Raw genomic sequence first — 57671 nt, forward strand, 5'->3', positions numbered from 1 at the left:
TCTAACGGGCAGCAAGGATAACTTAACAGGGATGCGATATGATTCGTGAAATGACCAAGTCTGATTTTAAGCACTTTTGGCCAACCTTTTCTCAAATTCTGACTTCTCAAGAAACGTATGCCTTTGACCCTAACATGACGCTTGAGCAATCTTTTGCATTGTGGTGCTCCATACCAACGCAAGCGTTTGTTTATGAAGATGATGGTGAGATATTAGGCTCATACTACATTAAACCCAATGGTGTTGGACCAAGTAGCCATATCTGTAATTGCGGTTATATGGTGTCGGAAGCGGCGAGAGGAAAAGGAATCGCGCGCAAATTGTGTGAGCATTCACAAGCGACAGCGTTGGATCTTGGTTTCAAAGCGATGCAGTTTAATAGTGTGGTTTCAACCAACACAGTCGCAGTAAAACTTTGGCAAAAACTTGGATACCAAATTATTGGTACAATTCCCAGTGCATACAAGCACAGAATTTCCGGATATGTTGATTGTTATGTCATGTTTAAATGGTTATCCAATGAACTGGACGGCAATGAACTCACTCAAGGAACTCAATTTGACATAGTGCAGGGTTGGTCTTCAAAACACACACAAGTTATGGCAGTGATCTATGAGGAAGCGTTTGGTCCAAAGTTTCAGGGAGCGATTTCTAGTAAGAATCAGCGTATTTCCGTCTTGGGGAAATGTTTCGTGCCAGAATATTCCTTCGTTGCGTTTGATGGTGACAAACCTGTTGGTATCGCCGGGTTTAGTGATGGAAGTGGTTCATTAACCGGTGGTATTGGCGCCAAAGGTTTGATTAAGGAACTGGGGCTGTCGAGAGGTTTATGGGCTTGTTTGGTGTTTAGTTTGTTTGAGCGCAAACCGGAGAGTGGTGAGTTGGTCATGGATGGGATTGTCGTAGACAGCAGTGCACGTGGTCTGGGGGTTGGCTCACGCCTTTTAGACAAGATAATTAATTACGCTCAAGACAAAGGTTTCAAATCAGTTCGGTTAGATGTGATTGATAGCAACCCAAGAGCGAGAAAACTGTATGAATCGAAAGGGTTCGTCGCAACAAAAACGGACTCATTTGAGTACCTGAAATGGCTAGTTGGATTTTCAAGCGCGACGACTATGCATTTTATCATTAAAGACGACTGAGCCTTGGCAGAAACACCAAGGCTCTCATTGTTTATAAGCTACTTAAGAGATAGCAAAGATGACTACAGAGTAACCATGAAAGACTGGTTCAGTGGAATTCGGAATTCTTTGCCCATCATGTCATACACATTGAATTGAACGGTATTCCAGTTATCTTCAAAGTTGTATTCAAAGACACTCTCACCTGTTTCTAGGCTTTGAGTCAGTGTCCATTCTGTCGCGTAGCTTGATACGCCTTGGCCGTTACCGAAATCTTTGTATGGAGCGTCGGCTGGGACTCTAAATGGAACCGTAGAAAGTTTCATCATCGCGCCTCGGTCAGAAGTTGGCTCGTGTAATTTGCTCACAAAGTAGCTTGCGTGAACAAAGCGGCTTGGAGAGTTACCGTTACCAATAGAACCGTAATCAGTATCTCGAGTCGCGTCGTCCCATGTATGTTTAACCGCGTTACGTGTTTCAATTTGGTACTTCATCGACGGATCATTGGTCATCACCATCGCTTCTTCGCCGCGGTATGTGTTTAAACCGTCTTCATCAACTTCGATCACTAAGCGGTCGCCACTTTTGTCGGTGACAGACCAATGCAGCTTCATTTCCACTGGCATTCCATCCATCATCAGTGTCCCGTATTTTAAGGTAGGAAGAGCATCGACGACTTCTTCAACTGATGCATAGTTTGCCAATAGGTACTCGCCAAGCGTGAATTGAGACAGTTCAGCGTCGCTAACAATGCTGCTCATTGTCATGTCTGGATAGAAAAGGGTATCGACTTTCATACCCTCACTATTCACGCCATCAGCAACCAATTCGCCGTAAGCCAAAACAGCCACAATGTCGTACTTCACGGTATAGTCACCGCCATGGCCATTACCTTGGAGTGAGCGAACGTCGCCTTTGTTAATGTTGCCAAGAATAGGGTTCGTCGATTCCATCCAGTCCATCGTACGAGAAGTGTAAGTACCAAGATCTGTATTCCATGCAACAGAAGTACACGCTTGAGCTATGCCAGAAGAAAGAGTGCCTGCAAGTAATGCGATAGTTAGTGCTTTAAGTTTCATGTTTGTATCTCCGAATCATTAAGGAACGATTTGAAGTTTACGTGTGTTTTATACTTCTAATAACTCTCATATGACGGATGAAACTCGTCATATGTTTTCTTAGACTACGTAAAGTAGGACGATAAGGACAAACATAGTTTTCACGTTTAGACTTGAGTGTTTATGTTAGACTGCCACCGCTAATTGATGGAGGCAATCAATGCTACTTAATCCACGACTCAAACAACCACGCATCCATTGACGATTTTTGCCATTCTTATTTCATTAGATTTGCAATTAATCGGAGTGTGTTATGCAAGAAAAACATTGGTCGGAGTATCAGCTTCTCCATGAAGTTGTGACCAACCCAAATATTACCGTTAAAGGTCAACACAGCTACTACAGCGATTGTTGGGACAATGGATTTGAAGAGTCGGTGGTTCGGTATTTACATGGTGACAAGATCAGCCGTAATTGGGAGCCTCGCTGGGAGGTCGACAAGCTTTTTATCGGCGATTATGTCTGCATTGGCGCAGAAGCGGTGATCATGATGGGAGGAAACCATACCCACAGAATGGATTGGTTCTGTTTATATACATTTATGGATTTCATCGAAGAGGCCTATGAAGGTAGAGGTGAGACTGTGATTGGTGATGGCGCATGGATTGGCATGAGAGCGATGATCATGCCCGGAGTAAAGATCGGAGAGGGCGCGGTCATTGCCGCCAATAGTGTGGTGACGAAAGATGTTGAACCCTATAGCGTAGTTGGCGGCTCACCTGCAAAAGCAATAAAGCTTCGCTTTGAACCTGAGATTATTCAGGCTTACTGGCCATGACGATTTATGACTGGCCGAAAGAGAAGTTCGACACAATGAAACGTTATCTGTGCGCTTCTGATATTCACAAGCTCAAGCAAGCCTCGTCTGAGTACGATTCGCAACATTCCTAAAGCACTAACAACGAACCCAATGACTCATCATTGGGTTCGTTGCTTATTAACTTTATAGGCGTGTTGGTGCATATTCGCTTTAGTATTAGAACTTGTCTAATATTTCGTCATAGCGACTTCTGCCTGACAGATTTTGTTGTTTCAGTTGATTCAAACCATTTTGCAACTTATTGACGACTGAATCGTCGGTGTCCTTATTAACTGCGTAATAAATGCTGCCTTGATCAAGAACGTAAATGGTTTCGAATAAATTGGGGTCGATACCCACCTGTTTAGACCACCAGCTCGCCCCGCGCTCGCCATACACTAGTAGATCAATTCGATTCTTCATTAATTTCTCTAATAGTGCCGTTGCGTGCGTGCCTTCTTGCATTGACTGTCTTGGGATACCCAAATTAAGTAGCATTTGCTCGCCAATTCCATCTTTGACGACACCCACTTTGTATTTAGCCATATCAAGAGGAGTAGCCACAGTTATGTTTGCGTCTTTTCTGGCCAGTACAACCAATTTTACATCGACAATTGGACCTACCCACTTAAACAGGTTTTCCCTGTGCTCTGAGCGATTGGTAGAAAACAAAATCGTATTCTTTTGAGTCAAAACGGTGCTGTACGATGCAGGCCAAGCCTGAAGAGTGACTTGATCTCGGTTTACTGGCTCACCGATTAATGCACTGGCTTCCAAGAGTATCTCTACAGAGTGGCCAGTTATGACACCATCCTCCAGATAATTACTGGGCGGGTACTCTTCGGTGTAAAAAGAAATCTCTCTTAAATCAGTTTGGCCACCGTAAGAGCCCCAACTCACTATACAGAGTAGAGTCGCTACCCACAGTTGGTGGTTCAAAATGCTTGATTTCATGAGGCGCTCCGGAAACACACATAACATTAAATTTAGTCTAACTTGAACAATCTCAAAAGGCCATGAAGGGATATTATTATCAATAAGACTACTCTACTTTTCGCCAATCTTTAGGAGGTGTGAGCCCCCAGCGAGCCATCTCCGTCGCGTGATAGATGGCTTGACCATTTCTACCGACCATAATTGGAATGTCATTGGCAGATTTGCCACCTAAGATAGCCATAACGCTTTCACCCGCAGCCTCGCCTTGGCTCTGTCCAAATAGCACCACACCGCCTGCAGCCTTTCCTTCACCGACAGAGAAATCCCAAAAGCCAAAAAGTGGAACGGGGGATTGCTCATTAGTCCACGCTAGAATTTGTTCGGCAGGCACATTAGTACCGCTGTCATCCACAATGGTGTGATAGAGCCCGACGATGATAGCGCCAACGCCATCTTTATAAGCGGATTGAACTTGTGTGCGCCATTCGGAAAGGGTTGAAATAGTGAATATTTCAGCCTCCAAAGAGAGCGAGTCGCTAATGGCTCTGTATTGCCGGCCTAAATATTCCTGAGCAACCTTCGACGTCACACCAGAATCGAACAACACTCTGATCTTTTTGCGGTTGTGAGGCAACATCAAATCAATTTCACTCATGGTCTTAACGAATAGAGGTTGTTCTAATACGCCAGTGATTTTGGCGCGTCCTTTATACTGCGACAGAAGCTTTCTAGGATTGGAATTGATGCCAAGAAAAACGATAGATATCGGTTCATCAAATAGCTTAGGTAGCATATAGGTGAGGGCATTATCGTCGCCAAGAATGACAATTGATGGGCTCACCCTTAAGTATTCCTGATAGGCGCGTTTGGCAGAATTTTCATATTCCGATTTGGGTAAGCGTTTGGTATCCATTTGGAACTTATAGAATTGAATGTCTTCTGATAACTTCTTTTCTATACCCCGGATATAGCTTTTATCCCACGCATATTCGCTGTGATAGCTTTCAATCAGCAAGACGGTGGAAGCCGCGGAATAACCGCTCCACAAACACAGAAAAAGTAGTATTTTCATAAGCCGATCCCCTTCGATGAAGTATAGCTTAAACGACTGCACTCATTAGGAAACTTTGCGCCTATACTAAATTTACAAGGTGTTGAAATGGGTGCGAGATGGGAAAAGTTCGCAAGTTTGAAGAAGGCGCAGATCATCCATTGTATAGCCGCATAGGGCGTAGGATCATCTTGATTATGATTTTGCTCAGCGGCGCGATGACCTTAGCGACGACTTTGATGCAACTTTATTGGGATTACAATAAAGAGTTCAGTGATGTAGACCAAAGGCACGCGGAAATCCGAAACGTGCACGCAGACTTGCTTGCTGCCTCTTTATGGAATTTTGATTTAGTCCTGTTGCAGCAGAGATTGGATGGCTTGGTTAACTTACCCAAAATTGACTATCTAGAAGTTAGATCAGATCGCTATACCTTCAGTGCGGGAGTGAAAGTCAAAGAAAACGCACTGTCGCATAAATACCCCCTCGCTTACAAAGACAATATTTCGGATCGGTCAGAAGTGATTGGTGAGATTTACGTCGAATCCAATACTCAAGCTATATATGCGTATTTGTTGCAGCAGTTTTTCGTCACTTTAATGCTCAATGCGCTAAAAACTATGTTTGTCTGTTATCTCATTCTAATGGTATTCCATAAGAGCGTTAACCGCAGGGTTTTTGATGTAGCGAGATATTTACGTGCGTTCGATCCTACCTATCCAGTGCCGCCTTTGAAGCTTCCATATGACAAATGGATCATGGAAAAAGACGATGAGCTCACTTGGCTTGCAGAAGAAACCAACAAGATTACCGACGATGTCACTACCCTCTATCGAAACATTAAATTGGAACAAGAACGTTTTGCAGACTTTGCACATACAGCCTCTGATTGGTTGTGGGAAACTGATGAAAATGGCCGAATCATCTATTGCTCACAGGTGATGGAACGTGCATGGAACATTAACGCACAAGCCAAACCATGCATCAAAGAAGTGCCACAATTTGAACTACTCAATAACTTGAGAGTCCAGCTTGCACTTGAGCAAGACTTTTCCTTGTGCGAGGAAGGTTTTGAGATTGACGCACAACACTATCACGTGATGTTTCAAGCTAAAGCTAAATTTGATGATGGGGTATTCAAAGGCTTTCGTGGCAGCGTCATAGACATTACGGAACTTAAAAGTGCGCAGCATGAACTTCAAAAGCTAAATCGAAATCTGGAAAAAACCGTGGCAAAACGAACTCATGATTTAGAAAAAAGTCTAGAGCAACTCCAAGAGGCGCAAGAGCAGCTAGTACAATCTGAAAAACTGGCCGCACTAGGTGGCCTAGTGGCCGGTGTTGCCCATGAAGTAAACACTCCACTTGGCGTTTCGGTGACCGCGGCGTCCGTGATTAAGGAAACAGCCTTACAACTTAATGAGATGTTCGAAAACCAAACATTAACTCGCCGCGAATTTACGGAGTTGATGGATCAGATTCAGGAAGGCACCAGTATGTTAGAGAGCAACTTGGGCCGTGCAGCGCAACTGATTCAAGACTTCAAACAAACGGCTGTTGACCAAGTGTCAGAAACTCGCAGTGATTTTAATGTAAAACACGTTCTTGAAGCGCTGGTTACTTCTTTACATCCAGAAACCAGTAAAGTACCAGTAGCCCCCAACTTAAGGGGAGTGATGAAACACATATGAACAGTTTGCCTGGCGTGTTGACGCAAATCATCTCAAACCTAATTATGAATAGCATTCGTCACGCTTTTAGTGATCAAGATACCCCGGAGATCGTGATTTCCTTTGAAGATGAAGGAGAGCACATTATCTTTGAGTATCGAGATAACGGCTGCGGCGTTGACCAGTCGTTACACCAAAAAATATTCGAGCCTTTCTTTACCAGCAAGCGCGGGCAGGGCGGCTCTGGTTTGGGTTTAAACTTGGTGTTTAACCTAACCAACCAAAAGCTTAAAGGTGCGTTAGAATTTGAGTCAAAGCCTAATGAAGGCGTCCATTTTATCTTACGAATTCCGAAAGTAACTCCGATTCCAGAAGGTTCCATGCAAGGGCATGATTTTCAGATTTAGAAGCGTCTTTTAGACTACGAATGCACCACATACAGGTCCTTTTGTAAGGGGAACCCGTTTCGGTCAGATTTCACGTCTGGCTGCTTTCAATAATCACTACTCATTGTAAGTTTTCAATTCTTGATATTTTACGCTGGAAAAAAGTTTTTTGAGTATCACACAGTAACGCAATCTAACTTACTCATACCTAGATGCTTGAATTCGTTTGGTGGGTTTGGTCCTTCATATGAGATTAACGCGTTAATCAGTCACTTCATAAAATACACCCATCAAAAATATGGGGTGAACAAGGGGTGTTTGCTCTACGAAGAGAAACCTGAAATCTCATAGGGTTGAGATGTCAGTAATAAGAATGGCACCAACATGAACAAGTTATTCCAGCGTAGTAAAGTCGCAGCCTCACTGATCCCCTTATCATTACTCCTAACCTTTTCTGGCGGTGTAGTTGCAGAATCGAAATTAGAACTAGAACTGTCTGCCGACTTAAAAGGTAAACAAGTTTTTGAACACTATGGTTTGGATGAGAATATTCCAAAACTTGCGATGAGTTCCCTGATCCAAGGTGAACACTTGGTGGAACACGCAACTCGTAAAGTCATCATCGGTGATGAAGTCCGAGAGTCTTCGGTTTTCTTGGTCAAAAATACCGATACGAAAGGGAATATTGATTTAAGAATCAAATACAATCCTGAAAAACTCGATGGTCACGAGAATGTTATTGATGAAATCGAAAGCTACACTCGCACTGAGTATCGTCTTCGGAACTATGCACAAAGCTATGATGGTTCGTCAGTGGTGGCGACTGATCATGGTGATGGCAAGGTATCGATTGAATTTAACTATTCAAAATATGGCCTGCCTCAAGACATTGCCTATTTTCGTCACTTAAGCGTTGAAGTTAAGTTAGTCGATGGTGAGCCGATCACTATGGTTATCACTAACAATAACCCGTTTAATTACGACAAATATCGTGTCGATACTTACCATCAGATCATTGGTTTTAGACGTCTCGATAGTGGCAAACTGGTGATTGCGAAAAAGCATGTCGAAATCCACGGCAAAGCAAAAAAGAAACCTGTATCCCTTATTACGACCATAGAGCCTGTGGCCATCTACGATGAAGATTTAGGTGTGAACGTCTTGGCTCACCAAAGACTAGAAACCGTTTCTGATCCGAGAATGCATGAAGAGAGCGTCAAATTAGACCGAGTATTCCCTCTAATGGGCGATATGGTTCGAAGACAAGGTATCGATCTACCATTACCTTTTGGCATTTCAGCGGCGTACCGCAATCAGAATATGAACATTCCTTTCACGGATTTCGTGATTGAAGGGGTGGGGCTAAACGACTTGTTTGATCCACTGGGCAGTATCGGTGTGGTCAACGCGGAGAGCTTTACGCTGCGTGGAGACGTTAACATTCTACCGTTTTGGAATGTGTATGGTTTGGTCGGAAAGATTAATGTTGATGCCGATGTGGATGCGGAGTACACCGGCGAAGCGGGCCAATACATCCGCGATAAACTGAACAACAAACTCCCACATCTAGGTGATGCATTCTGTAACAAGCTTTATGCACTGTGTAATCAAGGTCGTTTAGATGTACCACTCCACTTGGAATATGACCTGATGGGTGTGGGTACCACACTGTCTCTTGGTTACCGCGAGTTCTTTGCATCAGTTAACGGAAGCTACACGACAACACGTCTTAAAGGTACTGATAACTGGGGTGATGGCATTATTACTGTACAGCCGATGTTAGGTTATCAGCTGGTGGACTACCGTGCGCAGCTGTTTGTTGGTGCTGAATATCAAGGTTTGGATGCACGCATGGACGGGCATGTGGTCGCGGGTGACATTGAATTTGATTACGACATTGGCGTGAAGCTAAATAACTGGGCTTACCTAGTTGGTTTCAACAAGCAGATTGGTAAGAACTACAACATCACCGCCCTGTACAACAAAGGTGAAACGCGTGATGCCATCACCGTGAACTTTGGCTACCGATTCTAGTAGTGAATCAATCATCAGCCACCAAACGTAAATACATAGGGCTTAGCCTGGCGTTAAGTTGGGCTGGTCTTAGGCAATATTATCGAACGGATTGAACCCATTAGGATGAGATTGAAGTGAGATAGGAGTGAACCATGACAACCAGTCAATTTATTATTGAAGCCATTACTGTACTCGGTACTGCGGCGTTCGCATTAGCGGCAGTGCTGGCCGCATTAGACAAAAAAGTCGACATTTTTTCAGTGACCGTACTTGGCGTAATTACTGCAGTTGGCGGCGGTACTATCCGAGATTGTATCTTAGATGTGACTGTGTTTTGGTCACAAGATCTTTCGTACATTGTGATTGCAATTAGCGCGAGTTTGTTTGGTTTTTTCTTTTTCCCACTGATTCAAAAAAAGAAAATCAACACGCTTTACTTGTACATCGACACGTTTGCCATTGCCATGTTTGCGATTCAAGGCACTGATAAGGCGTGGGAAATGGGATTTGGTGTACCTATCGCCCCTATTATTCTAGGCACCATTACTGCAGTAGGTGGTGGTGTTGTGCGCGACACATTGTTGCAGCGCCCAAGTTTACTGCTAACGAAAGAGCTATACGCTATTCCCGTTGCACTGGGCTGCTCGATATACAGCGGATTCCTTTTGTACGCGCCGGAGCTATCACAATTTGGTGCCATTTTATCCGCTGGCTTAATCGTGTACTTACGCCATATATCGATTCAAAAGCATGTGAATGTTCCCGATTGGGCGATTCTCCAACGGAAAAAATAATTGTCACAGTATCAAAGGCTGTTTGCTTGATACACCAGTTCTTCTCTTGCCACAGAAGTGGCAGGTTTGTCCATGCATGGAAGCTTGTTTGCCGGACATTCGTCCGGCTTTTTTTAAGGCAACACTATGCAATATTCAAAATTAATTAACGCATTGGCCGTAGGCAGTATTGCCTTGTCTGGTGCATCGTATGGGTCATTTTTCGATGAAGTTGACGGCCAGTTCGATATGGGCCATCACATCGCTGAGAATGCAGTCGGTTTTCTTCCTGTTCCAATCATTATTACCGAACCGGCAGTCGGTTATGGCGGCGGCTTGGTGGGCATATTCATGCATGAGACAGATGAGCAAAAAGAGGAGCGAAAACAAGCGGCAATGACGTCTTTAGATGGTGGAGCTCAACTGATGCCCGCATCAATAACAGCAGTCGGTGCAGCAGGTACACAAAATGGGTCTTGGTTTGCGTTTGCGGGCCACAGACATACTTGGCTAGACGACAAAATCCGTTACATGGGCGGCATGGGTTTAGGCCAAGCCAACCTGGATATTTATAAAGACATTAACTTTGAGGGTGTGGGTAACTTACTACCGCCAGTGAATACGACGTTCGGCTTTGATACTCAAACGACTGGGGTTGCGATGCTACAAAGTCTTAGATTTCGCGTCGCCGATACTCCCTTGATGTTGGGTATGAAGCAGTTGGCCTCTTATACTTCGGTAGAATCGAGCAATAGCGTAATCAACAAGTTTCTTGAATGGACGTTAGGGCAGGAGAGTATTACTTCCGGCCTAGGCGTATTGGCCGAGTATGACACCCGAAACAATCTATTTTACCCATCTTCTGGGTTTAAAGTCGCGGCTGATTACATGATTTATGATGAGAAGCTAGGCAGTGATTCTAACTATCAAAAGTCAAGCATTGAAGGTGAGGGCTACATCCCCATCACAGAGAAATGGACTATTGCATTTGCGGGAGATTACGAACGCTTTTCCACCGATGATCTTTTCATCTCTCCGACAACTCAGCCGTACATCAAACTTCGCGGCGTTGAGTCCTATCGCTATCAGGGGGATGAGATTGCGACGTTACAGGGCCAAGTCACCTACGACATTGACCATCGTTGGAAAGTGTCTGCATTTTATGGGGCAGGCCAAGCCAAAGAAGAGAGCCAGTTAAGCGAAACACAAGTAGTTGATGCTTATGGTGCAGGTTTTCGATATCAACTAGCGCGCCGCTATGGGCTGTTCATGGGTGTGGACGTAGCACGAAGTGAAGGTGATTACGCATTCTATATCTCTCTTGGTAGTGGATTCTAACCACTGGGCACAGTTGAGCTTGATTGGCATGGAGGGTTGTATCCTACATATGCGATTAACTTGATCAATCATGCCTACTTATAATCATTCGCAAGTCAGCACAAACGATTCAAAAGGAATGTGTATAGCGCATGGACACGCTTGTTTGAGCATAACATTCAAATTCAAACAAAGTGGATTATAAAATGAAAACGCAAAATACACTTATTACTCTTGGTATTTCGGCAATGCTAACTGCCTGTGGTGGTGGCAGTGCAGATAGCCAACCGGCTCCTACCAAACCAGAGCCACTAAAACCAGAGCCTTCTCAGATGATCAATATCGATCTTGGTTATGCCAACATAGAAGCTCAACGTGAGTCTGTTGTTGTCGACCGCCAAAATGGTGAGCAAGTCCGTGTTAACGTACAAGCGCTTAAAGGTATAGATTACGCAACCGCTGAACGCTTCTCACCAAGTCAGGTGATCGATTTGAGTGGCAAAGTCGATGCAACTCAATTTGGGTTTGCTTGCCCACAATTGAAACAGACAAGCGAAAACCAAGATGAAGATTGCTTGAACTTAAACATTTGGCGTCCAGATACGGTACAAGCCGGTGATGATCTTCCGGTTTATGTCTTTATACATGGTGGTGACTTTGAATATGGTGCCAGCTCTGAGCCTTTAGTTCACGGTGATACAGTAGTAGCCCAAGGCGTTGATGACAATAGTCCTTTTATCATGATCAGTTTTAATTATCGTCTTGGTGTATTGGGCAGTCACTGGGTTAAAGGTGAAAATGAAGATGGTAACTACGGGTTAGGGGATCAAGTTCGTGCGCTTGAATGGGTGCAGAACAATGTAGGCGACCTAGGTGGCGATAGCCGCAACGTTACGGTGATTGGCCAAGGTTCAGGTGCCATGTCGATCGGTTTGTTGCAGCAAAAGATGCAAGAAGGCACCTTGCCTTCGCACTATTTCCAACGTGCGATCATGCAAAGTAACCCTTATGGTTTTGAGTATCGCAATTACAAAAGTGCAAAGAGTCAGGATGACAAACTCGATCTTCAGCATGCTTCGGTAGAAGAAATTTTGGCGGAACAAGCAAGCATTTTGAGCTTACCAAACCAGATAGTGAGTTGGGCACTTAAAGGTGTTGGTTTATCAACGGCCTCTGAACGAACGCCAATGGGTACGCTTATGCCATTTTCGCCATACATGCTTTGTCATAAAACAAGCGCGATTACGACGTGTTCTGACTACCAAAAACAGCCATTCGACTATGACTTTTCGGTGCCAACCGTGATTGGCTCTAACGCCGATGATGCCAGTACGATGAGCATGTTGCCACGGTTGACCTTCTTAATTCCAAAGATAGTTGAGTTATTAGCAGATTCTCCAGAAGGTGATGTAGAGAGTGTATCTGTTTCGGAATTAGAAACCGCAGTATCTACTTGGTTAAGCGATGATGAAAACGTCGAGAAAGCAATAGCTGCTCTTAAAGGTGACGATGTAACGGTTGATTTGGACTTGCCAACCCTACCAGACACAGCTTATGAAGCGGTAAGCAAGCTGTTCTTTGGTAAAGACAGTACCGATAAAACATCAGAACTTTTAGCTTTGAATGACTTTGCGCCACACAACGAATCTGATCTCGGTTTAGCACTGGGTAACATGAGCCAGTTTAAAATGATGATGAACGACATGATTTTTGCAGGCCCAAGTCGTCAGAAGGCGTTGGAGTCTGAACAAAACGTGACGCTCTATCACTTTGCCTACAAGCCAAGTTTTAATGTTTGGACATATAACACCAAAGGTGAACAAGGCGATGTGGATGAGATTGACCTGCTCAAGAGCATCAGTTGTATCAGCGGTGCATGTAACGCTTCGGAATTACCATTTGTGTTTAACAAGGCGTTAAAACTTGATGGTAGCGCGGTATCACCGTCGAAAAAAGATAAAGCACTGATGGCGCAGATGTCCCGTCTATGGTTTAGCGACGAGTTGTTTGACAACTATCGCTATGACGCATCAAGCGATAGTGTACTGGAGTTTGACCAAGAGGGTGGTTACGGACTTGCGCTTGATTGGGACCGCTATGGTAATGCAGGTGATGATCCAGCGCTAAGTAACGGTCGTCTACTTGGTCTGCAGGAACTCGGAATTCTTGCCAACTATTTCTAACGAACCCCTAATCCTAACTAAGTACGCTATCCGTCTGCCAAACAGGTCTAAAGAAGCAGGCATGTAAAGAGGTAAGGAAACCTCACTGTTAGTCACGCTTGTTATCCAATTTTAATATTTTGATGAATCCAGAGGTGGGATATGCCACATGAATTTACTTTGGGGGAAGTTTACCTTCCACCATTCTTAGTGGTCGCTTTCATTGCTTATATGGCGACTAATTTAATATCCGCTGTCGCAGCTAAAACGGGCACTTATCGCTTTATCGCTGCGCCAGCTATCTTCGAGTTAAGTGTTTTTGTACTCCTTTGTTGTGCACTTAGCCTATTGCTACCAATTGTATAAACGGTGAACTCCAATGAAACGTTATTTAGTCACTCTCGTACTCGCGATCGCAGCAATTGGCTCTGCGGCAACTTACTACTTTCATTATGTACAAAATCCATGGACCCGTGATGGTCAGGTACGTGCCCATGTTGTACAGGTAACCCCTCGTGTTACTGGCGCAATCACGCAACTCAACATTCAAGACAATGCTCAGGTGAACAAAGGCGATGTTCTCTTTGTCGTCGACCAAAGGCCCTATAAAGTCGCATTACTCAAGGCAAAAGCAGCCAAAGAGCAAGCAGATGCTTTGTTAGCTAAAGCGCAGAACGAGCTTCTTCGTGCTGTGGCGCTTGAACAGCGCTCACCAGGCGCGGTTCCAACATTAACACTTAACAACTATGAGACCGCGGTTGATACGGCTAAAGCGAACTTGTCTGTGGCCGAAGCATCAGTAGAGGATGCACTGTTGAACCTAAGCTATACCGAGGTCAAAGCACCAGCGAACGGATACGTGACAAACCTGCGTCACCATGTCGGTGCACAGGTGGTTGCCAATAACCCGGTTGTTGCTCTAATTGACTCCGATAGTTTTTGGATTGAAGGTTTTTTCAAAGAGACGGATTTATCTGATGTCGATGTGAATAAAACAGCAAACGTGACGCTATTGTCTGACCAAAACCGTGTGCTTGAAGGCCATGTAGAAAGCGTGGGATACGGTATCTCAAAAGTTGATGGCAGTACGGGGTATTCATTACTTCCAACCGTTAACCCTAACTTCCAGTGGATCCGACTTGCGCAACGCATCCCGGTAAAAGTGAAACTGACAGTCGTACCGAACGATGTTCAACTTCGTGTGGGTATGACCGCGTCAGTACAAATCAATAAGTAATTGATGCCTATTGAGTCATAAAGTGAGGTGACGGTATGTTTTCACAAAGTACAAAAGAGGCGATCAAAACAGGTTTAGCCTTATCACTGACCATGATGGTAGTGCATTGGTTAGGCTGGCAAAAAACCTCTTGGGCGATGTTGACTGTGTTCGTATTATCGCTCACTAATGTTTATGGTTTTTCCGCATTAAAGTCTCAAAATAGGGCTGTAGGAACCTTGCTCGGCGCTGTTGTGGCGTTTGTCATATTGAGTTTATTCTCGCAGTCACCACTCGGTTTCTTTGTGGCGATATTGAGCTTTCTTAGTTTTTGCGTTTACATGGGGTTTGACACCAAGCGTGGCTATCTATTCAATATTGCGATCACCGTTTGCTTAGTGATCACCAGTGCTGGTATCGATAGCGGAGCCGCAGGCTTATCAACAGCGATTTTGCGTCTACAAGAAACACTTTTAGGTGTTGTGGTGTTCTCGCTCGTCTATCGACTGGTATGGCCGGTGACAACTGAAAGTGAGTTTTATCGCATTGCAAATGATACCACCGCTAAGATTGAGGAAGCGCTCGATAGAGAGAGTTCAAGCCAATTAGACGAAGGTAGAAACAACTTTGATGTACCGCCGTTAGACATAAAGCCAATGGCAAAAAATGTAAAATTGCTCAGCGATCTCATTGCCTTACCGTCGAGTAAGAAAACTGAGCTGGCTGAAAAAAAAGCGATTCTACAACATGCAGTAAAGGGGTTGATGTACTGCGTAAGCGAACTTAAAAAACGTACAGAAGGGCGGAGTTCGGTTTCAAACGAATCGCTACGCGCTGCACTTACCGATGCAAAATCAGCACTTAATGATGGCGATAAACAAGCAATCGCAAGGTTAAGTAAGCTACCGACCGCTAGGGCTGAACAGTTGGTGCAGGATGTAAAACCGAATCGATGGAAAGGTATTGCCGTGTCGCTTGGTGTAGCAATAACGGTTATCGTGATGTGGCTTTATCTGCCAGCTCCAGGGGGCGCGTTGCTGCCAGTGTTTGGTCTGATTATTGCGGTTAATGTTTCACAAGCTCCAGCAAAACTGGCTACCCCAGTAATCATGCTTTATACCGTTTTCGCTGGGTCTATTCTGGCGCAATACGTGTTGGTGTTTCCAACGCTCACTGAGTCGTGGCAACTGGCCCTTATCTTCTTCATAAATGTTGTGGGGTGGTACAAATTGTTTGAGTTACTCAACCTAGGATCAGTAAAAGTGCTGATGGGAAATGCATTGATTAATATGGTCGGTAGCGCGACAGAGCTTACGCCTAGCTACAATATAGTGTCGCCATTAATGATGTTGGTGTTCCTGTTTGTTGTTATGGCCATCGTACGATTCTATGCACTTCTGTTTGAAGGATTGCCAAGCTATGTGGGCCTGCAACACAAGCATTCCTAGCCTTTGTATTTATGCCTAATACCAACGCGTTTTACTGAGCTTAATTTAGCTGGTGTAACTCGTTGGTTTTTTTTATCTGAGCATTTCAATTTAAACCCATCACTGATGATGGGTTTACGTGGATTTACCTTAGATGGTAACTAACGTGTTGTTTTCATGAAGCTAAATTTAGCTGGAATATCTGAGTCTATGACGTGTCCAGTCCGTCATAATGAATTGTTAGATTATTAAAATACTACATAAAATAACCCCAACTTAAGCAAACAAACACACACTTAATTGAGAGGTTACTATGACTACTTCAACTTTAACTAAAACAGCTGAGTTTCAAAACGGTACTATGTTCGCAACCGCAGAAGACATGCTGTATGTACTGCAACTTAATGGCTCTTGGTTCGAGATGGGCCAGCAGTACGGCGCACTTGCAGGCAAGCACATGCAAGCAATGTACGACGTTATTGTACAACCTGAATTTGACAAGGGACTGATTTCTCAAGCGGACGCTTTTGAACTATTTGGTTCACGAGTATTTGAAGCCCTATCGCTGCGCCGCAAACAGTACTTCCAAGGTGTTGCAGACTCACTAAACTGGCCGGTAGAAAAAGTGGTAGTATTAGACCAAAGTGGTCCAATGGCTATTTATCTAGGTAAGTTGCATTCATTTTCTGGCTGTTCTTCTTTGGCGACCTGGGGTGAGAATACAGTCAATCAAAACACAATGATTGGCCGCAACATGGATTGGAATGAACTGTTTTTAGACTTCCCAGTTTATGCAACAGTTTACAACCCGACAGACGGTTCAAATGGCGTGGTTAATGTGAGCTGGCCTGGTTGGACTTGGTTTGTAACAGGTTTCAACGACAAAGGTGTGTACACAGATTTGCACGATGGTACGTCTATGGGCGGTAACATTGTGTCAATTGAGAAGCCTTCTTTCTTGAACTCTGTGTTCGACTACATGACAGAATCAAATACTGCTGAAGCTCTAAGCGCTCGCTTCCAAGCTTCAAGAACGGACGTTGCCTCAATTTGGATGGTTGCAGACCAAAACGGTCAAGCATGTGCGTATGAAAATACTATTCAAGAGAACCGCAAACGTGTATCAGACAAAGGTGCATCATCCTTTGCCACGGTAAATACCTTCTTAAATCCTGATTGGGGTTTAGGTAAACGTGAAACACTGAGCTTCTCACTAAAACGTTTTGACAACTTAAACGCACGTCATGATGAGCAAGCGGGCCGCATTAACACACAGACAATGCGAGACATCTTCGATTTACCTCTTTATGAAGCCGATGGCAGCTTTAAAGAGAATGGCGGCGTCACTAAACCAATTAACCAAGACGTGGATCTCACTAACTACCAAGTTGTGGCTGACCTTAACGACTTGCAAATGTGGGTGAAGCTACCAGCACTGGGCAGTGAATCTGATTGGGCACATGTCGATGTAAAATCTCTATTCAAACAAAGCTAAGAACTTTCGAGCATGAGGCACATTAGCGTGTATAAACAAACCTTAAGTAGATTTTTACTCATGGTGTTTGTTTCGTTGGCAGTGGGATGTGCCGCTTCATTTCCTGAAGTTGAAAATGATTTTGAACAAAACTGGCAACCGACGACGTATCAAAGCGAGGTATACCTGATTCCTAGCGCACCCGAGTCGCTGGCGAGAAGGATTGACCTAGTGAGAAAAGCTCAACAGAGTATTGATATGACCTACTTCTCATGGGACAAAGATCTAGTTGGCCTCAAGTTACTCAATGAAATTAAACATGCAGCGGATCGCGGAGTAAAGGTCAGACTTACTCTTGACGACCTGTTAGTTTTTAATGAAAAATGGCTCGCTGAGTTAAACCATCACCACAATATTGAAATACGCCTTTTTAACGCGTTTAACTCACGCAAGACTGGATGGTTGGGTAGGGCGGTCGATTTCGTTGGTCATCGTGACACACTGGATCATAGACTGCATGAAAAATACTTTAACGTTGACCAGCAATGGATGATCTTAGGCGGCCGAAATATCGGGAATGCATACTTTGGGTATAGCCAAGTCGGTAATTTTTTCGATATGGATGTCTTATTCCGAGGCGAAGTCATCGAGCCTTTTTCTAACAACTACCATGAGTTATGGGATAGCGATTTAGTGGTTGAGGCAACAGAGAAAATTAATGTTGAAGCAAGCCGTACCTACCCTAACTTTTATAAAGCGCTTGCCCTTTCAGTTGATCAAGACTCGTCATTAGATGCCCATATAGAAAACACGGTGGCGTCGTTAGGGCGTATCGATTTTCTAGCGGCTTCGGTTATGCCTGTATTCGACTCTAGAGAAAAGATCGAGGATTTACAGCCGTATTTTAGGGCGCGTGCTGAAAACGTAGTGAATGATCGTTTAGATAATACAAAACACGTTGTGATTTCGTCACCCTACATTATTCCTGTAGAGGGGAAGTTGTCCTTTATTGATAAGCTGCGCGAGCATGATGTGGAAGTCGAGCTGTTTACCAATTCCTCTAGTTCCAATGATTCTGGATTTGTTCCTGCAATCTATCAGACGAGTCGAGACTTAATGTTAAACGCAGACGTCAAACTATTTGAGTACAAAGATAAAGCGAAAAATGATGACCACTATTTCCACGTGGACACGTACTATCATAATAAGACGGTCATCATTGATTCTCAGATGACCTACATTGGGTCGTCGAACTTTGACCCAAGGTCGGATTTTCTCAATATAGAGTTCGGTTTGTTTGTCGACAGCACAGATTTTGCCGAGCAGGTAAAACACTACTTAACTAGGCAACAAAGTGATTTGTTTTGGCAAGTTAGCGAGATGAAAGTGATAATACGGTTTGGGAGTCGGGCGATGAAGTCACCACTAATAATCCAAACTATGGCGGAGCACACCGTGTTACTGATTGGATGTTTAGGCAAATGGGTCTAGAGCTAGAGTTATAGAAAAAGGGGCGATACGCCCCTTTTTTATGATTGAGATTGAATCGATTTGAAATGTTTGATGTAAGAATCCACCGCTTTAATGATGGACTTTTTGATCTGTAGGATAGGTTTTGAGTGCGTGTTCCAAAGGCCAAATGAAAACTTCATTCCATTTTTCAATTCAGCAAGCTTAAGGGGTTCCAGGTTATCTGTAACGTACTGAGATTCCGACAGTACTTTAGGTAGCCACGCCCAACCCAAATCGCTTTGAATAAGCTTGATCGCCAGTGCAAGTTGGTCGACTTCTTCGTTGTCGGCAGAGACAATAATTTTATCCTTAAGGCCATCATTCACAAACGCTCGCAATACAAATTGTCTTGTCGTGCGGAGTGCTGATAACACTTCATCTTTTGGTAATTTAGATAGCTCCCCGCCTTTTTTTACGAAGGGCAGGAATTCGACATGACCGATAAGCGTCGAGTCTTTGCCATACATACCTTTACTGTTGTCGATGTTGACGAGCCCAAAGTGGATGTCACCATTGTTAATTCCTTCTTCCACTTCTTCTTTAGTTTTCACCAAGAAGTTAACGCGCATGTTGGGGAAGTCTTCAGCAAGCTGCTCGCGTATTGTTGAAAGCACGCCATGCGGGACAACGCTCGAATAGGCAAAGTTGATACGCTCTAACCCTCCGTAGGAAAGACTCAGTGCAATCTTGTCGAAAATCTTGGACTGATCAATCGTTGATTTGGCGTAGTGATAAAGAAGTTGTCCTTCTTCGGTGGGTTCCACTTTGCGGCCAATTCGTTCAAAAAGTTCAACGGCAAGAATGTCTTCCAAATTGGCGATAACTTGTCCTGTAGTGGTGCGGTGTTTGTTGAGTCTAGCAGCTGCCTTACTGAATGAGCGCTCTTCATAAACCGTCACAAAGGCCAAGAGTTGTTCAATGCTAAAATTCATTGATCTGGAACTCCCTAAATGTAACAAAAAATTATGTACTAAACGTATCACTGAAACAGGAGGTTGCCATCATTTTACTTAAGAGTTGTGACGTCATATCGGCTAATCAGATCGTTTTTGGAAGGGTGACGTCCTTCACAAGAGAGTTAGTGATTCGATAAATATGAATAAAAATATCAGCAGTACGGAGACAAGGTAGAAATGGTTTCTACCAACAGAGGGAGATAAAAATGTATTGCATAGGTATTAATAATGAAAAAACTCACCGCACTCACACTCGCTTTGACGACTCTGGCATGACAAACTTCGCGATGGCCGAGGAATCGACGCCTAACCCTTCTGATTTAACCGAGACGAGCACGTCAGCTTTCTTTGGTCTAAATAACCAAGGGGCGCTCAAAGGATCGATTTCTGGTGACTTCGATTTTGACAATGGCCAAACGGGAATGCTTACAGTTGAAGGCACCATGACAAAAGAAGGGAAGTATTCCGATAGTCGCTTACAATACTTCCACGTATTCACCACTCAAAATCAAACCGTACCGCGCGCCGCTGTTTCTCTTGATGTGATTGATAATGCGATGTTCACGTCTGCTTCATTGGGCGGTGTGTTAGCAGTAAATGCAGGTGTTGAAGGCCTTCAGTTATTTCCACGCCTAGGTGTGTTAGCGGGGGAATACTCAGATACTTCAGTTGCGGCATTTAATGCAAATGACAAAGAAGCTGTGGGTGGCTCAGCAGCATTTTATATGATGTATCAATTAGGCGACGATGGCACTTACATCGGTGCATGGCCGGAATACAACTACTTAGATGGTGATATCGAGACTTCACTTTTGAAAGCCACTTTGATGATCGCAACACCATTCGCTGCCGATAAAACACGTTGGGGTCAATTGCGCGTTGATAATACTTCAGGCTACATGAAGAACGATGTACAGAGCATTAATATCGACGACACAGTAGTGTGGGCGAACTACAAGTTTTACTTCTAATTCCTGTTAAAAGTCTAAAAGTCCACCTAAACAGGATAAGTGAAAAGAAGACCTCGCCGATGATTCACCGCTAAGTATGAGTTGGTCTGGTTTTTCCTTTCGCTTCAAAGCCGCAGTTAACCCTGCGGCTTTTCTACGTTTTGCGTCATGACCTATTGCCGTATTGGAAGGGTAGAATTTATGTGAATTGCACCATGAGAAGTTTGGGTTTCAATGGTGACGGTAGGTGAGTAAAATACTCGGCATTAGAAGTGTCCTTATTATTGTGTAATGGGACGTTATCGTCTATGGAGCGTAGGTTGAGTAATGAAACAGTCGGATAGCTATGCCCTAAATCGAATTGAAGCCGTTATCTCCTATATCGACAATAACCTTGAACAACCTCTTTCTCTTCACGATCTCGCGTCGATGAGCTGTTGGTCTCGATGGCAACTGCAACGCGTATTTCAAAACTTCACTGGGGTGAGTGTTGCTCAATACGTCCGCGAGCAAAAGCTATCACGCGCTGCAGAACATGTGCTTTGCGGTCAAACCAAAATGGTGGAGATTGCCTATCAATTTGGTTTTGGTTCTGAAGTTGCGTTTAGCCGTGCATTTAGTGCCTATTTTGGCTTAAGCCCGAAAAAGTACCAAAAGCGAGGGACTCGTGATGGTATTAAGGCACCCTGTATTCGCCCAGCATACGCAAACTATATTGATTCTGATTCTGTAAAAGGCTTCTTTCAGGTAAGAATTGAGCATGCCGCTAGCTTTTCTGTATTCGGTGTAAATCGAAAGGTGATGGGCGTGATGGCAGCAAATCCGGATTATGCGCAGTCCGTACCAAAGGCCTGGCAATCTTATAAGCAGGCTATTGGCGACAAAACAAAAGATATCCAAACTTGGATTGGTGTTATCGATATAGAACCTAGTGGAAGCGACACCTTAGGGGAGTTGAACTATTTAGCAGGCAGTGAGCTTGTCCATTCTGACTTAGAATGTGTTGAAGTGCCTGAAAATGATTTTGCCGTCTTGCCTTATTCAGGAGAAATACAGCACTTTGCACAGGCGGTAGCGTGGTTGGTTATACATTGGTTGCCATCTTCGGGCTACATTGCTGTTGACGGGCCCGAACTTGAAATTTATCGAGGCGAGAGTGATAGCAAAGAGTTTGTAGCAGAGTATTGGTTGCCGATCCGCAAAGCTTAATTTTTGATCCTTCCTGACGCGTTGATCCGTGTTACGTCAATCTAAACTCGCCTGTTACTGACAAAAAACTCACATCAGACTGTAAACATGCACCAAATTGTTATGTTTTTTCAAATTTAGTCAATACAATTGCAAACGATAATAATTCGCAATTATATTTCTAAATTAGAAAAAGCAGGGACTGATGAAAATCAACACATTTTGCAAGACGCCTCTAAGCGCGGCCATTGCTGCCGCAATGATGGTCTCGTCATTTGCTCACGCTCAAGCTACAGAATCAAACAACTCAGAGATTGAAACGATTTCGGTACTAGGCCAAACCTACCGAAATACGGCAACCAAAACTTCTCTAGAGCCTGAAGAAACTCCGCAAGCCATTACAATTATCGATAGCGAAACACTAGAGAATCGTGGTGTTAAGTCATTAAACCAAGCGCTACGATACGCGCCGGGTGTCGTAACAGAGCAGAAGGGTGGCTCGGTTACCATGTACGACACTTTCAACATCCGCGGTTTTGACGTACAGCAGAGCTACTACGACGGTTTAGCACTTCAGTTCCTAAATGGTTGGAACCTTCAACCACAGATTGATCCCATTGCCATTCAGCAAGTAGAGATCTTCAAAGGGCCAACATCGGTACTTTACGGTGCAATGCCACCAGGTGGCATGGTCAACATGATCGCGAAAACACCGCAGAAAGAGTCGAGCACAGAAGTGATCGCCGCTAGCGGTTCGCGTAACCTTGTTGAGTTTTCAATTGATTCAACCGGTCAAATCGGTGATGGTCCATTTAGTTATCGTATCATCGGCCTTGCACGCCAGCGTGACGGTCAAGTCGACCACACGAAAGAAGAGCGATACGTATTTGCGCCATCACTGAACTGGCAGGTATCAGACCGCACGTTGATCAACTTCAACATGTATTACCAGAATGATCCAGAGATGGGCATTAACTCAGCAATGCCATCATCAGGATCACTGACGGACAATCCGAACGGGACTACGACGCCAAATACGTTTGTTGGTGATAAGAACTGGAGTACGTTCGAACGTGAATTCTTGATGCTCGGTTATAAGATTGACCACCAAATCGCGAGCGACTGGAACTTCCTACAGAACTTCCGTTATACCGACGCTGAACTCTACCAAGAGAATACTTACCACAGCGATTATTACGGCCACTGGGACCCAACAACGGGTAATCTAGACCGTAATATTTACAGCACAGATGAAGAGTCAAAAGGATACACAATTGATAACCAACTTTCAGGTTACATTGTCACAGGTGAAGTTGAACATAACCTATTGCTAGGTTTGGATTACCAACACCTTAAGGGCTCGTCGGTTTATGCGGAATACGGCAGTACAAGTCAGTTTGGGGATTTCAATATCTTTAATCCAAACAATGACCTAATCAACCGTGATTCGCTAACAAAAGCATTTGAAGTACGTGATGATATTAAGCTTCGCCAACTAGGTGTCTATCTGCAAGACCAAATTCGCTATGACCGTTTAGTTGTGATTGCTGGTGGTCGCTACGATACCTATAAAACTAGCAGCGATTACGCGGGCTCATACACCGAAGCAGACGACAGTTCATTCTCTTACCGTGTTGGTGCATTGTATGAATTGGACAACGGCATTTCGCCATTTGCCAACTACGCAACTAGCTTCCAACCTGTATCGGGGACTTCTTCATTCGGTGAAGCGTATGAGCCAGAAACAGGTGAGCAAATCGAAGTGGGTGTGAAGTATCAGTCTTCGGACTACAGCAAAACGGCATCGGCGTCGCTATTTAGAATCGAGAAAAATGATGTATTGGTGACCGACCCAAGTTCAGCTGACTTCCAAGATCAACTTCAGGTAGGTCAAATCCGCTCGCAAGGTATAGAACTTGAAGGGATGATTCAGCTAACTTCTGAGTTTGATGTGGCAGCTAACTATACATACACCGATATGGAAATCACCAAAGACAGTGCGAACGGGCTGCAAGGAACAACACCAATCTATGTTCCAGAACATGCAGCAAATCTTTGGTCTAACTACCGTTGGTTTGAAGGTCCGTTGTCGGGTACACGCCTAAGTGGTGGTGTTCGCTACACAGGCGAAATGCAAATGGATGCAACCAACACCCAAGGTAAGGTTCCGGCTTACACAGTTGTCGACCTATCTGTTGGATATGAGTTGGGTTACATGAGTGAATCCCTATCTGGAATGACAGTGAACTTGCTCGCTAACAACCTATTTGGGGAGGAATACTTCACTTGTTACGACCAAACCAACTGCTGGTACGGTGAAGAACGAACTATTGAGTTGAACTTCAAAACAAGCTTCTAATTTAGGTTTGTTTAATAGGAAAGCAGTGTGCAATCAGCACACTGCTTTTGTTGGTTAAACCACTGAATACTATCAGTACAATCCATTAATTTAGAAAAGAGATGTCATGTATAGACTGAGCGAAGTAGAAGTCATACGCGATGAGCGCACCATACTTTCGATCCCTAATCTCACTATTTCTTCTGATCAATTTACGGTGATCCTTGGCCACAATGGCTCGGGTAAATCGACATTGGTTAATTTGTTATCGAATCAGTTCTCAGCCGAGAAAGGACAAGTGACGCTCAACGACAAGCGAGTTGCCGAGTTTTCGTCCAAGCAGCTTGCTCAGCAAGTGGCGTACCTACCGCAGAAACTGCCAGAAGTGGCTGGCTTAACCGTGAGAGAGCTGGTTCGTTTAGGTCGCTATCCTTGGCGTGGTGTTTTTGGGCGTTGGAACCAACAAGACGCACAAATCATCAATAAAGCGATGATGATGACGGGTGTTGAGTCTTATGCAGAATCACTTGCAGATCAGCTTTCGGGCGGTGAGCGTCAGCGCGCTTGGGTGTCTATGTTACTTGCGCAGCAGTCAGATATTTTGATCCTCGATGAGCCGACATCAGCTTTAGACATTCAGCATCAATACCAGCTTATGGCTCTGCTCAAAGATTTAAACGAGCAAACCGGCAAGGGCATTATCGTGATTATTCATGACCTTAACTTAGCGTTGAAATATGCCAGCCGTGTTATTGCGCTTAAAGGCGGCAAGGTGTTCTTCGAAGGTGAAACAGAAAATCTTCATAATGAGAGCCTTCTCTCTGAGCTGTACTCTACGCCTGTAAAACTTATCAACCATCCAACACAAGACTGCAAGGTGGCTGTCGTATGTTAACTCATTCAATTTCAGAACTAAAAATCGCACGCAAAGCATGGGCTCTGGCCTTCGCATCGCTGGTTTTAGCAATGCTAAGTGCTTCTGCTTCTGCTTTTGCACAGCATCGAGTTATTGATAGCCGAGGTGAGCAAGTGTTAGACGCAGTGCCTCAGCGAGTTGCAGCGTTGAACTGGGATATCGCAGAGCAAGTGATTGAATTAGCCGTTGAACCGGTGGGTATGCCTGACATCGCAGGTTATGAAGAGTGGGTTGTGAAACCCGCAGTCCCGGAATCAACTCAGGACATCGGAACTCGTGTGGAGCCTAACTTTGAGCGTTTAGCGCAGTTAGAACCTGACGTAATTATTATTGCCTCTCCGCAGCTTGATCTGCTGCCGCGTTTAGAAAAGATTGCTCCAGTGCTTTATTACCATACGTACAGCGATAAACATAATAACTCACAAGCTGCGATCAACAATTTTACCCAGATTGCCCAAGCTCTTGATAAACAAGCCCTAGCGCATCAAAAGTTGGATGATATGGAAACCCAATTGGCCGCTATGTCTGCCCAACTCGATAGAGCGTTTCCTAGTGGTAAGCCAAACGTAAATGCATTCCGATTTGCCAGTACCACTTCTGTCTATTTGTATGGCGACAATTCAACGACGCAATACGTTCTCGAAAAGCTAGGCTTTAACCCTAAAATTGAAAAGCCTGCAAGCCAATGGGGTGTCACACAGGTTCGTATCAATGAGCTAAAAAACATTGAAGATGGTATAGGCCTTTACTTCAAACCATTTGATCAAGAAGCTAAGTTATCACGCTCTGTGTTATGGCAAGCTCTGCCATTCGTCCGCTATGGCAAGGTCAACAGTGTCGAACCCGTTTGGAACTATGGTGGCGCAATGTCGCTGCTGTACACCGCTCAAGCTGTGACAGACAGCTTGCTTGAAATCGCTGAGCAGCAAAATTCAACGCTATGAGCATTGCAAGTAATACGTTAGCTGAGGCCGATTTTAGAAAGGCTAGCTCTTCAATTATCGTGGCAGCACTGGCACTCGTTTGCGTCTTTGTCGCTGTATTGAGTGTGAATAGTGATCTACCTTTAGGCGCGCAGCTGGATTTGGTTGGCTCGTTGTCTTTTAGCTTCGATGACGACAGTAACTTCGAAGAAATACTGTTTACCCAATCAACCTTGCCTCGAGCGGTTATGGCGGTGTTGGTTGGTTCCATACTTGGGCTTGTAGGCAGTGTTCTACAGCAACTGACGCAAAACCATTTAGTTAGCCCTTTAACAATAGGCACATCCGCTGGCGCATGGCTAGCGATGGTGGTTGGCAGCGTAAGTTTTCCAATGGTCATGGCTGAGTACTCTGCAGCGGTAGCGATGGCGGGTTCCTTATTTACCTTCGGCTTGGTCGTTTTGATTGTTGGCTTAAGTAATTTATCCGGACTGTCTGTCGTACTTGCGGGTATGGCGGTCAATATCTTAATGGGAGCGATTGCGACAGCCATCACCTTGCTTAATGATCAGTATGCAAAGAATCTGTTTATTTGGGGAGCAGGGGATCTGGCGCAAAATGGTTGGGAGAATTTGCTGTGGCTAGTTCCCAAACTTCTACCTGCAATACTGATAGTTGTTTTTGCACCTCGCGTATTGGCATTGTTAAGACTCGGCCAGAGTGGTGCTCAATCTCGTGGGCTGAGTATCGTGCCTGCGTTTTTCTGCATTCTGCTGCTATCGCTTTGGCTTGTGTCTGCCTCAATCAGTACAGTGGGTGTGATTAGTTTTATAGGGCTTCTGTCTCCCAATATTGCAAGAGCTTTAGGGGCAAGAACGCCTCGTTACGAGCTATTGATGAGTGCATTGTTAGGCGCGTTACTATTGCTGGTTACAGATTGGGTTGCGATCGAAATGAGTTACTACTCATACGACTTCATTCCAAGCGGTACAACTGCGGCTTTAATCGGCGCACCTGCGCTCATCTTCTTTACTCGCAGAAAACTCAAGGCTCAGGATCAAATCTCTATTTCGTTACCCAAGAGTCATATTGCTTTGACTCGCGGCGTGTATCTAAAACTAATAGGCTGTTTCGCAACCGTGGTTTTGTTGAGCATATTTGTCACTCAAACCGGGCTTGAGGGTGAGGCCAGCTATGCGGTGAGAGTGCCAGATACCTTTACTTTTGAACTTATGTGGCCGAGGTTACTGACGGCAGTGTTTGTTGGCTCAGGTTTATCGGTCGCGGGGGTATTGCTCCAACGTCTGATCTATAACCCGTTAGCGAGCCCAGATATTTTAGGCTTATCTTCAGGGGCGACGTTTGTTCTGGTTGCAGCAAGTATTTTTGTGGGAGTGAACATCTTTGATTCTGCGCCGTTACTAGCGTTCATGGGAAGCATGTCGGTGTTGGTATTACTGCTAATCTTAGGTCGAAAAAACCACTATGCGCCCTCAATGCTTATCCTAACAGGTATTGCACTGACCGCATTGATCGACAGCTTAGTTCAGTTCGCTCTATCTAGAGCAAACGAAGATAGCTACGCGATTTTGACTTGGCTGTCTGGCTCGACATACCGCGTCACGCCTAGTATGGCGTTGACCTTAGGTTTATCGATTTTTGTGCTGGCCAGTTTAGCCTTAGTGACTCATCGTTGGTTAACCCTACTTTCTGCGGGCAGAGCATTTGCGCAGGCGAGGGGGCTCAATGTTCCTTTGGTTTTTGCTGCACTTTTCGTGTTAGTCGCACTGATTTGTGCGATTACAACGGCTGTCATGGGGCCAGTTGGCTTTCTTGGGATGTTAGCGCCTCACATGGCTGTGATGCTCGGTGCGCGTAAAGTAAAAGAGCAAATTGTTGTTGCTATGCTTGCTGGGTCGACCTTACTGGTGCTTGCGAACTGGTTAGGTCAAACCATTCGTTATCCAGCAGAAATCGCCGCTGGCACCATAGTCTCTGTATTAGGTGGCGGTTACTTCTTACTGCTACTGTTTAAAGCACGAATGTCAGGGCAATGATAGCCCTAACATGGCACCCTCTGCACTGTTGTATTACAGCAGTGCAGACACTTCTAACAAGTAATTCACTTGGTGAGTCAGGTTTGGATACTCACTCACTAAGATCTTAAATCGATCATCAATGCTGCCTTCACCTTTTACTGAAGTGAAGGTCTTCACAGCTTCTACTGGAGCATCGAGTAATGACGTTTTGATAACGTTCAAATCAATGTGATTCACTTTCTCTACTTTAGAAAGTGCATCCATGATGCTTGTAATGTTTAGGTTGGTAGATTCGACATTGTTCATGGTGGTTCGCTTGCTAACGATTATGTGCCATTTATAGTTTGGCGCTACTTTACATGCGAACCTGAAAGCGAAGCATGATTTGGGTCAAGGTATCGATTCGATTGATATCGTTTCTGCAGCCATCGAACAATCATATCTTTGTGGTCTGTATTCACTCTGTGCTAATAAATAACTGATTCCAAGTTGTTTCTCTCTATTTCAAGATGTGTCTAAATTGACTAAAATCACAACATAGCTTTCGCCAACAAAAGCACACAATCATATGTGCTCTCTTCACACATCGCTTTTAAGACCTAATAAAACTAAATGACAAAACTACAGTTCTTCCGTCACTACATCAAAATGAACCGCGTCTCTTATCTACTCGCGGTTGTCTTCATCTTTCTGGTCAACTGGCTTCAAGTCGAAATTCCTCGTTATATTCAGTTAGCGATTGATCTGATTGATGATGCAAGCACTGAAGGCCACGCACAGCTTCAAACCTATGTGCTTATGGTCGTATTCATGTCGGTGTCTATGGTGATTGTGCGTATTTGGTCTCGGATTTATGCACTTAATCCGGGCCGAATCACGGAAGCCGACCTTAAAAACACCTTACTGAAAAAATTGAACGAGTTGCCAGGAAGCTTTCACGACCGATTTGCTTCAGGAAAATTAATCTCAATTGTAAACAACGATTTAAATGGTGTCCGTCTACTGTTTGGCGTGGGTTTCCTTCAATTCTTTAATGCGTTACTCGCGCTCTCTTTGACGCCGTTATACATGTGGAGTATTTCTCCAGAACTGACCTTGTACTCTGTTATTCCTATAGCGATTGCGTTTGTCATTTTTCGAGTTGGTTTTAAACGCATGAAGGATCTGCATTTAGAACACATGAGCCGATTGCAAACGCTATCGGCACAGATGATGAACTACTTGTCGGGCATTGATCTCATCAAGAACCAGCAAATGTCACCTTGGGTCCAAACGGAAGTCGAGAAGCTGAATCAATTAATGCTTGAATGCCGAATGAAGATAACTCGTATTCAAGTCTTCTTTATGCCCGTTCTCGATTACGGTAACAATCTGATGAAGATTGTTATTTTGGGTTTAGGCGGCTATATGTTGATGCAGCATGAGCTGAGCTTGGGCGAAATCACTGCATTTCTGACTTACTCCGTTCTGCTAGCTATGCCACTGATGCAACTTGGCCGCATTGCAACCATCTATCAAAGGGGAATGGTTGGAATTCAGAGTGCGCAAACCATATTAAACGCAGAAACCCCCGAGACTGATACTCAACGGCTAGAAACCAGCGAAATTCGTCATTTTAAAGGCAAAGCTTTGTCGGTCAGGAACCTGATTTATCGCTATCCGGGGTCGGAGCGCGTGATCTTAGACCAAGTTAGTTTCGATATTCCCTCTGGCAAAAAGCTAGGCGTATTGGGTAGCGTTGGCGCAGGTAAAACGACTTTGGTGAACTGTATTAACCACCACCAGGAGTTACCGAAAGGGGCGGTTTTCCTGGGCGATACTGACGTAACGACATTGTCACGAAGTGATTTGAGGCGCTATGTAAAAACCATTACTCAAGATCCGTATCTGTTTTCTGCCACGGTTGAAGAGAATATTCGCTTTGGCACACATGATGAGGTAAGTCGTGAGCAAATCGATGAAGTGCTGGCACTCAGCCAACTCGCTGAAGATGTCAGTCGATTTGAGAGAGGCGATCAGACACTAGTGGGTGAGAAGGGTATCATGTTATCGGGTGGTCAAAAGCAAAGGCTTAGTATCGCACGTGCGCTGCTCGAATCGACAGACCTGATCATTCTCGATAACGTACTGTCTGCCGTGGACTATGAAACGGAGCGAAAAATCTTGGAAGGACTTTTCTCTCGATTAGAAAATCAGTCCGTTTTAGTGGTCTCTCACCGTGTAAACGCGCTTGAATATATGGATGAAATTATTGTGCTTCAAGACGGCAAAGTGATTGCTAAAGGCGATCATCACAACTTGCTCATAACCTGTCCTTACTACCTAGAGACATGGAAGCTCCAGCAAAACAAGGAAGAGCAGAACAAAGAAGAAAGCCAAATCGTGATAAATAAAGGGGAGGAAGCATGTTAAAGTCTGTCGATATCGCTTACCTCAAGCACTTCTTCCAGTTTGCTAAAAAGTATCGCAGTACGGCGCTTTTGGGCATCGCAATGCTGCCGCTTTCGGTCATTACCAGCATTTTATTTCCTTGGTTGATCATTCAGATCATCGATGTCCACCTTACCAATTCAGATATGGATGGGTTAATGCTCTATGTGGGCTATCTCATCCTTGTTCTTATCGCCAGTTATATCGTGGATAGCTTATATTCCTACAGCCTACGTAAGACAGGGCAGTATACGATTACTGACATGCGATCAGTGTTGTTTGAACGGGTACTCAAGCTTCCAAGGCGATATTTCGATGATACGCCAACCGGCGTCACATTAAGCCGACTAACCAGTGACTTGGAAACCATTGGCGAAACGTTTGTCACTTCAGTGGTGGGTTTGGTGAAAGATACGCTAAACACCGTCGCTTGATTGCCATGATGATGTACATCGATTGGCAGTTAACCGTAATAGTTATGGTGATTATGCCGCCAGTCATGTATTTAACTGTCTACATTCGCAACCGATTACGAGCGATGCATTTGGTCACGCGTTCGGCACTGGCAAGAGGCATTGGTTATCTGCAGGAGCTGCTTCATGGAATGAAAACCGTTCAGCTTTACCGCGCGGAAGAGCGAGTCGAAAAGCGCTATAAGAGCTATACCGATGAGTTCTTACGTGCTCAGAAAAAGATAAATAAATACGACGCGATTTTATTCTCGGTCATTTCGGGCGTCACTTCGATAACCATCGCATTGCTCATCTGGTATGGTTCTGGCGAAGTCCTTGCAGGCACTTTGACTCTGGGTGTGTTGATTGCATTCATCAATACTTTAGAAAAAGTTTTTGTACCGATTCGTGACTTCACCTCTCAAATTGCATCGATTCAAAGTTCTTTTGCGGCTTTTGACCATATCGAAGAGCTGTTTGTCGAGCCGACTGAAGAGCAAGGTCGTCAGTTACGAGATTCAAAGGAGTTACAAAGCCAGTTATCAGAATTCAAGAGCCTTGAATTTAAGAATGTGAGTTTCCGATATCGTAAAGACACGCCTTATGTGCTCAACAATGTGTCTTTTGTCTTAGAGAAAGGCCATCAAATTGCGTTGGTTGGGTCGACAGGTTCAGGCAAGTCGACAATTCTGCGATTGATTTCGAGAACCTATTTGGATTACGAGGGAAGTATCTTACTCAATGGTATTGAACTGTCAGAAATTTCCATTGCAGATTCAAGTCGACTTTTCTCGTTGATGATGCAAGACGTTCACCTGTTTGAGGCAAGCATTGGATTCAATATAGGGTTAGGCAAAGAGGCAATCTCTCAAGACCAGATCGTCGAGTCAGCTAAGTTTGTGTACGCCAATACCTTTATTGAGCAATTGCCAAACAAATATGACTTCAACATTGATAAAAACGGTAGCAACTTATCGGTTGGCCAAACTCAGTTGATTTCATTTGCTCGCGCGGTCGCACAAGGTGGGCAAGTGATGATGCTCGATGAAGCGACCAGCTCGGTAGACTCTATTACTGAAGACCTTATTCAAAAAGCCATGGCGCGATTGTTTAAAGAAAAGACTGTCATTGCTATAGCGCACCGCTTAAGTACGGTGCGTCACTCGGACCTCATTCTCGTGTTAGAACAGGGAGAGGTGGTTGAGCAGGGCAATCACAAGCAATTGGTCGATCAGAACGGGGTTTACGCTGGCTTATTGAAAGAATCGATTGTCGAAACGGCGGCTTAAGATTCCGCAAATTTAGAATCACTTGCGGGGGCAGTCTTCACAAAGGCTAGCCCCTTTGCATTTGTAAACCAGACAGCAACTGGTCCTCGTTAGCACACTTTTGTTATCTTCAGACGGAATAAGTCCTTGTATCGGTTTTGAAGGAAGATTAAGCGCGTCGAACCAAAGCTGAGCTTGCTCTACTAGGTACTCGTGATTGAGTTCCGGGCGAAAACCCTGCATTTTGATCAGGCAACCCAATACCAGATCCGCAATTAAGTGCTGACTGTTGCCGGGCCTGATTCGAATAAATTGATTCATCTGTTCTAAATAGAAATCAAACAGATCATTGAGTGCTTCACCAGCCATCTTTATCAAATCATTCACTTCACCATGATGGTGGGAAGCGTTTGGAAATGAGTATCCGGCGATATAGGTATCGTGCACCTCTTGAGAAATATCTCTTAAATTTGGAAGAGTCTGCAGACCATAAATTGAGACGAAAGCGACGTAAACAGGCTGCCAAGTGAGCAAGTCCCAAGTTCGCGTCATCCAATAGGCTTTACCTGCTTCAGGTGAAGTTTCAGCAAGTTGTTGATATAAGGCGTGAACTTGCTTGCCGCAATCTTGATAAAGCGTGATTTCTTTTGGTAAAGGCTGGCGAACTTCGCCTTTTAGATACGGTGTAACTTGGGAAGAGAATTCAAAAAGATGATGGTGGAAATCGGCACTCATTAGGATGCGAAGTTTAGCTAGAACAATGTGCTAGAACATTATCGCTAATAGCCATCAAAAGCAATTGATTCTCATTCCCCTTAAGGGGTTAGTCAACTTGTGCTTCACTTTTTAAACTGATTGGCTACCAAACAGTAAATCAATAGTTCGAGTAAGCTAACATCATTTACTGATAGACATGTTTGTTGCAGAATTAAGATAAACAACTCGCAATGAACGTTGTCTGACTATGCTGACTGTGACTGTCAAAGGTTTTGTTTCTACCTCTTTACTTACGCTTCTTTCGTTCTCTTTTATTGCTTCCGCCAGCGCAAACGAGATTAAAAAAAGCACCAGTGGTATTTGTCATGATGTGGCATCACCAAGCTATTCTCGAACGAAGAATTTTACTTCGTACGACTCAATAGGCGCTTGTTTAGACAGTGGTGGAAGGCTACCTAACAACGCTACACGAACAAAAACAGGCGCTCATAGCTTACCTGATACCAGCACTCAGTATGCTCGACATGAATTCGGTCATGGATGGCTGACATTAATGGGGATTGCCGGAACGCTCGCGCCGAAGCCTTAATTGCTCAATCTGTGGCACCTGTTCGCTTTCAGACCGACAAAGAGTGCCGCGTTATTGCAGGGCGTTGGAATTCAACGTTCACGGGTAATACTATTTACGATGCAGCTGATATCGATATCGACCATGTGGTTCCGCTACGATGGGCTTGGTCGCGCGGTGCTAAAACATGGGATAGAGAGAAACGGGTTCAATTTGCTAACGATCAAGCAAATCTATTAGCAGTTGAGGCGAGTCTTAATCGCCAGAAAGGAGCCAAAGGTCTGGATGAGTGGCTACCACCTAAGAACCAATGCCAGTACATATTACGCTTTCTGCGAATTAAAAAGGTTTATGGATTGGAGCTAAGCAGCAAAGAATCCATCGCTTACGAAAAAATTGAAGCAGACTACTGCGGATAAATTAAAGGCGCGATAATTGCGCCTTTACTGTTTCGGTTTTAAAGTAATCTAGGTCCCACAAAATGTTTGGTAACGGCCAAGTCTGAGTGGAGCAGGGTGCTCGTATGCTTCGAGTCCTTCTTTGCGATCAAATGGATGAGTAATGATCGCTAGCAAAGCTTCAAACGGCTGATAATCTCCATCTTCTGCCGCAGCTAATGCTTCCTCTACTTTGTGATTCCGCGGTATGTAAACCGGGTTAACTGCTCTCATTGCTGTCAATGCGGACTGCAGTTCTGCTTGAGAACTGAATAGGGCCTTCCACTTTTCAAACCATGAGCTAAAGTCATCAGAATTTTGGAAAATGGCCAGCAGCGAAGAGTCATCCACAGTAGAGTTTTCAACCACGGCTGTTGCGCAGTCAATCAGATAACTAAAGCATAATGTGTAATCGACTTCTTTAGATTCCATTAGGTGTAACAGCTCAGAGATGATTTCGTCAGTCTCACTGACTTGAAGGCTAGTTAACCCCAGTTTATCGGCCATTCCTTTAGACCAATTACGGTTGTATTGATTCATAAAACCGTGAAGTGTTTTTGTCGCCAATTCTACGCCAACTTCTTGGTCTTCAGAGATCAGAGGAAGGAAAGACTCCGCAAATCGGGCCAAATTCCACTGCCTATGTAAGGCTGATTTTGATACGCATATCGACCTTCAGAATCGATCGAACTAAACACGGTGTCTGGATGGTAAGATTCCATAAAGGCGCAAGGGCCGTAGTCAATGGTTTCTCCAGAAACTGTCGTGTTGTCGGTATTCATCACACCATGGATAAACCCAAGCAGTTGCCATTTGGCTATCAACTGAGCTTGCTTTTCACAAACCAGTTCTAAGAATCGTAAATAAGGATTCTCAGCGTCGAGTGCTTCTGGATAATGGCGTTGAATTGTGTAGTCAGCCAGAAGGCGAATTTCATCGACGTTACCTTTGGCTGCGACATACTGAAAAGTCCCCACACGTATATGGCTAGATGCAATCCGAGTCAATATTGCGCCTGGTGCACGTTCAGTTCGCCAGATTTCTTCACCCGTTGTCACTGCTGCAAGTGCACGGGTTGTTGGAACTCCGAGGGCAAACATTGCTTCAGACACAAGATACTCGCGTAGAACCGGACCAATAGCCGCTTTGCCATCACCGTTTCTTGAAAAGTCAGTGCGGCCAGAACCTTTAAGCTGGATGTCTTTTCTGCTGCCGGTTGTATCGAGAGTTTCACCAAGCAATAAAGCGCGCCCATCACCAAGTTGTGGATTGTAATGACCAAACTGATGCCCTGCGTACGCTTGAGCGAGTGGGGCAGAGCCCTCTAATTCAAGTTGGCCAGAAAACACTTGAGCTAGCTCATCATCGGTCGTGCCCGAAAGAGTAATATTGAGGGATTGTGCAAGAGGATAATTAAACTTAACCAGCTCAGGGTTGGGTACCGGCGCAGCAATTGGTGAGAAATGAAGTCAGGTAACTGTTTGGCGTAGCTATTATCGAATTCGATATGGATCGTCTTCGATGTTACCGTGTTTGCTTCGTCTGGGTTAACTTGCCCCTGAGTATCTTGGTCTGACACGATGTTCCCTTAAAATAAATAGTCCGATGGTATTAACATAGTTGGTGTTTGATTCAACAGAACAGTTTTTAAGCGCTGATCCACTCAAAAATTTAAGGCCTGTTGAAAAAGAATCTCAACAGCTTAGGGTGTCAGTTATTGCAGTAAAAGAAAATACCGTTTTTAATGTGGGATTGTGGCGTGTGCGCAGCCAGATCTATCGTTCGACTCCAGCTTCATCCTCTTCAACAATGTCGGTTTCCATTGCCGATTGTTTTAACCACATTCGTATCGCATTACTTTGAAGCACTTTGTTCTGGTAAGCCTTAGCTCTTTTTGACAGTTCGATACCGTAGGTTTCAAAACGCAGAGCAACTGGGGCAAACATGGCATCAGCGATTGACCACTCGCCAAACAGCCATTGCTCTGGATACGCTTCTTGCTGCTGTGACCAAATTTGATCAATACGAGCAATGTCATTTTTCGCTTGGTCACTTAGTTCAACAAAGCGCTTTGCTCGGCAGTTCATTGGCATTTCGTTTCTTAGCGCCATAAAGCCAGAGTGCATTTCGGAAGATAGCGCCCTTGCAAGAGCTTTATCTTTCTTGTTACTTGGCCAAGCGCTACCTGATAGGTATTCGTCGTTGATGTATTCAAGAATGGCCAATGAATCCCATATCGCAATGTCGTCATCAACAAGCGTTGGAACTTTCTTGGTAGGGTTGACTGATTCGAGAGTCTGGTAAAATTCTGGGGTGAAGAGCTTGAGTTTAACCACCTCAAAAGGAAGTTTGTTTTGTTCAAAGATGACCCAAGCGCGTAGTGACCAAGTCGAGTAATTTTGATTTCCTATATATAACTTCATGATTTTTCTCCCTTTGCTTTAATATGAATTTATAGGATTAAACCAAGCGCGACTAACGGATAATTTTGATAGTATCTATGGAATACAGCGATGGATCGCCAAAAAGGTAGTATCAATGGAAATAGAATCTCTCAAAGCCTTTTTAGCATTCGTGGAAACCGGAAGTTTCACGCGAGCAGCTAAACATATCAATCGAACACAGTCTGCATTCAGCTCTCAAATGAAGAAGCTAGAAGAGGAGTTAAATGTACGACTTTTTGAAAAAGAGGGCAGAAATCTCGTACTAAGTGAAGCAGGTTTAGCGCTTCAATCCCATGCAGAGCAACTTGTTACGGCGCATAACTTAGCGGTTTCCCAAATCAAACGTTATCAAGATAAACGTGCATTCCGCCTTGGGTGTCCGGAGGATTACAACAGTAATGTGCTTGCTAGGGTTGTTAGCGAGCTTCAAAAGTATCAGCCGACTTGCTCAATTCAAATTTACAGCCAGCCGAGCACAGTTTTGAGAGGCTGGATTGATGAAGGAAAGTTAGATGCGGCGATCGTCACGCGAGCGGCTGAAAGTGATGAAGGGATCTGGCTAGCGAGTGATAAGGGTGTTTGGGTCAAAAGCAAAAGTTATGAAGTTAAGGACGACGACCCTCTGCCAATTGCTCTGTATCACGCAGATTGTAAGTACCACAGTGCCGCCTTAAATGGATTGAGCAAAGTGGGTCGTGCCTATCAGTTACTTGCATGCTGTGACAGCTCTTCAGGGTTACGAGCTTTAGTGGAGCAGGGTTTATGTGTGGGCGCAATGGGTGAGTTAAGTGTCAGTAAAGAGTTGACCCCGATGACGGGCATGCCGCCATTACCCGCTGTCGACATTGCGTTGATATCCAGCGGTCATGACCACCCACTGTTAACGGCGATTTCATCAGAGCTTATCAAGTTTGAAGATAAGCCCGTACCGGCCATTAATGAAGAGCTTGAAGTCGTTTAGATAGACATGCAGCGCTAGGATTACAGCTACTTGCTATCAAGCGGTACTTCATCAATGGACCACATATTCAAGGTATGCGTCGTTTTATCACAGTAGCCGAGCAGAATTTGATACTTGGGCTCATAGCTGTCACCCAAATAGGTGCTGCGAATGAGCTCATTGGTTTTAGGTCGACTTGGGTGACAACTCGGCCTTTGAAGTTTTGAAAAACGACAAATTGGTTACTACTGTAAATCAGTTGTTCCTTATAAAACCAAAACTGATCCGTTGTATCATTTAACTGACATTTCAACGGCGTTGAGTCTACACCGTATGCACTAACAGACAATACCCCTAAAGCCGTAGCGATGATTCTCTTTATCATTCCGTGATTCTCTTCTTTTATTCTTCATTATCAATTCTAGAAAACGTTCGTGTTATTGCGACCTGACTGACCTTATACAAGTAAAATCGGCACTAGCGGTATTCATTAATGAACGCCTCAACTGGCATGTCTTTGTGAAACAACCATCCTTGTGCGTAATGGATACCGTGCTCCATTAACCAAGCTTTTTGCTCTTCAGTCTCGACCCCTTCAGCAATGATTTTTACCTTCAGAGAGTGACAAAGTTCGACAATGGCTTTGAGAATGATGAAGTCAACGGTATCTTTATTAATAGCCTGTATATATCTTCTGTCGATCTTGATCTTTTTAATGGGTAGTTCACTTAAGTATGTCAGCCCCGTTTGGCCAGTACCAAAGTCGTCAAGCGAGATGCTGTAGCCTTTGTCCTTTGCGTCAGACATGGCAAGGATCATTTTGTTGATATCCAATTTAGAGAAGCTCCGCTCGGTCACTTCAAACTCAATCTTTATCTGCGTTTGATCTCGATAACTAAGTGTTTCGACAAACGGTATGGTCATCATTGCCGGTGGAATGTTGGCTGAAATGAAAAAACTATCACGGATTGTTGTTTTGCTTGGCAACTCTTCAATCATTGCCATACATAGCTGGTTAAACTCAGCGACTTGACCAGAGTGCTCTGCAAATGGGATAAACTCATCTGGACGGCGAAATATGGAATCATTGCGGTACCAACGAATTAAAGCCTCTGCACCAATCCAATGGCCGTCGCGCATATCAACGATAGGTTGAAGGTGGTACTTGAACTCTTTTCTTTGGATACCCCACCAGATTTGAGTGAGCATGGAAGAACGCTTGCTACTTAGGGTTAAAACGGCAAGTACACAGCTAAAGAAAACCATAGTGATAAAAGATAGTGGACTGACTCTACACAGCAGCAGTTGCTTGAGTGAAGGATAACTCAATACAGCAACATTATCGGGATCCGTTGTTTGTGCAACCATCGTAGATTCCGTTAGCTTGGCCTTACTGTTTGACGGATTCGCCCCAAAGCTAAATAGCTCATTTTGCTGGTAGAAACGCGCAATCTCGTACGGGATAGGGGAGTTTATGCTGTTTAAAGCGCGCACATAGTTTTTAGACACAACCCAAGAGAGGTATATCTCTTTTTCGGGTAATAATGGGTGTTTAGAATGAGCTCGTTGAACCCTAGAATGCTGACTGGTTGCGAAAGAATTTCTGGTGAAAGATGCTCCGCTAAAGGTGAAAGGATGTCATTGCTGCAAATGACATTTCCTTGCTTATCGAAGATATACAGTTTCGCAACGGCCGAAATTGAAAACTCTAAGTCGAGCATTTCGCTCATTTGGTTATGGTCACATACTTGATAGTTAGTAGCGATTGAGTCTAGTTTGCTATTGATATTGGATAGCCATTGATCTTCGTGGTTAAGCTGCTCTTTAAAATGGCGTTGCAACTCGTTGACTTGGTGATTAAGAGTGTAGGCTTCACTTCCGACTAAAAACAGGATAGGACTTACTGAGAAGACCAACGAAACAAAAAGACTGAATAAAATTGAGAAGGTTTTTATACGCATTACCTGAGAGTTACCATTTCATCGACTGCGACTATTACATGGATGACTCAATGCCAGATCCATAACAACCAAAGTTGCATTACTGAATAGATTCAATATATCGAAGGCATCTCTATAAAGAGTGTTGCAATGCATAAAAATGCGTGCCAGTTAACTGTTTAGTTATCTAGCACGGCATTTGCGTATCACTTTCTTGAGGCAGTTACCCAAAGGTATGGAATGCGGTAATATGATTAAATAAAGAATCTATAAAACAGTATCTTATACTGTTCTTTATTGACCTCGTCCATCCACCATCACAAGCAGTGTTTTAGAAATAATCGTCATGTCCATTAAGAACCAGCTCTTCAATGATGAAAGTGAAAGTGCATAACTATGATCGAAACCAACTTTTCTGCGTACATCATCGATACACGTATCGTAACCTTGGTTCACTTGCGCAAGTCCAGTGATCCCAGGCATTACACCATAAGTTCTGTCTGCAAAGTATGGAATCGCATTCTCGAGTTTGCTGTAAAAACTAGGGCGTTCAGGTCGTGGTCCAATTAAGGACATATCGCCACGAATTACATTAAATAGCTGTGGGATTTCATCTAATCGGGTCTTTCTTAAAAATCGGCCGACAGGCGTAATACGCGGATCGTTTTCAGTCGCCCACACCGCACCAGAGCGTGACTCTGCGTCTTCGTACATGGTTCTGAACTTGATGATTTCAAAGAACACCATTTTTTCCGGTGTAGATTTACCGACGCGAAGTTGTTTGTAAAACACTGGACCTTTTGATGTGGTTTTAATCGCAATAGCGATAAAGGGCAGCACTGGCATTAAAATAAGGAGACCAATAGTAGCGCCAAATAGGTCGAACAGACGTTTTGCTGCCCAAATTGAAATTCTAGTGGATTTGTTGGTACTCATATCATGCTCCTTGCACGCGGTTCTTGTTAATTAATTTGCCTGAGTAGAAAGTGAAATACTCAATTACTCTTGATTCATATGTATCATTGCAATCCTAATGCCAATATTAAATAACAATAAAAACAATGAGATACGTTCTTTTTTTGGGTGTTTTTTATACTGGGAATACTTTTGAGAACAACAATGCTTGATTGCAAATAACGAAAAGCCCAATTTAGAGGGGAGGCTAAATCGGGCTTTGAGGTAATAAGTCTTAACAGTAAGGAAAGACTTAGATTTATTTTGCTAGTGATTGATTCGAGTCCATCGACCGGACTCTAGTCCAATGAGATATCTTAGACCTCCTATGAAGTTTGCGTAGTGACCGGATACGATATAGCTCAGAAGCTTAAAGACTTTGTAGTCAAAAATGTGTGGGAAGCTCAGGGTTAATATCGCTGCTGAATAGACTGCTATTTGCGCGCACAAGGCAGCCATAAAGATTGGATGTTCCATTAAGGCAATGGAACAAACCAAACAAGTTATCATTAAGTAAGGGGTAATCAGTCTTAAACCCTTACCAGAGAAAAATGCAAACGCCACGCCTTTGTGTTTCGGCAAAAATAGGTCTGACAACCGAATTGCTTGTTGCATGTTCCCCGCAGAAATTCTTAAACGACGTTTGAAGTCGTTATGCTCGTTAGTCGCCTCCATTTCAAGCGCTACCATGTTGGAATCGTATTTAGCTTTGTACCCTTGCTTAACAATCTCCATTGGGATTACGAAGTCATCATTGATTGTATTTTCTGGTAGCGGCTCAAAGAGGTGCGTTCTGAACAAATATAAAGCGCCATGTGCCCCAAGAGTTGATCCAAGGCTAGCTTCATTTTGCTTTACCTGTGTCTGGTACTTCCAGTATTTGGCCTCACCTAGACTTAGAGATTCTAGCAAACGGTAAGATCCGGTAACCACACCTGTTTTTGAAGATTTAAAATGCTGTTCAGCGACCAGTAGAGCATCGATCGAAACAAGAGCGGACACATCACTTAAAGCGGTAATGTCGCTATCAATCGTTAAAATTTGCTCATTAATCAGTGCAAGTTTGCCTCGATTTTCTTCGAATGCGCGTACCTCAATAAATGTGTCAGCGCACAGGGCTTCTTGAATTGTGTCCTGAGCTATTTCAACAGTGTGGTCCGTACATCCATCGCATGCAATGATAACTTTTAGCCGATCTCTAGGATAATCAAGAGAAGCTATGTTGCGAATCTTATCCGCAATCCAACGTTCTTCGTTATAGGCTGGGATAAGAAGCGTAATAGTTGGTCGCGCACGATCGGCTTTGTTGGTGCGATAGCCACGAAGTGTCTCTTTAACACATTTGAGCGGATGCCTTGTTGAATACCATTTTAAGAAAATCGGGTAGCCAACATGGTGGTAGACAATCAGTGCTGCACTCAAAAGACATGCAAATATAAGAATCCAATCAATCATGCGACTTCTCCCATTGTTAATTCACGATAAGCTCTGACCATGCCACGTACATCATTGTTTTGGAGAACAAAGCGGCGAGGGGAGTCAAGGGTGTCATTATCGACTTGCTTCGCGATAGCAGCGGCGAGGTCTACATAGTTTTCACTATCAACGAGCAGTGATGTTAACGGACAAAGGGTTTCGGATGAGGCGCCGACATCAGTAGCGACAGTTACAATGTCACAAGACTGGGCTTCCAATGTTGATAGAGGGAAACCTTCGCAACGGGACGGCATACAAAATACGTCTAGTGATTGATAGAACTTTGGCATGCTGTCCACATGACCAAGAAATGTGACTCGATTTTCCAGTTTGTGCTCTTTGACCAATGCATTGAGTTGATCAAACTGACTACCACTACCAGCAATAGCGAGATGCACATTGTCAGAGAGAAGCGTCATCGCTTCTATTGCGACGTCGTGACCTTTCACCGTCTCTAATCGACCTGCGCATCCAACAACTTTTTTATCTAGAGGCAACTTCAATAGTTGTCTTGCTAAAGCCTTGGAAGCAGGGCTAAACTTATCGCAATCGATGCCATTTTTAATTGTAATGGTGTTGCTATAACGAAAGTGGTTCTTCAGGGTTTCATGTACGCCATTTGCGTCTGCGACTAGCGTTGGTTTAGCAAAGGAGAGAGCCAATGATTGTAGCCAGCGTCTTTTACGGTTATTTAAATGCCAAGCGTCGTGTTCGGTATGAATACGATGAGGCACGTTAGATAATCGAGCGGCCGCCCCTGCATACAATAAGGGCCCTATGTGATGCGTATGAACCACGTCGGCTTTTAACTTAGAAAATACCTGAGCGAGGTCTTTAAATAGCGTCAGTTGTATACCGGGCTTTTTTTCCATAAACAAAATTTGGCTTCGTACAGTCTCAAGTTTTGGCCAGTTTGCTATCGCGGATTCTTTTTCCCCTTCGAGACTAATGATAGCGACGTTGTCTCGAGGGTCTGAAAACGCAAGGAAATCGAGAGCAAGGCTTTCTAATCCACCCGGCGCTAGGTGCTGCACTACGTGAATAATGTTCCGGCCTTCATTGTGATTAAAAGTACTGCTTTCAAAGTTAGTCTCGATATTCATACGTATGCCCTCACGTTTCAACTGTTACTTTTAGGGTAAAGCACGAGGCATGCCAATAATTTTTCAGTATTAAATTACTGTAATTTCAAGGTTTTTCTCAATGAGAATAAAGGCTTAGAATATTGATTCTCAGAATGAAAATCGAATTAGTCAAAGTGATTGGAATGGCTCTCAATCTGATGACTAATTCGAATGAGTAGGTGGGACTTTAGGGATAACGGTAATGACTGGCGCCTTAGTTATTGCTTCCAATTGGTCAACGCGTCTAATCGAGGTATCAAATAATTCAGTTAAGGTTGCCATACCAATACCTAAACCGATTCCCGCGAACAGGCCTGCAATAATAAAGACTGCGATGGGTAAATTTGACGGCGTGCTTGGCGTGTAGGGAAGGTCGATGATCTTAACGCGCTTGTTTTGCTCAAATTGACCCAATGAGCCCGTCAACTGAGCCATTTCATAACGTTCGATTAGCTCATCATAAAGTTGGCGTTTAATTTGAACGTCACGCTGCAAGCGAAACATCTCTTTGGCGCGGCTACCAAAACTGCTCGACTTTTCTTCGAGTTCGGCCACCATCGCGCGTAGACTTTTCGTCTCTTCGTTGAGTGATTCAAAACGGCTGCGCACAGACTGAAGGCTTTGCAATTGAGCCACAAGTAAAGGTTGAATATCGCTGACATCAGACAAAGTGTTACTGCTTGCGATATCCCACAGCTGATCGGTATTCAAATCAGGTTGTTCGGCTGTGAGTAGCGCTGTTCTTTCACTTTCAAGCCTCGATAGCTCACGCTGCTTTGCTTGAACTGAGCTGTGATTGTCTGTATATCGGGAACGAAGCAGCGTTAGTGCGCTGCGGATTTCAATGATTTGATCTTCAATACGGCCAACGACAGGGTTTGTTTTGGAAAGCTGTTGATCAAGGCTACCTAGACTTTTCTTAACGCCAGCAAGTTCGGCTTCTTTTTCAGCCAAACTTTTGCTTTAAAGACGCTAAACGGGATAGGCTTTGGCTTTGCATTTCAGGGGTGACTTCTGAAAACTCATTGCTGTATTCCGCTAGTGCGGATTCTGCTTGATCTAACTCAGCACGTCTTTTATCGATATGGAAAGATAAGAATTCGCTTGAGTCCTGAATAGAAGACCGTTCTGGTGCCAATAACTGCTCAATAAAATGATTACTCACAGATTCAAGTAGAGATTTCATGCCTTCGGGGTAACGGGCAGTAAGTTCGATCTTTAAAAAGTCTTTGCCAGCTTGAGAGACACTAAGCCGAGAAGAAATATCGCGAATAACCCTTTCAGCTTCTACAGGGGGCATGTCTTCGGTGATGAGCCTTCTTCTAATGCAACCGATCTCAATACATGACGACTTTTAAGCAAGGTTCGAATTGCATTGAGACGGTCTTTCAGCATGGTCGAAACGGCAATATCTTCAAGAAACGGGTTCATTTTTGCGGTTTCTTGAATCAACATACTGGTATGTGAATGGTAGGTGGTGGGCGCGAGTTTACCAATTGCAAAGCCTACTATGGGCAGAATCAGTATAGGCACCACCACTATGTATCGTCTGCGCCACGCGGCAGACAATATAACAATCAAGCGAAACTTTAACTCATTCATAAAAGCTCCATTCACAATAGCTCTAGTAGCCAACTTACGAACTCACTGCGCGAGTCCCAACTGTGATTGTCCAATATTCCTTTCTCAAGTATAGGTTGGTTTAGAGCGACTGGAAGCATATCAATCATTTGCTGTGCGTTTTCAACGCAATTAACGTGTTGGTTGAAGCCATTTAGTGCAGGGAAAGGTGTCGTAATGATGGGCGTTCTTGCTGCTATATATTCCATTAGCTTTAACGGACTGCAAGCTTGAATTTGCTCATTAGGAGTGAATGGCAATAAGCTGACGTCCCAATGCTGGCTATAGGATGGTAGCGTGTGGTGAGGTCTTGGACCTAATACATAGACATTGGGTAGCTGTGGCAATGCACACTTGTCCAATTCGTTAGGGCCAATGAAGACAAAGTTCCAATCACTGCGCTCAAGACAAACTTTTTCAAGCATATCGTAGTCTAGCCAATTCGATAAACTGCCATAGAATCCGGCGGTTGGTTTGCCATTGTTGGGTAAATCGTGGGCGCGTTTAACTGGTTCAGAGAAAAGTTTTACATCAACACCGTGAGGCAGAAGTTGAGTTTTACAAGCTGGGAACTTACCTCTGATTTTCTCGCTTGCGGCTAAGATAAGATTGGCTTTATCCATTAACTTACGTTCGTGGACGCCAACTACTTTATGATCAACGCCAGCAAGTGATTCAAAATCGTCTCCACAGTAATACACAACGGCTGATTCATCCAAATGACCACAAAGATCGGCGGCGGTTGGCAGAGAGCTCCATAGAATAGGAGAGCGAATGTTATTTGATTCGAGCACCGGTTTTAACTGACGTAACATCATTTCTTTTGCAATGTGTCGTGCAAATCGAGACGCTGGTGCTGGAATCGTTTTAAGATTCACTTCAATCAAGTTGTTGTTTTGCTTAGGCGCTGCAGGGGCATAGCCGGCTTTGGTTTTACCAAAGAGTTTGTTGATAACCCGTTGAGAGTCATGCCAATTAAGTTTTGGCTGGCGAAGTCCAATGGAGTTAACCCAAACTACTTTTCGCGTTTTTGAGATACGAGTAATCAAATGCTGGGTGCTTGACGGCAAGCCACCAAAATCTTCACCGAATACGATTAAATCACGCATGATGACCTCCTTCAGCTACTTCATTTTGGTCTTGTTGCTGATTGATTTGGCTGACCACTATAGCAGGGTTACCAGCCGCCACAACGAAAGGGGGCAGGCTTTTGGTCACAACGCTACCAGCCGCCACAACGGTTCCTTCGCCGATAGTGACACCCGATTTCACCGTGACATTGGTTCCGAGCCAAACATCTTTGCGCAAGATGATATCGCCAACTTGGTTTTCATCATCACCCTCACCGTTTGCTCTGCGTTTAGCATCAAGTGGGTGGCCTGAATATCCGAATATAAAAGCCCGACCTGCGATACGAACATTGTCTTCAATGATGACTTGGTTACCGACGGCGATGGTGGTCTGCCAACCGATGTCGACGTTGGACCCAACCGATAATGTTGGGTTGGCCGCCTGGACTCGACCGCTGAATGTCGTGCTTCCTGATATTCGACAGTCGTTGCCAATGCTAATCGTCAATGGCCCCGAAACATGGGGAATGCCCCGTAGAGGTATAGTCTTTTACCAACGTGGGATGCTCGTCCTTTAAATGTTGGAGTCGTAAGGAAAATCCGAATAAATGAATCGACAACCGAAGATAGCGCTCGATAGCCGGTGTACATGCATTTGTTTAGTAACTTGGGAGTCACAATTTCAAACTGACGAATACGCTTCAAAATGAGAAACATTTTGCGAAAACTAGGGCTTGGATGATATTGAAGCCAATGCTTAAACTGATGGATTTGTGTGGCTATCATGGCATACCTCGTGACGTAATCTTTGGTTGTTTAACCTAATTACTTCAACCTTTGTGCCATAAAATAAATTCAATAAAATTAGAGGTTTACTGATTAAGGTTCAGTTTGAGAACGGGCATTTTCATTTTGAGAATGATTTTGCTCAACAAAATTAACGGCGACGGTGAGTGCTGCAAGTATGTAAATAGGCCAGTTAAAGCCTTGTGTCAGAAACGTGCCAGAGACTATGGTCCCTATTAGCCCCGCATAAACGGCGTTTGCACATGCGTTGAGGCTTGGCGAATACATCAATGGGTTTTGGTCTATCCGTTTTATGGTGCCACGAGCAGTTTTAATAAGAGAAGTGATGGTGATGATGAACACTATCAAACCAACGAAGCCTGTTTCAGCTAAGACACCAAACCATGTACTGTGGACCGCATGATTCAAACCATCCCAATGTTGGCTGTAGAAGAAATAGTTAGCGTAGAAATTGTTTAAACCAACGCCTGTGATTGGATTATCTACCGCCATGTAAAACGCCGCTTCCCATGCATAAAGTCTCCCCATAGCGGAAGCATCGATGCCTTCTTCAGCCGCGCCACCTGATGCTCGGTCGGAAATTCCTGCCATTGCGAATAACGCCAAGGCTCCAATAACACCTAAGGTAATCAAAAGCGCTTTTGATCGAATCAGTTTAATCGCAAAAATACCAAACACGGCCAGCGATCCTAGCAGACCACCGCGGCTTTGGGTCGCAATCACGGCGGCCATGAGAACGGCGATGGCGATAGCGCCCAGTATTCGAATGAAAATGTTCATGCGTAGAGTAGTCGTTAATCCAATGGCAAACGCAAGCGGGAACATCAAAACGAGAGAGAGATCGTTAGGGTCGCCTAACATTGAGCCTAGGTCGCGACCAATTGTTACACGAGTTCCCTCTACTAAACCAATCCCATTCGCTTGGTTTGAAAGCGCAACGCTACCTATTAATATCCCGCTGAGCACGATGAGGACAGCGATTCTTCCGAGGTTTTTGTCGGTATTAACCAACCATGCAATGGCAAGGGTCATTACGATTATTTTCCAATAAATCCCTTTAAACAGATTGATTGCCAATCCTTTGTTTGAAGCAAAGACGATACCCAAGATAACTAGCCCCCAAAAAACCGCCATCCAGGTTAATGAGTGATGCCAGTAAACTTTAATAGTGCGGCTAATCAACGTATGCCAAAGCAGCGCTGATAACGCGCCCATTGAAAGAAGGAGTGGAATTTTAAGTGAATACAGAACAGGGAAGGCTTCATGGATTCTGAAAAAAGAAAAAAGTACAAATAGTGTCACCAGCCAAAATGTCTGACTTAACACGAACAGAGCACCGAGAGGAAGAAATGCGAGCACGATAGGCACCGCTGGGTGGGGAACAACAAACCAAGCAAGTGCGACAAGCGCAGTCATAGCGGTCGCTGCAACTATTACTTGGGGCTTGTTGTCTGCAATCATAGCTAGCCTTTCGTTTGAGCTCTTGGCGTAAGTTTAAGAATTTTTAATTTTAGGCTGAATCGGTTAATGCTCTGTGCAATATCACGGATCTTAAAGGGCACTAATGAAAGCATAGAAGAAATAACGATGATTAAAATGGTTGCACTGAAACCCAACATGACAAGACCTAACAGTGAATTAAGGTGAAGACTTAAACCAAGCGCAGCCAAGGGAATCAATACAACTAAGCATAACGATTTAACCTGATACGGCAGGCGGGTACGTTTTTGACTGTAGTAATACACCAAAAGAAGCTTGGTTAGTTGTGCAAGCATTAACGCGCCCACGATACCAACAATGCCATGGGGTAATAATACGTAACACAGCGCGAGTCCACCGAACGTGCATGCAAGGTTGATGTTAAAGATTGTGCGAGTTTGCTTGCTGTTGAGTAGACCGATGTTTACCAGTTCTGTCAGCTCTTTAAAGAGCACTAATGGGATGGTTAGTGTTAGCAGCGTGGCTGCGCCAGCATAAACATCAGGTAGCGCTAATTGGATAAAGATTTGTCCACCAATACCAACAGCAACTCCCAGCAGACTGATGTAGACCATCCCATATTGTGTCACTTTCGAAGCGGCGATTGGCCCTTGCGTATTTAGCGTATTGAAGCGTTTTGGCATCCACCACATACCAAAGGGCTGGACTAAAATGCACATTGCTAGCGCGAACTTAGCGGCAATAGCGTATAACCCGAGTGTTTCGAGAGACGTCGCATAAGCGATGATCCAACGCTCAGCTCCACTTAGCCCGAAAGCGACGAGTGCAGACAACATAAGAGGGACAGAATATTTGACGTATTGGCCCAGTTGACTCGGCTTAGGTAGAACAAATGAAAACTGATTCACAAAGTGAAGAACGAGAAACTGACAGAAAGACACCACCACACCAGCTGCGAAGATGAGCGTAACACTAGGCTGATGCAACACGATAACGACGACAAACATAACTTGAAGTAGGGCGCTGACAACGCTGAGTTTAAAAAAAGTAGAAGCCTTATCCTGCATTCGAATCCATGCCAAGCTGATGGCTAAAGCGCTTTCAAAACACAAGACGACAGCAACTAGCAGTAACTGATAGTGATTAAGACCTACAGAAGATGCGTCGATACTCTTTACTATGAGAATCAGTGCTAGAGTCAAAATCAAAGAGGTAAACAAGCAAGCATAATAAAGTTCGCTCGCTTTTCGATGTTTGTCGTTTCTATTGGTGACAATGCCAACGAAGCGATAAAGACTTTCGTGCATCGCCAACCCAACCAAAAGGCTGAAGAATGCAGTGGTGGTTGCGAGCAGTTCGAGCTGTCCCAGTTGTGTGGGCGTTAAATATCGTGCAATGAAAGGGAGCATAATCAATGACAAGCCTTTCACTAAAAACAGGCTGATCCCGTATGTGAGCATGCTCTTGAATGGTTTAAGCTTTTGCAGGTTCATAACTGAGCCTCGCCTTTAGATGCTTCCACACAATCAGATTCACAACTTGGTTGGCAAAGTGTGCATGCTATCTCGTCATAGGCCGCATGCGCTTGATAGTCTTGCGCTACAACTTGAGCCGCCTTGCCAACTTGCTTGATTAGGGTGATATCGCTCGTCGCGTACAAAAGTGCATTGGTTAAAGAGTTAACGTCACAAGCATCATATTTAATACAGTTCACATTATGTTCGAGCACTTGATCCCAGTAAGCGTTATCACGAGGAATGACAACGCACATGCCTGCCGCCATGGCTTCTAGAATCGATAGGCCAAATGGCTCATTGTGACTGGTCGAAACGAAAACGTTAGCGCTTTGACGAATCTCATTGAGATTGTCTGGCATCTCGTGCCAAGAAAAATGTTCAACCTGTTGGGGCGCTTCCGATACAGGTAATGCCTTGTTTTTAGGGCGAATGAAACAAACTTGAGTGTGATAGTCGACCATGTGGCTGATCGAGCGTGACACTTCAACCAACAAATCTAAACCTTTCCATCTTAGTAGTGATGCACACCAAAACACCGAAGGTTTGTCATACTGACACTGACTTGGCCATTGCTCTGAAGGTAGGCCATTCACGAACGTTTTGTAGTGAGCGCCATGCAGATAAGCATCGATCTTTTCTCGAACGATAGACGCTTCAGAAGAGGAAAGAAAAAACGTTGCTAACGCTTTTTCGATCGATGGCTTGGCTGAACCTAAGTAGAAAACGTGATTGGCTTTCGTTAAACAGTAACCAATCGATCTAGACGCGCCAACGGGGCCATGGATCAGTTGAATTATCGAAGCGTTCACAAGGGTATTCAGAACATAGAGTGGCATGTCCATTCCTGGGCCAGAAGAACCGAGCATTTGATCAATCCTAGGAAGTTTGAGCCAATAGAATGCCAACACGACAGTCATGAAAAGTTGGTGCAACCAAAAGCCAATACCATGATGACATTTCGCCAAAAATGCTATGGTTGGTACTCCGTAAACCGAGACGTTCTCTTGTTTAGCGAACTGGCTGTTGAGCCAATATTCTTTATTGGCTGTGACAACTGAAAAACGGTTATTTTGGCACTTCTTTAAACGAAGCATTTCTTGTGTGGCAATCTTTGAACCGCCAACGAAGTTGATGGAATCGAAGATTAAACAGTGTGATAAGCGCTGACGTTGACTCATGACTAACCTCCAATAGTAATTCGACTAGTAACGAAGGTTTTTATCGGGCTCAAGGTACGCCACAGCGATGGGCTACGAGTTTGCCTCGCCATCAATTGTCTTAGGTAGATGGCTTCGATGTTGCGCGTATTGTGTGCGATAGTGTGATTCGCAAGAACGTGTGAGCGAGCGTTGAGCGCAAGTTCCAGAGAAGAGTTAGGATTACTTCGCACTGCTCTCATACACTTAACCAAATCTTTAATACCTGAGTTTGCATAAAGCAGGGCATTCTTCTGGTGAGTGACGATCTCTTTAATGCCACCTTCATCCGGTGCGACAATAGGTAACTCTGCTAATGCGGCTTCTGCAATCACTAACCCAAAGGCTTCTTGTCTTGCACCACTGACGAATGCATCACAGCCTTTCAACCAACCAAATACATTCGGCTGCTCTCCCACAAAATGAACGTGCTTTTCGAGTCGATAATATTCGGCTGTGTTCTCTAATCGTTGGCGCAGCGGGCCATCGCCAATAACGACAAGGTGTGTGTTAGGGTACTCGAGAGTAATATAGCGAAGTGCAGAGATTATTCTGTCTATTCCTTTACGGCTGATGAGAGATCCGACTGTCGCAAATAGATAGGCATCGTCATCAAGCTCTAGCATGCCTTTAACGTTTTGCTCTGTTTGACTCTCTAAGCGCGATACATCAATACCGTTATGCACCACACTTAACTGCTCAGAGGGGTAACCGTCTTTACGTAGATTGTGGGTGACAGCGTCACTCACTGCAATAATATGAGGTGAGCGATGTAGACACAGTGTTAAACGTTCACGGGCTGGATAATCCGAGTGAACTTGAGTGACCAACTCAACACCTTCAAGGCTTGCTGCTAAGCACATCCACTGACAGGGTGCCGCACTATTAACGTGGATAAGATCGATGTTGGCATCGCGTATATAGCGACGCGCAACGTTCACAAGAGCGCGCCAAGAAACAAGGTCAAATTTCGGTCCACGTTCTCCTAGAAGCAAAGGAAATGCTGACAGTTCGCTATGAACGTGAAGTTTTGCCATTTCGTTATGAAGAGGCTCACAGTTGGTCCATAGGAATGGAGTAAACCGCGCTCTGTCGATGTGCTTAATCAGATCGATGATGCAACGCTCGCTACCACGAATCCAATCAGAGCCATAATGCACATAAAGGATGTTTTTTTGCTTACTCATAGCTGCGCTCTCCATATCAGTTTGTTTAGAGAGTGCAATCACGGTGCCAAAATCTATCTTATTGATTTTATTGAGTTGTATTAATAGGGTTAAGCATTATTGAAAATTGATTCTCATATTGAGAATGAGTCTGAAGCAGGGGTTATCCATGATATAGGGATAGGAATTGCGGTATAATGGCTTGTTGCGAGTAGTGTTTTTCTATAGTCAACTGCGCCTTTGTCCTAATCTCATTTTGCTCGAAAGCATTAAGGTTTAGCCAATGAGATAGGTGATTCTTAAGCTCTTGCATATTGCTTCCGATAAAGCCATTGTCTTGATGCTCAATCAGTTTAGCTAAATCTCCGACATCCATTGCAATAACCACGATGCCGCGTGCCATGGCTTCGAGTGCAGCCATAGGTAGCCCCTCATATCGCGAACAAATAATCAGCACATCGATCTGTTTCCAAACCTTTTCCATATTCGTTTGATGACCATGAAAAAGTACGTTGTTATTTGAATTTGCTTGTCTTAACTCATCCTCCATCGGGCCAGAGCCATAGCAATGAAAAGTGACATCTGGAAACTCCTGAGCAAGAGCCATAAAACGATCGGGTGCTTTTTCATGGCTCATGCGGCCAACGAAAGCGATTTCACTGCCTTGAGTCGAACTAAGCCCACCTAAGTTAATAAAATTATTAAGTCGTTTGGATCGCGAGATAAGCTTCTTTTGAATCTTGTTACTTACCGCCAAAGAATGATCAGAAATGAATGAGGTATAGCGATCTAAAGCATCGTATAGCCACACACGGCCTTTGGGTGTCTCACCAGCATGATAAGTGGAAATCTGTTTCCATTCGCTTTTTGAGCTCGACACTTTAGCGAGTTTGGTGATGATGCTCGATTTATAGCCGTGAGCATGAACCACAGTGGGAGAGTGGACTTTTAATAGCTCGTGAAACGCTTTGAGAATAGAGTGCTTAGGGTAAATACGATTTAAGAACAAAGAGGGAACGCCACGCGCTTCTAACTTGCCTTCGAGCTGGTTTTCGCCGCCATAGTCTTTCAAGAAAACAACAGCTACAGGTTCATTGTGTTGAGATAACCCATCGGCTAATTCGAGCACATGGGTTTCTATTCCGCCAAAAGTATTACTGTCGATGACTAACCAAATGCTATTAGGCTGGGTTGCTCTCATCTTCAGACTCCCAAGCTTGTTTTTTACGGTAAACCGTTGAAGGACTTAACTCGAGTAATACTGCTGCATTCAAAACATTACCATCACAGTAATCAATCGCGTTTTGAATCGTTTCTCTCTCTACTTGCCACATAGGCCTAATACTTTGTGGCTTAGTGCCACTCTGACTTTCTGACGGTTGCTCAAACGCATTTTGTGTCTCTTGGTTCTTCGGCAATTCAGAAATGCCTTGGGGTGACCCGTCACCTTGCACTATTTGGCTACTCGGGGCGTGAGTAGGCTCTTGGTATGGAGTTTCATTGGATACTGCGTGGTTTTGCATTGCTTCACGTTGAGGCTGTGATGTTTTGGCAACAGGTTTGGCTCTGGTAATTTGTGCCGGTAAATGATCGACCGTGAGCTTAGCCTCGTTGTTAAGAACCACAATATTGCGGATGATATTTTGCAGCTGTCGAACATTACCTGGCCACGCGTACTTCTTCATCATGACTTCTGCGTCTTTGTGGATGGAAGAAAAGTTCTTGTTGTCTTGTTTCGCGTAAATTTTTAGAAAATGCTTGGCTAATGTGATGATGTCATTACCGCGTTCGCGTAGGGGAGGCATCTCGACTGGCACAACATGAACACGATAATACAAGTCTTCTCGAAATCGACCTTCCTCAACTTCTAGCAGTGGATCTCGGTTGGTTGCACAGATAATACGCACATCGACCTTTAACTCTTTGGTTCCACCTAGCGGGGTGAATGTCCCAGTTTGCAAGAAACGCAATAGTTTCTTCTGCATCTCCAGCTCCATTTCACAAAGCTCGTCGAGAAATAGAGTACCGCCGTGGGCTAGGGAAGCCGCGCCTTTCCTGTCTGCTGTCGCGCCAGTGAAAGCGCCTTTCACGTGGCCAAATATTTCACTTTCCATCAAATCTTTTGGAATGGCACCACAGTTAATGGCAACAAAGGCTGAGTTTTTGCGTTGGCTTTCTTTATGAATGGCTTCCGCGCACACTTCTTTACCTGTACCACTTTCACCAATAATGAACACGCTTGCTGTAGTAGGGGCAACCGAGTCTATGGTTTTATAGACAGCTTGCATCGGTAAGCTAGAGCCAATAAAGCCTTGGAAGCGTTTGCGATCGAACTTGTTCTCGATATCGTCTACTAAATGTTCAAGTTTTGCTTGCTTGAGATGTAAATCAATCGACGTTTTTAACCGGTCAGCTTTAATCGGCTTTTCTAAGAAATCTTTTGCCCCTTTTTGCAATAGACCTACAGCGATATCGACTGAACCATGAGCAGTCGCAATGACGACCGCACTAGGAATTTGGTTCTCATTGATCCAATCAAGGATCTCTTCACCAAACATATCGGGAAGTTTCAAATCTAATATGATGAGCTGAGGCACGTTTCGCTCAATGAAGGCTTTTGCTTCTCTGCCTGTTTCTACGTGGAAGAGGTCATAAGGCTCATCCTTTACATACTGTTTGTATAGAATGGCCAGAGACGTTGAATCTTCTACTAATAATACTTTTGGTCGCATTTAAATATCCTTTTCACCAGACTGCTTATGCTTGGTCTGCCGCCAAACCATGTTGTGTCTATCGTCATTTCTTGTTATCTATTTTTATTATTACAGCTGATTAACCTTCAAGCGCTCTGCTCAAATCCTTTGAGCTTCCTTGCTTCTAGTGCAGCAATTGAACGAGTCGCTAAGTCTTTTAACTCATCTATGAACTGGTAAGCTTCTTCGGCTTGGCCTTCCAAGCACAGGCCTTCAATTTTGCGCGCCAAAAGCGCAAGTTCACGATTACCGAGAGCCATTGCAGAGCTGCCTAATGTGTGGCTTTCAAACTCGAGCTGTTCTGCGTCTCTTTCAGTGATTGCTTGGTAGATTTTTTCCAACCGAGCTCTCGACTCTTCAACATAATGTTCGATCAATGTAGGAATCACTTCTGCGCACGTATCCTGAATCATTTGCTGCAATACGGTCTCATCGACCAAATTTGAATCTAAATGGCTAGTGTCATGGTTCATAGGGAAAGGCTCGCTTTGTTCTGTATTCGTTTCTTCTTGTTCAGATTGCGATTTTCTTAAAGTTACCTGTGAATTTTGAGTGAGGTTGCAATCTTCATCGCCGTTTATATTTAAGAATAGATGAATTTTTTCAACAAGTTGTGAGAGACGTACAGGTTTTGATAAGTAATCATCCATTCCTGATGCGATGAACTGCTCACGATCACCGGTGAGTGCATGGGCGGTTAGGGCGATAATTGGGACGTTGGCAGTTTCACTGTCGAGTTCGCGGATTGCTTTGCACGCTTCCATTCCGTCCATCACAGGCATAGAAATGTCCATGAAAACTAAATCATAGTCATATCGAGTGACAGCTTCGAGCGCTTCTTTACCGTTCTCGGCGACATCGATATTCACACCGACATTTTTAAACATGTTAACAATAACCAATTGGTTTGCTTTGTTATCTTCAGCGACAAGTATGCGTAGATGAGACAGGTCATCGGTAGAAGATTTTGATTGATTAGTCTCGTCTGAAGCGTCATCGGCAAGGTCTAAGCGAACTGAGACACTGAATGTACTTCCAGTGCCTTTCTCACTGGTGACAGAAATGGAGCCGTCCATTAACTCACATAGGCGTTGACAAATCGCAAGGCCAAGTCCCGAACCCTCTTGGCTACGAGAGAAGGTTTGGTCAACCATAGTAAACTCATCAAACAAGTAAGGTATGGCGTCTTGCTCGATGCCAATACCGGTATCGATAACACTAAAATTAAGTAAGCAATGATCTGATTTGAGCTCTGAAGAGACTTTAATAGTCACGCTGCCTTGCTCGGTAAACTTCATCGCGTTACCGATGAGATTATGCATAACCTGTTTTAACCGATTAACATCACCTTTGGCATACTCTGGCATACTGCCTTCAAAATAGAGATGCAAGATTAAGTCTTTAGACTTGGCGGTTGTTGTATAGGTGTCTACAACACTTTCGAAGCTACGACGAACATTAAACTTTTTGTTTTCAAGGAGTAGGGTATTTGACTCCATCCTTGTAAAATCAAGAATGTCATTAATGATAGAGAGTAAAAAATTACCAGATTCTGTTGCGGTTGTAAGCAACTGCTTCTGTTCCTTGCTGATTTTGGTTTCTTCAAGTAAGGAAAGAATACCCAACACACCGTTCATTGGCGTGCGAATTTCATGAGACATTGACGCCAAAAATCGACTTTTAGAATCACACGCATATTCTGCTTCTTTACGAGCCTGTCTCAACTCGTCGTAAGTCGCTTCGAGCTTTCGCGACATTTCATCGAAAGCATGAGAGAGCTGACCTAATTCATCCTTGGAAGCAGAGTTAATTTGGTAACCAGGACCTCGTTCAGACAAAGTTTTTGTTGCATGAGTTAATCTAACTAAGCTTCTTGTTAAATATGTCCCAAGTACGAAAGAGAAAATTGCCACCAAAATAACTTCGACCGCTGCGATACCAATGATGGACTTTCTTGCTTTCTCCAGCATGGCATTGATAGATTCGGTACCAAAACCCATTTCAATGTGGCCAAACTCATCGCCATTAACCATGATAGGGACACGCTTATCAAACACGCCATCGTTAACACTTGAGAGGTCAACGTCGGATATCACATCTCGCTTCAACAAGATGTTGTCGCCAGCAGAGGCGAGTGTAATACCTTGTCGTACAACTTTAACGTATTGAACATCTTCAACGGTGACAATATCGTTGACCAGATCGTCTAAGCGGGCTACGTCGGTTGAAAGAACCGCGTCTTTGGTTGCATTCATGAACATTTCAGTTGTGGTATTGGCTCTCTGAATCAACTGACTTTCATTAGAGTCCCGCAAAAAGCCCATCGCGCTGACTACTAGAATGACGAGCAAGATGACCTCAATGGTGGCGATGCCAATAATGGTTTTTGAACGAAAAGTCATAACGCCTCCTACGGTTCAAGCGTTTGAATGTTTAAAGCTCTAACATCGTCCCAGTCGTTGTTAGTCGCAGACACAAACCCTTTGATTTTTAGCCTTTCTAATTGGTTCAACCCCATAGGGCTCTCATGAAGGTTGACGAGTAACTGTTGTATCTCTTGGACGACTTTAGGGGCTAGGTCAGGGTGGGCGGCAATAGCATGTGGCGTGTAACCATTGGTCGTCCAAATCGGCGTGAGTTGAGAACGCACTTCTTCATCGAGTGATCTAAACGTGCGCATGACACCTCCACCGGCAGGGAAGAGCCCACGCGCCACACTCAAATAGACGGAGTCATGGGAAGAAACATATTTTGGTGTGAACTCGACATTTCGTCCGTTAAGTTCTGCTTGAGTTAGGATTGTGGCCGCGAACGCTGCGGGAGAAGGGAAGGCTAGCTGGCTACCGTTAAGCTGACCCAGTGATTGAATGTTGGAATCTTTACGTGCGACGATGATCCCTTTTATCTGTTTGTCTTTCGCTTTTGCTATTGCTTGATAACCAGGGGATTGGTTGAACACTGTAAAATGGTAGGGATTCATGTAACTGAAATCATATTCTCCATTTTTTAGACGCTGCTCGAATGTAGGGATATCGACTGCCGTAACAAACACAAACTCATG

Annotated in this window: 38 protein-coding genes and 10 pseudogenes (1 of these 48 running past the window's edge); 23 read left to right on the forward strand and 25 right to left on the reverse strand. The window is 44.2% G+C overall.

What is annotated here, in order from left to right:
* Positions 1 to 38: 38 nt before the first annotated feature.
* A pseudogene (locus tag UA76_RS05585) lies at positions 39 to 515 on the forward strand (N-acetyltransferase family protein); the annotation flags it as partial.
* 192 nt (positions 516 to 707) lie between these two features.
* A pseudogene (locus UA76_RS05590) lies at positions 708 to 1145 on the forward strand (GNAT family N-acetyltransferase); the annotation flags it as partial.
* A gap of 62 nt (positions 1146 to 1207) precedes the next feature.
* Here the strand turns inward: UA76_RS05590 and UA76_RS05595 are convergent.
* A complete protein-coding gene (locus tag UA76_RS05595; protein WP_047043884.1) occupies positions 1208 to 2203 on the reverse strand; it encodes a linear amide C-N hydrolase in 996 nt (331 codons plus the stop codon).
* Positions 2204 to 2495: 292 nt separating this feature from the next.
* Here UA76_RS05595 and UA76_RS05600 point away from each other — a divergent pair.
* A pseudogene (locus UA76_RS05600) lies at positions 2496 to 3133 on the forward strand (CatB-related O-acetyltransferase).
* Between the two features lie 85 nt (positions 3134 to 3218).
* Here the strand turns inward: UA76_RS05600 and UA76_RS05605 are convergent.
* Both UA76_RS05605 and UA76_RS05610 read right to left on the reverse strand, forming a co-directional pair.
* On the reverse strand, positions 3219 to 3995 hold the full coding sequence (locus UA76_RS05605; RefSeq protein ID WP_047043885.1) for a substrate-binding periplasmic protein: 777 nt from the start codon (positions 3993 to 3995) through the stop codon (positions 3219 to 3221).
* 88 nt (positions 3996 to 4083) lie between these two features.
* A complete protein-coding gene (locus tag UA76_RS05610) occupies positions 4084 to 5049 on the reverse strand; it encodes an ABC transporter substrate-binding protein (RefSeq protein WP_047043887.1) in 966 nt (321 codons plus the stop codon).
* A gap of 98 nt (positions 5050 to 5147) precedes the next feature.
* Here UA76_RS05610 and UA76_RS05615 point away from each other — a divergent pair.
* From UA76_RS05615 to UA76_RS05655, 10 genes and pseudogenes are all read left to right on the forward strand, one after another.
* A pseudogene (locus UA76_RS05615) lies at positions 5148 to 7105 on the forward strand (sensor histidine kinase).
* Between the two features lie 363 nt (positions 7106 to 7468).
* Entirely contained in the window at positions 7469 to 9118 is a 1650-nt protein-coding gene (locus tag UA76_RS05620) for a hypothetical protein (RefSeq protein ID WP_047043889.1), read from the forward strand.
* A 134-nt stretch (positions 9119 to 9252) separates the two neighbouring features.
* Complete coding sequence (locus UA76_RS05625) at positions 9253 to 9894, forward strand: trimeric intracellular cation channel family protein (protein WP_047043891.1); 642 nt, start codon at positions 9253 to 9255, stop codon at positions 9892 to 9894.
* A 126-nt stretch (positions 9895 to 10020) separates the two neighbouring features.
* Positions 10021 to 11211, forward strand: a complete 1191-nt coding sequence (locus tag UA76_RS05630; protein ID WP_047043893.1) for a BamA/TamA family outer membrane protein — start codon at positions 10021 to 10023, stop codon at positions 11209 to 11211.
* 185 nt (positions 11212 to 11396) lie between these two features.
* Positions 11397 to 13373, forward strand: coding sequence for a carboxylesterase family protein (locus tag UA76_RS05635; protein WP_047043895.1), 1977 nt, complete (start codon positions 11397 to 11399; stop codon positions 13371 to 13373).
* Positions 13374 to 13514: 141 nt separating this feature from the next.
* Positions 13515 to 13718 (forward strand): DUF1656 domain-containing protein, encoded by a 204-nt coding sequence (locus tag UA76_RS22900; RefSeq protein ID WP_075202542.1) that lies wholly within the window; start codon positions 13515 to 13517, stop codon positions 13716 to 13718.
* A 13-nt stretch (positions 13719 to 13731) separates the two neighbouring features.
* Complete coding sequence (locus UA76_RS05640) at positions 13732 to 14589, forward strand: HlyD family secretion protein (protein ID WP_047043897.1); 858 nt, start codon at positions 13732 to 13734, stop codon at positions 14587 to 14589.
* A gap of 35 nt (positions 14590 to 14624) precedes the next feature.
* Entirely contained in the window at positions 14625 to 16016 is a 1392-nt protein-coding gene (locus UA76_RS05645; RefSeq protein WP_047043899.1) for an FUSC family protein, read from the forward strand.
* 292 nt (positions 16017 to 16308) lie between these two features.
* Positions 16309 to 17490, forward strand: a complete 1182-nt coding sequence (locus UA76_RS05650; RefSeq protein ID WP_047043901.1) for a C45 family autoproteolytic acyltransferase/hydrolase — start codon at positions 16309 to 16311, stop codon at positions 17488 to 17490.
* A 60-nt stretch (positions 17491 to 17550) separates the two neighbouring features.
* Positions 17551 to 18974, forward strand: a pseudogene (locus UA76_RS05655) (phospholipase D family protein).
* Between the two features lie 24 nt (positions 18975 to 18998).
* Here the strand turns inward: UA76_RS05655 and UA76_RS05660 are convergent.
* The gene (locus tag UA76_RS05660; protein ID WP_047043902.1) at positions 18999 to 19913 is read right to left on the reverse strand and encodes a LysR family transcriptional regulator; all 915 of its coding nucleotides are present in this window, start codon (positions 19911 to 19913) and stop codon (positions 18999 to 19001) included.
* 230 nt (positions 19914 to 20143) lie between these two features.
* On the opposite strand from UA76_RS05660, the gene UA76_RS05665 reads away from it, so the two are divergent.
* The 6 genes from UA76_RS05665 (at position 20144) to fhuB (ending at position 28309) form a co-directional block, all read left to right on the forward strand.
* Positions 20144 to 20908, forward strand: a complete 765-nt coding sequence (locus UA76_RS05665; RefSeq protein ID WP_052771962.1) for a hypothetical protein — start codon at positions 20144 to 20146, stop codon at positions 20906 to 20908.
* 306 nt (positions 20909 to 21214) lie between these two features.
* Positions 21215 to 22096: an AraC family transcriptional regulator gene (locus UA76_RS05670; RefSeq protein WP_047043904.1), complete on the forward strand. Its 882-nt coding sequence runs from the start codon at positions 21215 to 21217 to the stop codon at positions 22094 to 22096.
* Positions 22097 to 22280: 184 nt separating this feature from the next.
* The gene (locus UA76_RS05675; RefSeq protein ID WP_047043906.1) at positions 22281 to 24434 is read left to right on the forward strand and encodes a TonB-dependent siderophore receptor; all 2154 of its coding nucleotides are present in this window, start codon (positions 22281 to 22283) and stop codon (positions 24432 to 24434) included.
* 106 nt (positions 24435 to 24540) lie between these two features.
* Positions 24541 to 25308 carry an ABC transporter ATP-binding protein gene (locus UA76_RS05680; protein ID WP_047043907.1) on the forward strand — a complete coding sequence of 256 codons (768 nt, stop codon included), beginning with the start codon at positions 24541 to 24543 and terminating at the stop codon, positions 25306 to 25308.
* Positions 25309 to 25379: 71 nt separating this feature from the next.
* A complete protein-coding gene (locus UA76_RS05685) occupies positions 25380 to 26273 on the forward strand; it encodes an iron-siderophore ABC transporter substrate-binding protein (RefSeq protein WP_047044049.1) in 894 nt (297 codons plus the stop codon).
* Positions 26270 to 28309, forward strand: coding sequence for a Fe(3+)-hydroxamate ABC transporter permease FhuB (gene fhuB, locus UA76_RS05690; RefSeq protein ID WP_084705474.1), 2040 nt, complete (start codon positions 26270 to 26272; stop codon positions 28307 to 28309). Before UA76_RS05685 ends, fhuB begins: the two co-directional genes overlap by 4 nt.
* A 33-nt stretch (positions 28310 to 28342) precedes the next feature.
* Here fhuB and UA76_RS05695 read toward each other — a convergent pair whose 3' ends face one another.
* A complete protein-coding gene (locus tag UA76_RS05695) occupies positions 28343 to 28597 on the reverse strand; it encodes a hypothetical protein (RefSeq protein WP_047043909.1) in 255 nt (84 codons plus the stop codon).
* 306 nt (positions 28598 to 28903) lie between these two features.
* Between UA76_RS05695 and UA76_RS05700 the strand changes: the two genes are divergently transcribed.
* Together UA76_RS05700 and UA76_RS05705 are read left to right on the forward strand one after the other, a co-directional pair.
* Positions 28904 to 30703 carry an ABC transporter ATP-binding protein gene (locus tag UA76_RS05700; RefSeq protein WP_047043911.1) on the forward strand — a complete coding sequence of 600 codons (1800 nt, stop codon included), beginning with the start codon at positions 28904 to 28906 and terminating at the stop codon, positions 30701 to 30703.
* A pseudogene (locus UA76_RS05705) lies at positions 30697 to 32462 on the forward strand (ABC transporter ATP-binding protein). The gene UA76_RS05700 and the pseudogene UA76_RS05705 overlap by 7 nt, the downstream one beginning before the upstream one ends.
* Before the next feature lie 18 nt (positions 32463 to 32480).
* Here UA76_RS05705 and UA76_RS05710 read toward each other — a convergent pair.
* Positions 32481 to 33176 carry a siderophore ferric iron reductase gene (locus UA76_RS05710; protein ID WP_047043912.1) on the reverse strand — a complete coding sequence of 232 codons (696 nt, stop codon included), beginning with the start codon at positions 33174 to 33176 and terminating at the stop codon, positions 32481 to 32483.
* A gap of 522 nt (positions 33177 to 33698) precedes the next feature.
* Here UA76_RS05710 and UA76_RS24005 point away from each other — a divergent pair.
* Complete coding sequence (locus tag UA76_RS24005; protein WP_202906909.1) at positions 33699 to 34145, forward strand: HNH endonuclease family protein; 447 nt, start codon at positions 33699 to 33701, stop codon at positions 34143 to 34145.
* 48 nt (positions 34146 to 34193) lie between these two features.
* Here UA76_RS24005 and UA76_RS05720 read toward each other — a convergent pair.
* Both UA76_RS05720 and UA76_RS05725 read right to left on the reverse strand, forming a co-directional pair.
* Positions 34194 to 35617, reverse strand: a pseudogene (locus UA76_RS05720) (protein adenylyltransferase SelO).
* 321 nt (positions 35618 to 35938) lie between these two features.
* Positions 35939 to 36586, reverse strand: a complete 648-nt coding sequence (locus UA76_RS05725) for a glutathione S-transferase family protein (RefSeq protein WP_047043914.1) — start codon at positions 36584 to 36586, stop codon at positions 35939 to 35941.
* Positions 36587 to 36701: 115 nt separating this feature from the next.
* Between UA76_RS05725 and UA76_RS05730 the strand changes: the two genes are divergently transcribed.
* On the forward strand, positions 36702 to 37568 hold the full coding sequence (locus UA76_RS05730; RefSeq protein WP_047043916.1) for a LysR family transcriptional regulator: 867 nt from the start codon (positions 36702 to 36704) through the stop codon (positions 37566 to 37568).
* A gap of 26 nt (positions 37569 to 37594) precedes the next feature.
* Here UA76_RS05730 and UA76_RS24470 read toward each other — a convergent pair.
* The 17 genes and pseudogenes from UA76_RS24470 to UA76_RS05815 form a co-directional block, all read right to left on the reverse strand.
* Positions 37595 to 37932: pseudogene (locus tag UA76_RS24470) on the reverse strand (hypothetical protein).
* Between the two features lie 92 nt (positions 37933 to 38024).
* A complete protein-coding gene (locus UA76_RS05740; RefSeq protein WP_157617578.1) occupies positions 38025 to 38915 on the reverse strand; it encodes an EAL domain-containing protein in 891 nt (296 codons plus the stop codon).
* Positions 38916 to 39028: 113 nt separating this feature from the next.
* The gene (locus UA76_RS05745; RefSeq protein WP_047043919.1) at positions 39029 to 39508 is read right to left on the reverse strand and encodes a hypothetical protein; all 480 of its coding nucleotides are present in this window, start codon (positions 39506 to 39508) and stop codon (positions 39029 to 39031) included.
* Positions 39509 to 39781: 273 nt separating this feature from the next.
* Positions 39782 to 40423, reverse strand: coding sequence for a sugar transferase (locus tag UA76_RS05750; RefSeq protein WP_047043921.1), 642 nt, complete (start codon positions 40421 to 40423; stop codon positions 39782 to 39784).
* Between the two features lie 285 nt (positions 40424 to 40708).
* Positions 40709 to 41896 carry a glycosyltransferase family 2 protein gene (locus tag UA76_RS05755; RefSeq protein WP_047043923.1) on the reverse strand — a complete coding sequence of 396 codons (1188 nt, stop codon included), beginning with the start codon at positions 41894 to 41896 and terminating at the stop codon, positions 40709 to 40711.
* The gene (locus UA76_RS05760) at positions 41893 to 43020 is read right to left on the reverse strand and encodes a glycosyltransferase (protein ID WP_047043925.1); all 1128 of its coding nucleotides are present in this window, start codon (positions 43018 to 43020) and stop codon (positions 41893 to 41895) included. The genes UA76_RS05755 and UA76_RS05760 overlap by 4 nt, the downstream gene beginning before the upstream one ends.
* 183 nt (positions 43021 to 43203) lie before the next feature.
* A pseudogene (locus tag UA76_RS05765) lies at positions 43204 to 44643 on the reverse strand (GumC family protein).
* Between the two features lie 11 nt (positions 44644 to 44654).
* Positions 44655 to 45770: a glycosyltransferase gene (locus UA76_RS05770; protein WP_047043927.1), complete on the reverse strand. Its 1116-nt coding sequence runs from the start codon at positions 45768 to 45770 to the stop codon at positions 44655 to 44657.
* Positions 45763 to 46517: pseudogene (locus UA76_RS05775) on the reverse strand (acyltransferase). The gene UA76_RS05770 and the pseudogene UA76_RS05775 overlap by 8 nt, the downstream one beginning before the upstream one ends.
* 93 nt (positions 46518 to 46610) lie before the next feature.
* On the reverse strand, positions 46611 to 47999 hold the full coding sequence (locus UA76_RS05780) for an O-antigen ligase family protein (protein ID WP_047043929.1): 1389 nt from the start codon (positions 47997 to 47999) through the stop codon (positions 46611 to 46613).
* Positions 48000 to 48001: 2 nt separating this feature from the next.
* Entirely contained in the window at positions 48002 to 49471 is a 1470-nt protein-coding gene (locus UA76_RS05785) for a lipopolysaccharide biosynthesis protein (RefSeq protein ID WP_047043931.1), read from the reverse strand.
* Positions 49468 to 50673: a glycosyltransferase family 4 protein gene (locus UA76_RS05790; protein ID WP_047043933.1), complete on the reverse strand. Its 1206-nt coding sequence runs from the start codon at positions 50671 to 50673 to the stop codon at positions 49468 to 49470. The genes UA76_RS05785 and UA76_RS05790 overlap by 4 nt, the downstream gene beginning before the upstream one ends.
* A gap of 2 nt (positions 50674 to 50675) precedes the next feature.
* On the reverse strand, positions 50676 to 51878 hold the full coding sequence (locus UA76_RS05795) for a glycosyltransferase (protein ID WP_047043935.1): 1203 nt from the start codon (positions 51876 to 51878) through the stop codon (positions 50676 to 50678).
* 142 nt (positions 51879 to 52020) lie between these two features.
* The gene (locus UA76_RS05800; protein WP_047043937.1) at positions 52021 to 53058 is read right to left on the reverse strand and encodes a glycosyltransferase family 4 protein; all 1038 of its coding nucleotides are present in this window, start codon (positions 53056 to 53058) and stop codon (positions 52021 to 52023) included.
* Complete coding sequence (locus UA76_RS05805) at positions 53039 to 54589, reverse strand: sigma-54-dependent transcriptional regulator (RefSeq protein WP_047043939.1); 1551 nt, start codon at positions 54587 to 54589, stop codon at positions 53039 to 53041. The genes UA76_RS05800 and UA76_RS05805 overlap by 20 nt, the downstream gene beginning before the upstream one ends.
* A gap of 107 nt (positions 54590 to 54696) precedes the next feature.
* Entirely contained in the window at positions 54697 to 57012 is a 2316-nt protein-coding gene (locus tag UA76_RS05810; protein ID WP_047043941.1) for a HAMP domain-containing hybrid sensor histidine kinase/response regulator, read from the reverse strand.
* Between the two features lie 8 nt (positions 57013 to 57020).
* Positions 57021 to 57671 carry the 3' portion of a phosphate/phosphite/phosphonate ABC transporter substrate-binding protein gene (locus UA76_RS05815; RefSeq protein ID WP_047043943.1) on the reverse strand. The gene runs 150 nt beyond the window's last position, so 651 of the gene's 801 nt are visible here — the last part of the coding sequence; its start codon lies off the right edge, out of view; the stop codon is at positions 57021 to 57023.

Origin of the sequence: Vibrio mexicanus (assembly GCF_001012815.1) — a bacterium.
GTDB classification, from domain to species: Bacteria; Pseudomonadota; Gammaproteobacteria; order Enterobacterales; family Vibrionaceae; genus Vibrio; species Vibrio mexicanus.

What these genes read in the sequence shown, in the direction of transcription:
- UA76_RS05750 (WP_047043921.1), bottom strand. Translation starts at nt 40,423, where the DNA reads ATGAGTACCAACAAATCCACTAGAATTTCAATTTGGGCAGCAAAACGT.
- fhuB (WP_084705474.1), top strand. Translation starts at nt 26,270, where the DNA reads ATGAGCATTGCAAGTAATACGTTAGCTGAGGCCGATTTTAGAAAGGCT.
- UA76_RS05790 (WP_047043933.1), bottom strand. Translation starts at nt 50,673, where the DNA reads ATGAGTCAACGTCAGCGCTTATCACACTGTTTAATCTTCGATTCCATC.
- UA76_RS05725 (WP_047043914.1), bottom strand. Translation starts at nt 36,586, where the DNA reads ATGAAGTTATATATAGGAAATCAAAATTACTCGACTTGGTCACTACGC.
- UA76_RS05620 (WP_047043889.1), top strand. Translation starts at nt 7,469, where the DNA reads ATGAACAAGTTATTCCAGCGTAGTAAAGTCGCAGCCTCACTGATCCCC.
- UA76_RS05610 (WP_047043887.1), bottom strand. Translation starts at nt 5,049, where the DNA reads ATGAAAATACTACTTTTTCTGTGTTTGTGGAGCGGTTATTCCGCGGCT.
- UA76_RS05700 (WP_047043911.1), top strand. Translation starts at nt 28,904, where the DNA reads ATGACAAAACTACAGTTCTTCCGTCACTACATCAAAATGAACCGCGTC.
- UA76_RS05625 (WP_047043891.1), top strand. Translation starts at nt 9,253, where the DNA reads ATGACAACCAGTCAATTTATTATTGAAGCCATTACTGTACTCGGTACT.
- UA76_RS05630 (WP_047043893.1), top strand. Translation starts at nt 10,021, where the DNA reads ATGCAATATTCAAAATTAATTAACGCATTGGCCGTAGGCAGTATTGCC.
- UA76_RS05650 (WP_047043901.1), top strand. Translation starts at nt 16,309, where the DNA reads ATGACTACTTCAACTTTAACTAAAACAGCTGAGTTTCAAAACGGTACT.
- UA76_RS05785 (WP_047043931.1), bottom strand. Translation starts at nt 49,471, where the DNA reads ATGAACCTGCAAAAGCTTAAACCATTCAAGAGCATGCTCACATACGGG.
- UA76_RS05645 (WP_047043899.1), top strand. Translation starts at nt 14,625, where the DNA reads ATGTTTTCACAAAGTACAAAAGAGGCGATCAAAACAGGTTTAGCCTTA.
- UA76_RS05660 (WP_047043902.1), bottom strand. Translation starts at nt 19,913, where the DNA reads ATGAATTTTAGCATTGAACAACTCTTGGCCTTTGTGACGGTTTATGAA.
- UA76_RS05745 (WP_047043919.1), bottom strand. Translation starts at nt 39,508, where the DNA reads ATGCGTATAAAAACCTTCTCAATTTTATTCAGTCTTTTTGTTTCGTTG.
- UA76_RS05800 (WP_047043937.1), bottom strand. Translation starts at nt 53,058, where the DNA reads ATGAGAGCAACCCAGCCTAATAGCATTTGGTTAGTCATCGACAGTAAT.
- UA76_RS05640 (WP_047043897.1), top strand. Translation starts at nt 13,732, where the DNA reads ATGAAACGTTATTTAGTCACTCTCGTACTCGCGATCGCAGCAATTGGC.
- UA76_RS05760 (WP_047043925.1), bottom strand. Translation starts at nt 43,020, where the DNA reads ATGAATATCGAGACTAACTTTGAAAGCAGTACTTTTAATCACAATGAA.
- UA76_RS05755 (WP_047043923.1), bottom strand. Translation starts at nt 41,896, where the DNA reads ATGATTGATTGGATTCTTATATTTGCATGTCTTTTGAGTGCAGCACTG.
- UA76_RS24005 (WP_202906909.1), top strand. Translation starts at nt 33,699, where the DNA reads ATGGCTGACATTAATGGGGATTGCCGGAACGCTCGCGCCGAAGCCTTA.
- UA76_RS05635 (WP_047043895.1), top strand. Translation starts at nt 11,397, where the DNA reads ATGAAAACGCAAAATACACTTATTACTCTTGGTATTTCGGCAATGCTA.
- UA76_RS05680 (WP_047043907.1), top strand. Translation starts at nt 24,541, where the DNA reads ATGTATAGACTGAGCGAAGTAGAAGTCATACGCGATGAGCGCACCATA.
- UA76_RS05685 (WP_047044049.1), top strand. Translation starts at nt 25,380, where the DNA reads ATGCTAAGTGCTTCTGCTTCTGCTTTTGCACAGCATCGAGTTATTGAT.
- UA76_RS05605 (WP_047043885.1), bottom strand. Translation starts at nt 3,995, where the DNA reads ATGAAATCAAGCATTTTGAACCACCAACTGTGGGTAGCGACTCTACTC.
- UA76_RS05710 (WP_047043912.1), bottom strand. Translation starts at nt 33,176, where the DNA reads ATGAGTGCCGATTTCCACCATCATCTTTTTGAATTCTCTTCCCAAGTT.
- UA76_RS05675 (WP_047043906.1), top strand. Translation starts at nt 22,281, where the DNA reads ATGAAAATCAACACATTTTGCAAGACGCCTCTAAGCGCGGCCATTGCT.
- UA76_RS05670 (WP_047043904.1), top strand. Translation starts at nt 21,215, where the DNA reads ATGAAACAGTCGGATAGCTATGCCCTAAATCGAATTGAAGCCGTTATC.
- UA76_RS05595 (WP_047043884.1), bottom strand. Translation starts at nt 2,203, where the DNA reads ATGAAACTTAAAGCACTAACTATCGCATTACTTGCAGGCACTCTTTCT.
- UA76_RS05730 (WP_047043916.1), top strand. Translation starts at nt 36,702, where the DNA reads ATGGAAATAGAATCTCTCAAAGCCTTTTTAGCATTCGTGGAAACCGGA.
- UA76_RS05695 (WP_047043909.1), bottom strand. Translation starts at nt 28,597, where the DNA reads ATGAACAATGTCGAATCTACCAACCTAAACATTACAAGCATCATGGAT.
- UA76_RS05770 (WP_047043927.1), bottom strand. Translation starts at nt 45,770, where the DNA reads ATGCGTGATTTAATCGTATTCGGTGAAGATTTTGGTGGCTTGCCGTCA.
- UA76_RS05780 (WP_047043929.1), bottom strand. Translation starts at nt 47,999, where the DNA reads ATGATTGCAGACAACAAGCCCCAAGTAATAGTTGCAGCGACCGCTATG.
- UA76_RS05810 (WP_047043941.1), bottom strand. Translation starts at nt 57,012, where the DNA reads ATGACTTTTCGTTCAAAAACCATTATTGGCATCGCCACCATTGAGGTC.
- UA76_RS05740 (WP_157617578.1), bottom strand. Translation starts at nt 38,915, where the DNA reads ATGGTTGCACAAACAACGGATCCCGATAATGTTGCTGTATTGAGTTAT.
- UA76_RS05795 (WP_047043935.1), bottom strand. Translation starts at nt 51,878, where the DNA reads ATGAGTAAGCAAAAAAACATCCTTTATGTGCATTATGGCTCTGATTGG.
- UA76_RS05665 (WP_052771962.1), top strand. Translation starts at nt 20,144, where the DNA reads ATGTATTGCATAGGTATTAATAATGAAAAAACTCACCGCACTCACACT.
- UA76_RS05805 (WP_047043939.1), bottom strand. Translation starts at nt 54,589, where the DNA reads ATGCGACCAAAAGTATTATTAGTAGAAGATTCAACGTCTCTGGCCATT.
- UA76_RS22900 (WP_075202542.1), top strand. Translation starts at nt 13,515, where the DNA reads ATGCCACATGAATTTACTTTGGGGGAAGTTTACCTTCCACCATTCTTA.